Source organism: Pseudomonas sp. RIT-PI-a (assembly GCF_001187875.1).
GTDB classification, from domain to species: Bacteria; Pseudomonadota; Gammaproteobacteria; order Pseudomonadales; family Pseudomonadaceae; genus Aquipseudomonas; species Aquipseudomonas coleopterorum.
The window spans coordinates 1-57,671 of record NZ_LGIR01000007.1 but is presented as its reverse complement, the minus strand read 5'-3'; the positions used below and the strand labels follow the sequence as shown (position 1 = coordinate 57,671).

Annotated in this window: 28 protein-coding genes, 1 tRNA gene, 2 rRNA genes and 1 pseudogene (1 of these 32 running past the window's edge); 12 read left to right on the top strand and 20 right to left on the bottom strand. The window is 60.7% G+C overall.

Annotated features, from left to right (window positions below; all coding sequences use genetic code 11):
- Positions 1 to 268, bottom strand: partial view of a phosphodiesterase DibA gene (gene dibA, locus AC788_RS02200; protein WP_049859004.1) — the beginning only. It extends 1,598 nt beyond the left edge of the window; 268 of the gene's 1,866 nt are visible here — the first part of the coding sequence; its start codon is at positions 266 to 268; the stop codon falls past the left edge of the window.
- A gap of 145 nt (positions 269 to 413) precedes the next feature.
- Between dibA and desA the strand changes: the two genes are divergently transcribed.
- From desA to AC788_RS21555, 3 genes are all read left to right on the top strand, one after another.
- Positions 414 to 1,598, top strand: a complete 1,185-nt coding sequence (desA, locus tag AC788_RS02195; protein ID WP_049859003.1) for a delta-9 fatty acid desaturase DesA — start codon at positions 414 to 416, stop codon at positions 1,596 to 1,598.
- 161 nt (positions 1,599 to 1,759) lie between these two features.
- Positions 1,760 to 2,749, top strand: coding sequence for a GGDEF domain-containing protein (locus tag AC788_RS02190; RefSeq protein ID WP_049859012.1), 990 nt, complete (start codon positions 1,760 to 1,762; stop codon positions 2,747 to 2,749).
- Positions 2,750 to 3,030: 281 nt separating this feature from the next.
- A complete protein-coding gene (locus tag AC788_RS21555) occupies positions 3,031 to 3,426 on the top strand; it encodes a hypothetical protein (RefSeq protein ID WP_152965687.1) in 396 nt (131 codons plus the stop codon).
- Between the two features lie 77 nt (positions 3,427 to 3,503).
- Here AC788_RS21555 and AC788_RS02185 read toward each other — a convergent pair whose 3' ends face one another.
- From AC788_RS02185 to gabD, 3 genes are all read right to left on the bottom strand, one after another.
- Entirely contained in the window at positions 3,504 to 4,709 is a 1,206-nt protein-coding gene (locus AC788_RS02185; RefSeq protein ID WP_049859002.1) for an HDOD domain-containing protein, read from the bottom strand.
- A gap of 390 nt (positions 4,710 to 5,099) precedes the next feature.
- The gene (gene gabT / locus AC788_RS02180) at positions 5,100 to 6,380 is read right to left on the bottom strand and encodes a 4-aminobutyrate--2-oxoglutarate transaminase (protein WP_043191825.1); all 1,281 of its coding nucleotides are present in this window, start codon (positions 6,378 to 6,380) and stop codon (positions 5,100 to 5,102) included.
- Between the two features lie 125 nt (positions 6,381 to 6,505).
- Positions 6,506 to 7,948, bottom strand: coding sequence for an NADP-dependent succinate-semialdehyde dehydrogenase (gene gabD, locus AC788_RS02175; RefSeq protein ID WP_049859001.1), 1,443 nt, complete (start codon positions 7,946 to 7,948; stop codon positions 6,506 to 6,508).
- 309 nt (positions 7,949 to 8,257) lie between these two features.
- Between gabD and AC788_RS02170 the strand changes: the two genes are divergently transcribed.
- From AC788_RS02170 to AC788_RS22095, 3 genes and pseudogenes are all read left to right on the top strand, one after another.
- Positions 8,258 to 8,334, top strand: a tRNA-Arg gene (locus AC788_RS02170).
- Positions 8,335 to 8,666: 332 nt separating this feature from the next.
- Positions 8,667 to 9,785 (top strand): annotated as a pseudogene (locus tag AC788_RS22100) (methyl-accepting chemotaxis protein); the annotation flags it as partial.
- The gene (locus AC788_RS22095; RefSeq protein WP_420875954.1) at positions 9,768 to 10,640 is read left to right on the top strand and encodes a methyl-accepting chemotaxis protein; all 873 of its coding nucleotides are present in this window, start codon (positions 9,768 to 9,770) and stop codon (positions 10,638 to 10,640) included. The pseudogene AC788_RS22100 and the gene AC788_RS22095, both read left to right, overlap by 18 nt.
- A gap of 226 nt (positions 10,641 to 10,866) precedes the next feature.
- Here the strand turns inward: AC788_RS22095 and AC788_RS02160 are convergent, their stop codons facing one another.
- The 5 genes from AC788_RS02160 to AC788_RS02145 all read right to left on the bottom strand — a co-directional run bounded on the left by AC788_RS02160 (position 10,867) and on the right by AC788_RS02145 (position 25,477).
- Positions 10,867 to 11,055, bottom strand: coding sequence for a hypothetical protein (locus tag AC788_RS02160; RefSeq protein ID WP_177327938.1), 189 nt, complete (start codon positions 11,053 to 11,055; stop codon positions 10,867 to 10,869).
- A 526-nt stretch (positions 11,056 to 11,581) separates the two neighbouring features.
- Positions 11,582 to 12,013, bottom strand: a complete 432-nt coding sequence (locus AC788_RS22090) for a deaminase domain-containing protein (protein ID WP_082223541.1) — start codon at positions 12,011 to 12,013, stop codon at positions 11,582 to 11,584.
- A 41-nt stretch (positions 12,014 to 12,054) separates the two neighbouring features.
- Positions 12,055 to 12,483: a hypothetical protein gene (locus tag AC788_RS02155; RefSeq protein ID WP_049858999.1), complete on the bottom strand. Its 429-nt coding sequence runs from the start codon at positions 12,481 to 12,483 to the stop codon at positions 12,055 to 12,057.
- A 15-nt stretch (positions 12,484 to 12,498) separates the two neighbouring features.
- Positions 12,499 to 23,742 (bottom strand): hemagglutinin repeat-containing protein, encoded by an 11,244-nt coding sequence (locus AC788_RS21910; RefSeq protein ID WP_049858998.1) that lies wholly within the window; start codon positions 23,740 to 23,742, stop codon positions 12,499 to 12,501.
- A gap of 25 nt (positions 23,743 to 23,767) precedes the next feature.
- Entirely contained in the window at positions 23,768 to 25,477 is a 1,710-nt protein-coding gene (locus AC788_RS02145; protein WP_082223540.1) for a ShlB/FhaC/HecB family hemolysin secretion/activation protein, read from the bottom strand.
- 450 nt (positions 25,478 to 25,927) lie between these two features.
- On the opposite strand from AC788_RS02145, the gene AC788_RS02140 reads away from it, so the two are divergent.
- The 3 genes from AC788_RS02140 (at position 25,928) to AC788_RS02130 (ending at position 28,633) form a co-directional block, all read left to right on the top strand.
- Positions 25,928 to 26,557 (top strand): LysE family translocator, encoded by a 630-nt coding sequence (locus AC788_RS02140; protein ID WP_049858996.1) that lies wholly within the window; start codon positions 25,928 to 25,930, stop codon positions 26,555 to 26,557.
- Positions 26,558 to 26,668: 111 nt separating this feature from the next.
- Positions 26,669 to 27,556, top strand: a complete 888-nt coding sequence (locus AC788_RS02135; RefSeq protein ID WP_049858995.1) for a bestrophin family protein — start codon at positions 26,669 to 26,671, stop codon at positions 27,554 to 27,556.
- 81 nt (positions 27,557 to 27,637) lie between these two features.
- On the top strand, positions 27,638 to 28,633 hold the full coding sequence (locus tag AC788_RS02130; protein ID WP_049858994.1) for a zinc-binding alcohol dehydrogenase family protein: 996 nt from the start codon (positions 27,638 to 27,640) through the stop codon (positions 28,631 to 28,633).
- 3 nt (positions 28,634 to 28,636) lie between these two features.
- Here AC788_RS02130 and AC788_RS02125 read toward each other — a convergent pair whose 3' ends face one another.
- The 7 genes from AC788_RS02125 to AC788_RS02095 form a co-directional block, all read right to left on the bottom strand.
- Positions 28,637 to 30,076, bottom strand: a complete 1,440-nt coding sequence (locus tag AC788_RS02125; protein ID WP_049858993.1) for an efflux transporter outer membrane subunit — start codon at positions 30,074 to 30,076, stop codon at positions 28,637 to 28,639.
- A complete protein-coding gene (locus AC788_RS02120; RefSeq protein ID WP_442965508.1) occupies positions 30,073 to 31,044 on the bottom strand; it encodes an efflux RND transporter periplasmic adaptor subunit in 972 nt (323 codons plus the stop codon). The genes AC788_RS02125 and AC788_RS02120 overlap by 4 nt, the downstream gene beginning before the upstream one ends.
- On the bottom strand, positions 30,960 to 31,169 hold the full coding sequence (locus AC788_RS02115) for a DUF1656 domain-containing protein (RefSeq protein WP_049858991.1): 210 nt from the start codon (positions 31,167 to 31,169) through the stop codon (positions 30,960 to 30,962). Before AC788_RS02115 ends, AC788_RS02120 begins: the two co-directional genes overlap by 85 nt.
- Positions 31,166 to 33,256, bottom strand: a complete 2,091-nt coding sequence (locus AC788_RS02110; RefSeq protein ID WP_049858990.1) for an FUSC family protein — start codon at positions 33,254 to 33,256, stop codon at positions 31,166 to 31,168. Before AC788_RS02110 ends, AC788_RS02115 begins: the two co-directional genes overlap by 4 nt.
- Positions 33,253 to 33,705, bottom strand: a complete 453-nt coding sequence (locus AC788_RS02105) for a MarR family winged helix-turn-helix transcriptional regulator (protein WP_049859010.1) — start codon at positions 33,703 to 33,705, stop codon at positions 33,253 to 33,255. Before AC788_RS02105 ends, AC788_RS02110 begins: the two co-directional genes overlap by 4 nt.
- 212 nt (positions 33,706 to 33,917) lie before the next feature.
- Positions 33,918 to 35,294, bottom strand: coding sequence for an HlyD family type I secretion periplasmic adaptor subunit (locus AC788_RS02100; protein ID WP_049858989.1), 1,377 nt, complete (start codon positions 35,292 to 35,294; stop codon positions 33,918 to 33,920).
- The gene (locus tag AC788_RS02095; RefSeq protein ID WP_049858988.1) at positions 35,284 to 37,437 is read right to left on the bottom strand and encodes a type I secretion system permease/ATPase; all 2,154 of its coding nucleotides are present in this window, start codon (positions 37,435 to 37,437) and stop codon (positions 35,284 to 35,286) included. The genes AC788_RS02100 and AC788_RS02095 overlap by 11 nt, the downstream gene beginning before the upstream one ends.
- 876 nt (positions 37,438 to 38,313) lie before the next feature.
- On the opposite strand from AC788_RS02095, the gene AC788_RS02090 reads away from it, so the two are divergent.
- Together AC788_RS02090 and AC788_RS02085 are read left to right on the top strand one after the other, a co-directional pair.
- Positions 38,314 to 53,151, top strand: a complete 14,838-nt coding sequence (locus AC788_RS02090; RefSeq protein WP_049858987.1) for a retention module-containing protein — start codon at positions 38,314 to 38,316, stop codon at positions 53,149 to 53,151.
- A gap of 123 nt (positions 53,152 to 53,274) precedes the next feature.
- On the top strand, positions 53,275 to 53,613 hold the full coding sequence (locus tag AC788_RS02085; RefSeq protein WP_049858986.1) for a hypothetical protein: 339 nt from the start codon (positions 53,275 to 53,277) through the stop codon (positions 53,611 to 53,613).
- Between the two features lie 73 nt (positions 53,614 to 53,686).
- Here AC788_RS02085 and lapD read toward each other — a convergent pair whose 3' ends face one another.
- Positions 53,687 to 55,639, bottom strand: coding sequence for a cyclic di-GMP receptor LapD (gene lapD / locus AC788_RS02080; protein ID WP_049858985.1), 1,953 nt, complete (start codon positions 55,637 to 55,639; stop codon positions 53,687 to 53,689).
- A gap of 11 nt (positions 55,640 to 55,650) precedes the next feature.
- Positions 55,651 to 56,331, bottom strand: coding sequence for a cysteine protease LapG (gene lapG / locus AC788_RS02075; protein WP_236690448.1), 681 nt, complete (start codon positions 56,329 to 56,331; stop codon positions 55,651 to 55,653).
- A 241-nt stretch (positions 56,332 to 56,572) separates the two neighbouring features.
- Between lapG and AC788_RS02070 the strand changes: the two genes are divergently transcribed.
- The gene (locus AC788_RS02070) at positions 56,573 to 57,277 is read left to right on the top strand and encodes a GntR family transcriptional regulator (RefSeq protein WP_049858984.1); all 705 of its coding nucleotides are present in this window, start codon (positions 56,573 to 56,575) and stop codon (positions 57,275 to 57,277) included.
- Between the two features lie 48 nt (positions 57,278 to 57,325).
- Here AC788_RS02070 and rrf (AC788_RS02065) read toward each other — a convergent pair.
- Together rrf (AC788_RS02065) and rrf (AC788_RS02060) are read right to left on the bottom strand one after the other, a co-directional pair.
- Positions 57,326 to 57,441: ribosomal RNA gene (rrf, locus tag AC788_RS02065) — 5S ribosomal RNA — on the bottom strand.
- A 107-nt stretch (positions 57,442 to 57,548) separates the two neighbouring features.
- Positions 57,549 to 57,664: ribosomal RNA gene (rrf, locus tag AC788_RS02060) — 5S ribosomal RNA — on the bottom strand.
- Positions 57,665 to 57,671 lie beyond the last annotated feature (7 nt).

Below are 57,671 nucleotides of genomic sequence, written 5' to 3'. Positions count from 1 at the left end.
CGGTCACCAGCACACCATCGGCGGTGCAGTCGAAGACCGCTGCCGCCAGGCGTCGGCTTTCGCGATTGGCCTGGCGTGCACGCTGCCAGGCGAAGGCAAAGGCACTGCCCAGCAGCCACACAGCGCAAGTGGCCAGATGAAGCTCCCATCCGGCCAGCGAGGCGCCGAAAAGGCCGTTGGACAATCGATCGCACAATAGAAGCCACAACACGCAGACAATCAGGTAAATCACAACGGCGCGCGTTGTAACCCGAGATAAAACGGACATAGGGTCAATCGGCCCACATAAAATGTGTATCAATTATAGAATAGAAACATTCAGCGACTCTTCTTCAAAAGAGCGACTGGCTTTCTCTGATAGCTTGTCGATAATGCTGCACGCATTACCCACCCAACCGAGGGCCCTCCCGCCTATGTGGTACAACGGTTTTCTCGATCTGTCCGCCTGGCAAGTGGTGGCAGTCACGTTGTTGCTGACCCATGTCACCATTGTCGGTGTCACTGTCTATCTGCACCGCTATTCTGCCCACCGCTCCCTGGAACTCAACGCCGGGCTCAAGCACTTCTTCCGTTTCTGGCTCTGGCTCACCACTGCCCAGAACACCCGCGAGTGGACCGCTATCCACCGCAAGCACCACGCCAAATGCGAAACCGTCGACGACCCGCACAGCCCCGTCATCAAGGGCCTGGGCACCGTCATGCGCACCGGCGCCGAGCTCTACCGCAAAGAGGCTGAAAACCCCGACACCTTGCGCATCTATGGCAAGAACTGTCCCGAAGACTGGATCGAGCGCAACCTGTATTCACGCTTTCGCCTGAGCGGCGTGGTGCTGATGCTGGTCATCGATCTGCTGCTGTTCGGCGCCCTGGGCCTGACGGTCTGGGCCGTGCAGATGATGTGGATTCCGTTCTGGGCCGCCGGCGTCATCAACGGCCTGGGTCATGCCGTGGGCTACCGCAACTTCGAATGCCGCGACGCGGCCACCAACCTGGTGCCCTGGGGCATCATCGTCGGCGGCGAAGAGCTGCACAACAACCACCACACCTACCCCAACTCGGCCAAGCTGTCGGTCAAGAAATGGGAATTCGACATGGGTTGGGCCTGGATCAAGCTGTTCACCTGGCTGCGCCTGGCCAAGGTGCAGCGTGTGGCCCCGATCGCCCACCGCGTGGAAGGCAAGGGCCAGCTCGACATGGACACCGCCATGGCGATCCTGAACAACCGCTTCCAGATCATGGCGCAGTACCGCAAGCTGGTCATCGCCCCCCTCGTGCAACAGGAACTGAGCAAGGTCGACGAATCGGTACGCCACCAATTTCGCCGCGCCAAGCGCCTGCTGTCCCGTGAAACCAGCCTGCTGGACGAGGGTCATCATCTGCATATCCAGACGATGCTCGAACACAGCCACCCCTTGAAAGTCATCTACGAAAAGCGCCTGGCCCTGCAACAGATCTGGGCGCGCACCAGTTCCAACGGGCATGATATGCTGGCCGCCATCAAGGATTGGATCCAAGAAGCGGAAGCCAGTGGTATCCACTCGTTGCGCGACTTTGCGACCCAGCTCAAGACCTATTCGTTGAGGCCTGCGGTAGCCTGAGCCGTTTATCGGTACGCCCCGGCCCCGGGGCGTACCGTCGGAACTTCATCACAGTTTTCCGCTCTCAGACTCATAGCGCTACCGCCTGGGGTCATGCCTGGGCCGCGCCTTTGTCGCGCATCCGTTCGCAGTAATCCCAACGCCTCTGAGATGCCGTGATGATGGTCAATAAAAAATTACCTTCTACACCCGTCAAGCCTTTACCCGAAGCCGCCGAAACCTTACTCGCCTTGATGCATGCCCAAGGTGAAGTCGCGCGGTTGAAAGAGCGCGAACAGCTATTCAGCTCGCTGTTGGTCAGCGTCAATGCGGTACTTTGGGCGTTCGATTGGGAAACGCAGCAGATGATCTACGTCAGCCCTGCCTACGAGCGGATCTTCGGTCGCTCGGTGGGGTTGTTGCTGGCCGACTACAACGAATGGCGCGACAGCATCTACCCTGACGATCTCGACTACGCCGACCGCAGCCTCGCCGAGGTTCTCGACAAGGGCGCCGTCGAAGATCGCGAATACCGCATCATCAGCGCCGACGGTCAGATCCGCTGGCTCAGCGACAAATGCTTCGTCAGCCACCAGGCAGATCCCGGTCAGCGCGTCATCGTGGTGGGCATCGCCGAGGACATCACCGAAAAGAAGCACCTGGAAGGCGAGCTCCAGCGCCTCGCCACCACTGACGTACTGACCCAGAGCAGCAACCGCCGCCACTTCTTCGAGTGCGCCCACCGCGAGTTCGAACAGTCCCGCCTCAACGACACACCGATGGCCTTCCTGCTGCTGGATATCGATGACTTCAAGATGATCAACGATACCTACGGTCACCAGGAGGGCGACCATGTGCTGCAACGCATTGCCGAAACCGGCCGCGCGGTGTTGCGCCGTGGTGACCTGTTCGGGCGCATCGGCGGTGAAGAATTTGCCGCGGTGTTCCCAGGCTGCGCCCCAGACATGGCCATGCAGATCGCCGAGCGCCTGCAACGCGAGATCCAACGGATGAGCTTCAACCACAACGGCAAGAGCTACGGCGTCACCGTGAGCCAAGGCCTGACCAGCATCCAGCCCCAGGACGAAATGCTCGACTCACTCTTCTCGCGCTCCGACGCCGCCATGTACCAGGCCAAGCGCCAAGGCAAGAATCAGATCGTGCCCGCCTAGGTCAGCGAACCTTTTGTGTCCCCCGCCACTCGTTCAATTGCGACACGCCTATTTTATGCAACCGTGCTGGATTGATCGCGTCTGGCCCATTAGGGAATTCAAGCATGTTGTATCAACTTGTAGAATTATCTACTTAGATCAAAGCCCATTGGGTGGAGGGTTGTGCTAGCCAATTTCATTGATCTCTATTAAAAAGACATATTCATTTCCTTGAGCCATAGGTTAGGTCATGATTCAATTTTCCATGAATCTACGGAGAATAATCACTCAAGGAGTTACACATGAAACAATTATTTATACTTATCCAGTTCATACTGCTGTCTACTGCAGCTGTTGGAGGCAATGAGCCAGAGCTCGAATTTCCGCCAGCGAACTCGGTTTTGAGGACAGTAGATCCGGAAGACTGGAGGTCTGTAACGCAAGAATTCAGAGATATTGCACTGTGGAACAAAAATACTACCGACATACAATTATGTGACAACCTTTATACTTTGCCTGTCTCAGTATCGCGCGAAGGCAATGTTAGTCTTGGCGGTATATGCACCATTGCCGGGTCTGGCCAAAAAGTATTCATATGTGTAGATCGCATGCTCGGTCGTTTCGAGGTATTTCCAGAATTTCAGCGTGACCTACCCTGGATCGCTCAGAAAATATTCGACCATTGCTGGGGTGGTTGATCCTCATCTCTCTCGATCGCCGCCAAGGCCCCGGGTCGATAGAGGTCTTTATCCATGTCCCGGCGTAGTTCAGCAGATCAGCGAATCATCGGCGCCCCTCGCCACCAGTTCAGCTGCGACACCCCTATCTTGAGTAACCGTGCGGGTTTGCCTTGAGCGATTTGGGTGACATCTTCATCTGCCCCCAGCGACGCCATTTGCGCCGCAACATTTACAATCAACTTTTCCCTCGAGTAGACCCCTCCGCCCAATTGATAGGCTGCGGCAATCAACTCTCGCAGTTCAAGCGGCAACCGCCAGCGTCGGCGCAGTTCCGATCCATAAGGCGCGCTGAAAGTACGTAGCACTTGGGTGATCCGGACTTCGTCGAGCTCGCCGCCCGCCAGTTGCCATTCCTGCAACACCCGCAGCAACGCCAGGTCACCCAGGCAGTGCAACAAACCTGCGCAGTGGCAAAACCACTCATCCAGCTGCTGCTGACGCGCAATGCTGCGGGCGAATTCTGCGGTGTGGGCCGAGCGGTTCCAGCAGACCTCGGCCCGCTCAAGCAACAGTGGGTCGGTCAGGTAGGCGCCAGGTTTGGAGGCCAGGGCCAGCAACAGGTTTCTGCTCTGTGTGACACCCAAGGCGTACAGTGCCTGCTGCAGCGTCAATACCGGCGACGCACCTGGTTTCGCGGCGCTGTTGGCCGCGCTGATCAGCACTGCCGTGACCTGCGGATCACTGCGCAGGTTGGCTTCCAATACCTTCATATCTCCCGATGCGCGAATCACGGCCGCCTGCACATCACACAACAAAGGGCCGCCGTCGCATTCCAGGCGCCGACGCTCGACATAGTGGTCCAACGTAGTACCTGCAGCGATCTGTGGAGCCCGCTGCGCTCCAACATCTCCCGAGTTTGGCAGCAAGGTCAGCAGACGCGTTTTCAAACCTGCCATATCCACAGGCTTGGTCAGGTACGCCGTCGGCGCCAACGGCAGCACTTCACGCACACTGGCACTGTCGCCGCGCTCGCTCAGCAGAATAAAGGGCAAGGTCGCCAGGCGAGGGCTTTTGCGTACGCCGCGCAATAGATCGAGACCGCTGATACCCGGCAGCTCGCGTGTGGCGATCACCAGATCCGGTAGCTCATGCAGATGCTCCAACGCATCAGGCCCCGTCGCGCACATCTGCAGACGCGCATCGCCCCGTACGGCCAGCAGCATTTGGGACAGCAGATCACGCATCCAGGGGTCGGAATCGGCGATCAACACACGAGGGGGCATGCTGGCAACAGCATTCATAGGCGCACTCCATGAGCCAGAGGTGAAGGCCGGGTCAGGGCCGTGATGCGTGAGTACCGACAGTATGACGTGTCGGTCGTGCAGAACGATGGATCCAGCAGAGGGTTTTTAGCGCATACCGCGCCTTGCTGCAAACGGCCAATTGAAGAATCACGGGCTTGGTAAAGCACCGGCTCAGCTTGATATTTATAGCGCGACCTTCAGCATGCTGCGCCCCTCGGAAACCGTTGTTTACGTGCAGAAGTGATGGCGTCGTTGATTACCTTATTTAAAATACAATCCCGACTGGATCGCTCGTGCCATCCTCGATCAGTGCATAGCCAGCCAAAATAAAACCACCCCATAAAAAAACCCGCCGAAGCGGGTTTTTCTATCAAACGATCACATCACTCAAGCCAGTTCAGCGAAACACTCTTCGATGATGGCCAAGCCTTTGTTCAACTGCTCGTCTGGCGCGGTCAGCGGGACCAGGATGCGCAGGACGTTTCCGTAAGTACCGCACGACAGCAGGATCAAGCCCTTGTCGCGCGCCTTGGCCACGACCTGGGCCACTGCTGCGGCGTTCGGCTTGTGAGTGTCGCCGCCTTCGAACAGCTCGACGGCGATCATCGCGCCGAGTGCACGCACATCGCCAATGACCGGGTACTTGGACTGGATGGCACGCAGGCCTGCTACCAGGTGCTCGCCAACGGCCTTGCTGCGATCGAGCAGGTTTTCTTCCTCGAACACTTCCATCACGGCCAGTGCCGCAGCGCAGGCGATCGGGCTGCCGGCGTAGGTGCCGCCCAGGCCACCCGGTGCGATGGCATCCATGTACTCGGCCTTGCCGCACACACCGGCGAGCGGGAAGCCGCCAGCGATGGATTTGGCGAAGGTGGTCAGGTCGGGCGCAACGCCCATCTGCTCCATGGCGAAGAACGTGCCGGTACGGCCTGCGCCAGTCTGCACTTCGTCAGCGATCAAGAGGATGCCGTGCTGATCGCACAGGGCGCGCAGACGCTGCATGAAAGCCTTGGGCGCGACATAGAAACCGCCTTCGCCCTGCACCGGCTCCAGAATGATCGCGGCGATGTCACGGGCTTCGGCGTCGTTCTTGAAGATGCGCTCGATGCTGGCGATGGAATCGTCGACGCTCACGCCATGCAATTCGCAGGGGTAGAGCGCACGGAACACACCGCCGGGCATCAGGCCCATGCCGGCCGAGTACGGAACGACCTTACCGGTCAGGCCCAGGGTCATCATGGTCCGACCGTGGTAGGCGCCGGTGAAGGCGATGACACCGGCGCGGCCGGTGGCGGCACGCGCGATCTTGATGGCGTTTTCCACGGCTTCGGAGCCTGTGGTCACCAGCAGGGTCTTCTTGTCGAAGTCGCCCGGCACCTTGGCGTTGATCTTCTCGCAGACTTCAACGTACGGCTCGTACGCCAGCACCTGGAAGCAGGTGTGGGTCAGCTTGTGCAATTGCGCCTGTACGGCGGCGATCACCTTGGGGTGAACGTGGCCGGTATTGAGCACTGCGATACCGCCGGCAAAGTCGATGAACTCGCGGCCTTCGACGTCGGTGACGGTGGCATTCTGCGCCGACTCGGCGAAGATCGGGTGAATCTGGCCCACGCCGCGCGGGACGGCTGCCTGGCGGCGTTGCATCAGGGATTCGTTGGTCTTGCTCATGAAATTCCTCATTCGCCGCTCATCGGTCGGCGTGATTCAAGGATTGAGCGGCCGGTGAGTACCGCAGCAGCATACGATGATCGACTGCTGCGGACGCCGGCCGCCAAGGGTATCTGCGCGGTGGGTTACACCGAAATGCAGAGGTATTTGATTTCCAGATAGTCTTCGATGCCGTACTTGGAGCCTTCACGTCCCAGGCCCGAAGCCTTGATGCCGCCGAACGGCGCCACTTCGTTGCTGATCAGACCGGTGTTGATACCGACCATGCCGTACTCCAGCGCTTCGGCGACACGGAATACCCGGCTCGTGTCGCGGGCATAGAAGTACGACGCCAGGCCGAACTCGGTGTCGTTGGACATGGCGATCACTTCGGCCTCGTCCTGGAAGCGGAACAGCGGCGCCAGCGGGCCAAAGGTTTCTTCCTTGGCCACGGCGGCGTCCTTGGAGACGTTGACCAATACGGTCGGCTCGAAGAAGTTGCCCTGCAGTGCGTTGCCGCCGGTCAGCACGGTTGCGCCCTTGCCCACGGCATCGGCAATGTGTTCCTTGACCTTGGCCACCGCCTTGTCGTCGATCAGCGGGCCCGTGGTGGTGCCCTCTTCCAGACCGTTGCCGATCTTGAGCTTGCCCACCGCCACCTTCAGCTTCTCGGCGAACGCGTCATACACGCCGTCCTGCACATAGATGCGGTTGGCGCACACGCAGGTCTGGCCGTTGTTGCGGTACTTGGAAATGATCGCGCCCTCGACCGCCTTGTCCAGGTCGGCATCGTCGAACACGATGAAAGGCGCGTTGCCGCCCAGTTCCAGCGAGACCTTCTTGATGTCCTTGGCGCATTCGGCCATCAACTGGCGACCGATCTCGGTGGAGCCGGTAAAGCTCAGCTTGCGCACGATCGGGTTGCTGGTCAGCTCGCTGCCAATGTCGCCGGCGCTGCCGGTCACGACACTGAACACACCCTTCGGAATACCCGCACGCTCGGCCAATTCAGCCAGCGCCAGCGCCGAGAACGGCGTCTGCGAAGCGGGCTTGAGCACCATGGTGCAACCGGCAGCCAGCGCGGGACCCGCCTTGCGGGTGATCATCGCGGCGGGGAAGTTCCACGGTGTGATGGCTGCGGTCACGCCGATCGGCTGCTTGATCACGATCAGGCGCTTGTCCGGCTGGTGACCGGGAATGGTGTCGCCGTAGACGCGCTTGGCCTCTTCGGCAAACCACTCGATGAAGGACGCGGCGTAGGTGATCTCACCCTTGGCCTCGGCCAATGGCTTGCCCTGCTCCAGGGTCATGAGACGCGCGAGGTCATCCTGGTTCTCGATCATCAGTTCGTACCAGCGGCGCAGCTTGTTCGAGCGCTCCTTGGCGGTCAATGCACGCCAGGCCGGCAGTGCCTTGTCGGCCGCCTCGATGGCGCGGCGCGTTTCAGCGGCGCCCATTTTCGGCACGGTGCCGAGGATTTCGTTGGTAGCAGGGTTGCTGACCTTGATGGCCTGCCCACTGTCGGCGCCCAGCCACGCACCATCTATATAGGCTTGCTGGCGGAACAACGAGGTGTCTTTGAGCTGCATGTCGGCTTCCTTAACGGCGCCGTACGTGACGGCACGAATGGAGGGATGAGAAGGCGCCCGGGCTGAGGTGGAAATAGCGCATGGATGGACTCATGCGTTTCAGCGACCAGACAAGAGCGTTTGAAATCTCAAACGAATCCTAGGATCTATGGGGTGAAAGGACAATAGCCGTTCGAAAAAAAGAACGACAGGCCCCGCGAACGTGGGCTTGCCCAGCCTGTGCACCTGTCACCGTAGCAGATTACAAACGATGGGCCGGTTATCGCAATGGACGACCACCCCCGACATGGGTATCATGGCGCCCGCGTTGCACCAGTAGCTCAGCTGGATAGAGTACTGCCCTCCGAAGGCAGGGGTCGTGGGTTCGAATCCCGCCTGGTGCACCATCTTTTCCCTTCTGTAGTCCCGCACTGCGCTTCGTCGTCCGAAGCCCGTCTCCCCACTGACTTTCGCCCCATCGATCATCCATCATGATCGCTGCAGCAGCATGCCTCCTGGCACCAGCTCGCTTTGCCAACTCAACCTTTCGCTGCCCGCTGTGCATGAGCTTGGGGATACCTGTATGGGATTTAGGGGTGCGCATTATTCGAGAGAATTACCTTGAAATACTTACTTGAATAAATATCCTGAAAGCCAGTGAACTTTTTCTAAACTTCGCAACATCAAAACTAAACACCTCTTTTAAAAATAGTTGTTAAAGATTTCCCGCTCCCAGCCGATGGCATTGACGCATCAATGGCATGGAGGAGCCGACTGGAAAACTAAAACATCTATTCGAGAGGCTTACATGTTTAACAATGCGTTGACCAACTTATCAGTCAGATCAAAGTTGGCGCTCGGGTTCACGCTCGTGATCGTACTGACGGTCCTGATCGCCCTGACGGGCTGGCGAGGCATCGCCTCCATGAGTGAGCGCAGCGAGCGCATCACGGACATTGCCAAGCTCAGCACCCTGACCCGAGACATGCGCATAGCCCGACTGGTCTATGGCCAGAACTCTGACGACGCCAACGCCGCGACCTGGCTGAAGGCCTACGAAAATCTCGATAACCACCTTGCCTACCTCAACAGCGTATTGAACTCCGAGCTTAATATTCCTCATGTGAAAGCGGCCATGGCGGCCATGAAGGAATACAAGGATCATTACAACAGCATCATCGCTGCCACCCGCGCGCGGGAAGCCAGCAGGGATGTCTTCGGCACCGCAGCCGACACCGCAGACGCCAAGTTGCGACAGTTGAATGGGCGCGCCAACTCAATGGATGGCGACGCCGCGCAACGCGAAGCGGTGCAACGGGCCCTCATGCTGTTTCAAAAAATGCGTTTCGATGTGCGTGGGTACACCTACACCCTCAAACCCGAGGCTCAACAGCTGGCCGCCGCCTCGATTGCCGCAGCCTCCGATTACATGAAAAGCCTGACAAGTTCCGGCATCGACGCCTCCGCTGTCGCCAGCCTGGTGGACTCGATGAACGCCTATGGATCCGCCATCAACGGATTCTCGTCTTCGCAAGCCACTATCAACCAAGGCCAGGCGGGGATCTCGAAGAACATCGAAGTTTTGCTCGGTTCGGCCAATCAACTGGCGCAGAACCAGGTAGCCCTGCGCCTTGCAGACGTCGATCAAGCCAACCGCATGTTGATTCTCTGGCTCGTCGCCGCGCTTATCGCCAGCGTCCTGGCGGCCTGGATCATCACCCGAATGATCGTCATTCCACTGCGTGAAACACTGCAGCTGGCTGACCGCGTTGCCAATGGCGACCTGACCCACAATGAAGCCCCAACGCGCAAAGATGAGCTTGGCCTGCTGCAAACCAGCATGCACCGCATGACCTTGAACCTGCGCCAGTTGATCGGCGGCCTGCGCGATGGCGTTACCCAGATCGCAAGCGCTGCCGAGCAGCTTTCCGCCGTGACCGAGCAGACCAGCGCCGGAGTGAACAGCCAGCGCACTGAAACCGACCAGGTCGCCACGGCCATGAACCAGATGGCTGCCACCGTGCAGGAAGTTGCCCGCAATGCCGAGCAGGCTTCGAATGCCGCCGTCAGTGCCTCCCGAGAAGTGCGCGAAGGCGATGCCGTCGTTTCCAAGGCCGTCATTCAGATCGAAACACTTGCCACCGAGGTCGGGCGCTCCAAAGTTGCAATGGACGAGCTGAAACAGGAAAGCAACAAGATCGGTGGCGTGCTCGACGTGATCAAGGCAGTGGCCGAACAGACCAACTTGCTGGCCCTCAATGCCGCCATCGAAGCCGCACGCGCCGGTGAGGCCGGACGCGGCTTCGCCGTGGTCGCCGATGAAGTCCGCAGTCTTGCCCAGCGCACTCAGACTTCGACCGAAGAAATTGCGATCTTGATCGACGGTTTGCACAGCCGAACCGCACAAGTAGCGACCACCCTGGAAAACAGCCGCCTGCTGACCGATGACAGCGTTGCCTTGACCCGTGATGCAGGTACCTCCATAGGTAACATCAGCCGATCCATCACGACCATTGAGTCGATGAACCAGCAAATAGCCGCCTCTGCCGAAGAGCAGAGCGCGGTGGCTGAGGAAATCAACCGCAGTGTGATCAACGTTCGGGACATCTCCGAGCAGACGGCTTCGGCGAGTGAGGAAACGGCATCGTCCAGCGTTGAGTTGGCACGACTGGGTGTGCATTTGCAGGGGCTGATGAGTAAGTTTGTGCTGTGATGTAGGGTTTGGAAGAGCTGCGATTGCGTGAAGCCCCAAGTGAGCGCTTGGGGCTTGTTTGTGGCGGTTACTGGAGTTGGGAGGTTTGGGGCGAGATGAGTGCTTAGGCTAAGAGGTGACCCAACTTGGATCAACGTCAGCGACGTTGGCCGGTGCAGATAGTGCCTGATCAAAATACGTGTATTGGAAACGAAATCTGTCAAATATCAGATAAAAATTCATGAAACTATTTTTCTGTCATTTCAAACTCTGGCCCTTCGACCATTGCTATTAGCGACAATAGCGCAATATCTAAATTTTTCGTGAGAGAAAAGTTCAGATCTTGATAAATTTTAAGCGCTTGTTTTGATATCTTAAAAATATCAAACCCATCAGCAGCTATTCTTCCAAGCTTGTCAGCCACCAATTCTTCCATACTCAGCGCCGCTCCCAACTCTTTACCTCTACTCCGGTCGGAGGGTAGTGTTGAGCATCAACCGGCTGCCCATCAATACTTTTCGGGTGGACACGAATTACTTCTCCTGAATGGTCTTGGGTCTCAATCCGTTGCCTCGTACTGCCCGTTTTAGGATCAAACTCTGTGGCGAAAGAAGTACCTCGAGTCGGTCCTTTTATCCTAGCAGGAACCTCTTGTGCGTAGTAACGAATACAACCATCGGGCAATGTGTAGTGATCAACTGACCCTGGACACTGAGTTAAGTTTTTCCTCGGCAACCGCAGACGCCAACCCGGCATTGAATTGGAAAGAATAAGTGCTATAACTTCCAGCATTAACTTCTCAATAGGCAAATCAAATGAGTCTTCAAACTCACCTTAGGCAAAACCTACCTCACTTTTATCTTCAGCCCATGAGCTTTGCTGGTTGAGCTTGAACTTGGTATAGCTATAATAGCTACCCAGAAACCAAGCCCGGACTTCACTACAGGTTACTCTATCTTCCGTTACGACGTCTTCCTCGGCGGGTGCAATATAACACCCTGACTGTCAAAAATATTAACGGTAATATTGGGGTACTTCGCCTTGACCTGCTCAGCCACATTCAGAAAGCTCGCACATGCCGATTTCTCCGTATGGATACTTACTGTTCCTCTGGCGGAGGTGTTTTTCCCCAATTGGTCAGCACTACTATCTAGAATTTTGTATTCCGCACCTATCCCTCGACAAACCAAGTCTCCGGCCTTGTTGGGTACAGATTGAGCGACGAAATTCCGATTTCCGGAGTCAACAAGTCCCTTACCAGCATCAGATGCTTGGCTGTGTGCAGCCATCTGCTTAGGCATTCCGGGAATATCTATTTCCGTGACAGCTACGTTACCACTTCGCGGTAAACCAGACGGCAATCCAGCTCGAACGTCGATGACCCGTTGGGCCATCGGAGCAGTGTCGATAATGGTCGCAGTCGCTTTTGCACCGTCTAAATTTCTAGCTTAGATAAAACTACGCCATCTGAGACCTTAATCATACCGTCAACGATGGACAAGTTATCCTCCGACTCCAAAATGCTAAAGCCACACCCTCCAAAGTCAAAATACACACCAATACAACCATCTTCCACGTCCGAAATAGCATACTTATAAACAGCAAGCAGATCTTTACCAAAATAACTATTCAACTCATCCGAACTCTGGATCGGGTAAGCGAAATCATCGGTAACATCATCCAGGGCTAATAGCTTTGGTTCAGGATCAACAGGCAAAATTCTTATCATACCCTCCCCGATATCTAATGAAATCCACCCCAAACCTGAAAGCCTAAAAAACAGAACCAGCATTTTACAAACTAAAGATCCCGACATAAAAAAAGACCGAAACCTAAACTCACAAATACTCTCACCAATGATCATAACTCTACCCCCTGCCTAAAACTTTGAGGATTTATCCGGAATCAAAGTATCAAAATCATACTTTCCATCTGGCAACACTCGCAGACTCACAGTGCTATTGGTCTTGGAACTGTAGATATGAATTAGATCATAACTTCCTCGAACACTGGAGCTAGGAATCACTTTACTGACAGCCGTTATATTTTCTAATGTTTCTTTCACTGCCAGCTTAGCCCGCTCGACACCGGCGCGACTCATCTCGTAAGGCAACCTACCCTCACCAATCTTCGTGCCCAATTTCTTATTTAGGCTTGCTGTTTGAGAGCCAAGAAACGCATCAACTCCCCCAAGATCAGGAAGTTTTTGAATTCCTTTTGAACCTCCGCTCACAACATCCGCCCCGACTGCTCTAAGCTCATTACCTGCGTACCGCTGCCAATCCGGATGGTAAGGATCGGCCTTCATCTCTTCCGTAACTTTGGTAATGCTCGTCGGCTTGGGAGCTTCCGCTGTCGCTTTTGCACCTACCCCCCCCCTCTCAACAAGCGCACCCGCCTCAGCATCCGTCAGCGCGCCTGTCGCATTCACATTTTTCGAAGCGACCCCTTGCGCTCCTTCAACCCCCTTCCAACTCGAATATAGCCCAGCCCCGAGTCCAATGGCACCCAAGATGGCCTGTGCACCTGCCAGCACGCGATCTTCCGTCGATGCCTGCAATCCTGTGATCGGGCTGCTCATGCCCGCGGCGGTAGCCGTTTGGCAGCCGAACGCTGCGGCGCCAAAACTGCCACAACCCGTCGTATAGAGCTCTTCGGAGATTTCTTTGAGCTGGGTCTTGAGATTGGCCGCCTGCACCGCAGCTTGCGCTCGAGCGACCACTGCCTGCTCGTCGTTGAGAGGCTCCAACACCCACTCTTCACCCTGCGCAGTCACGACCGTTTTGTCGGTCACACGGCATTGACCGCTAGGGGCGTTGGCGCAGGGTTTCAGGTCGCCGGGTTGAGTGACGTAATCCACATCGTGGCCAAAGTCCGCAGCCACGGCCTCGGCCTCACGCTTTAGGATGCTATCGCCTTTGGCTCTCAGCGCATTTATCTGCGTAGCCAGCTTCTGGCACCCCGCGACGCCTGAATCTGCGCACGATGCTTTGTATTTCTGCTCCAACTGACCCAAAGCAACCGTGTCCACGGTGCTTAGATGGTTGTTGTTGACCGCATTTTGAGCGGCACTGCCTCCGGCAACCGCGCCCGCCGCATCGCCTGCCAGCAACCCAGCTGCCAAGCCGCCTGCCAGCGTGGAGAGAGCTGAAACTGTCTGCTTCTCGGTTTCAGTCAGGTCCTTGGGTTGCTTGTCTGGATAAAGTTGTTTGGCGATCAACTCACCAATGCTGGCGCCTGCGGCTCCCGCCAATGCTTCATTGCCTTGTGATTTGGCAAGCACTGCACCCAGTACGGCGTGGGCCATGAGGTTGGCACTGGTGTCTGGGCCCGTGATGTCCTTGATCTGCTTCGCAAGGTATGGCGCAGAAGCTCCTGTAATCGCCTGCCCAATGTCCCCCCCAGCCAACCCTTGCACTGCGGCAGTGACAGCTTGGACCGCTTGCTGCAGGCTGCTGCCCGTGCCGTATGCCGCCATGGCGTCCTTGTAGGCGCCGGTTGACTGCAGCACTTCGATGTATTCTTGCCGGTCTTTGTAGGACGCATTCGGATCTGCGCCCGGCATGGCTTTCTGCTCGGTGCTCAAATGTTCCTGTGCTTCGCGGGTGGCGACGATCTCGCCCTGCGTGCGCACAATGTCCATCGTCTGGTTACCGATCTCTCCAATCAGCTGGGCCTGGCGAAGCCGGTAGCGTTCCTTTTCCTTGTCGAATATCGGGCTCAGTGCATGGTTGGCGTGCTCGACGTCTCGGCTGAGCGTGGACACATCCTGCTGCTGGGCCGCAGTATCGCGGACCACCAAGGTGCCGTTGGATACGGCCGCGGAGGTGGTGCTGTGATCACTGCCATCGTTGTTGGCGCCGACTAGCAGTACGTTGCCCGTATTGTTCGTGAATATAGAGGCTGGGTTGCCACCAGTACTCGCGTTAACGCTTTGATGGGTGGCTGCATACTCCGCCTCGTTGCGCAGGTGAGTCCAACCCAGTGTGCCGGTACTCATGCTGTTCTTGTCGGCGGTAGCGGTGCTGCCGATCACGGCGCCGTTGAGTTGGCTGTGGTTGGCGACACTGACTTGATAGCCGCCTTTTCCTGCAAACAGGCCGGTCTGCTCCTGCACGCTGCTGAAATCTGAGTTGAGTTTGCTCTTACTGAAGTTGACTGAGCCACCGCCCGTCATGCTGCCAAAGGTGAAGCTTGCGCCACCGCTGATACTGGTCTGTTTGGAATCGTATTTGTCGGTGTCCTGCAGACTGGACATGGTCAGGTCGCGACCTATGTCGGCAACTACTTGCCGCGCATTGGCCTGGGCGCCTTCAAGTAGAGTGTCGCGACCGCTTTTGAGCGTCAGCTTGTTGCCAGCATCAAGCGTAGTTTCGGTCCAGCTGGTGCCGTTACCTCTTTCCTTGCCAGAGCTGCTGTTGCCGTTGGCAAACACGCTCAGGCCTGCACCATTGGCCCCTACCCCAACACTAACGCCGACGGCACCCCCACTGCTGCTGTTGGAGCCTTCAAGTTTCTGGGTATTGGCTCCCGCTGCCAAGTGGATGTCCTGGTTGGCGGCCAGCAACATGTCACCAACGGCCTTGAGCTTGCTGCCGACGACCGTGATATCGCCGCCGCTACCGTCAGTACTGCCAGTGGCGATAACATTCAGGTTGTTGCCCGCCGTGGCGCTACTGCCTTGGCTGATGCTTTGCTGTTGCACCTGCTTGGCACTGGATTTCTGGGTACCTAGCGACAGACTCACACCGAACATACTTCCAGGCTGCGCCCCCGACTCAAGCGCTTGCGCCCCTTGGTAGGCCTGATAGCCATTGAGAGCTGCCTTGACGCCTTGCAGGGCTGCAAGGCGAGAGTTCTCCTCCTCGTTAGCCGCTTTCGCATTCTGCACCGTGGAATTGGCCGCCTCGCCAACGGCGCCAGACAGTGCCAAGGTCAAGCCGCTTTTCTTGTTTTCCTGAGTCTGCCTGTAGTTGGTCTGGTTCTGCGCTTGAGCGATGCTCACATTCCGACCAATAAGGTTGATGTCATTGCCAGCCACGACATCCGAAGCCGTGATCGACATATCCTTGCCTGCCGTCATGTTGACATCGCCCCGCACGCTGCCGATGGTGCTGCCCTTCTGGGTTTGCCCATCACTAGCCTGGGTCACGGTATTCTTGGAGGTCCCAAGCGTAACCCCGATGCCGCCAGGGCTCAGCAAGCCGGACTTTTTGGTGGACTGGCTGTGTTGCGAGCTGAAACCTTCGGCGGCGCTTTCCACCTTGATGTCGTTGCGTGCGTGGATATTGGTGTTTTCAGTGGAAATCACATTGCTGGCGGATACCACAACGTCATGCCCTGCCTGAACGGTGGAGGTATTTCCGCTCAAGGTAGCGCCTACCAGTACGGTCTCAGCCGATGCATCTTTTTTTATCTTGCTGGTAGTTGAAAGACCCAGACCGCCGGATTTGGACTTGGCACTTGCAGAATAGAAGTTGCTTTGGGCTGCACCGAGGTTGACATCGTTGCCCGCTAGCACTGACAAGCCGCCTTTGTCTGTGACCACCGCTGAGCCGGTGACATTGATATCGCGCGCGGCAACCAATGTGGCATCACTGCCCGCCTGGATGGATGACGAAATAACTCCCGCCCTGTCGCTTTCTGTCATTCGCGAACGGGTCTTGCCAAACGACCCCTTCTTGGTTTTCGAGTAGTACGAATAATCCGTATTTTGCGCAGATGCCACGTTCAGGTCGTTACCGGCATACAAGTACGCTTCGTCGGTAGCAGTCACACGACTGGCGATGATGTCCAGATCCTTGCCGGCCGACAACGCCACATTGCCAGCCGCCGACACGCTGCTGCCTACCTGGCTGACATGGTCTTCACGCGCGGTGACTTTGCGTGAGTTGCTGTAAGAATGGGTTTCGTCTGCCGCGTTGGCCAAGGTCAGGTTTTCGGTGGCGGACATGGCGACATTGCGCTTGGCATCGATCTGGCTGGCGATCGACGTCACATCACGCCCTGCGCTGACGGATACATCGCGACCCGCGGTCAGCATCGAGCCTCTCTGCTTGACGGCTTCGGTACCGGCCCGAGTTCCTAGCAGGTTGCTGTTCACGGACTGCGCACTCGTCACGTTGACGTCACGTCCGGCGCTGATGGTCAGATCCTGGCCAGCTTGCAACACCCCACCCACATCATTGACATCCCGCCCCGCCCACACGCTCAGATCATTCGCCGCCTCGATCCGAGCGGCCGTGTCCGCGAAGTCCCTGCGTTCGCTGCGGTAGCCGCTAGTGCTTTGATGGCTGGTGACCGTGCGCTCGTTGATCACGTCGCCGTTGACGGCGGTCAGGCTCACGTCGCGACCGGTGATCACGCCGCCGGCCTTGTTGACGAGGGTGTTGCCCGTCAGCAGGTCAAGTCGGCCGCCGGCCTGTACCAGGCCGCTGTTGACCAGGTTGTTGCCAGCGTTGGCGCTGAGGTTGTTGCTGGCTTTCAGGGTGCCTGCGTTGGTGAGGTCGTTACCGGAAACCAGGTTGACGTCGCGACCGGCGATCAGCGCGCCGTCGGGGCCGAGGCGGTTGTTGGCCTGGGCCAGGTACAGCACGGGCACCAGCACGTTTTGGCCGTTGACCTTGTACTCTTCCAGCCAGACGATGTCGTGGGTCAGTGCTGCGACTTGCGCCGAGGTCAACGTGGTACCGACCGACAGACCCAGTTGCTGCTTGCTGGCGATGGCATTGTTCATCAGGTACTTGAACAGCGCTTCGTCGGAGTGCTGGCCGTCGATGAAGCGTTGGCCGGTACGGGCAACCAGCGCCTGCTGGATCAGCTTCTGTTCGTAGAAGCCGTCGCCCAGGCGCTTGGCGCTTTCGTCCGGGTTGTAGCCCAGCCCTGCCAGCAGGTAGTCCGAGCTCAGGAATTGCTTGAGGTTGGTGAGTGCCGGATTGGTTTCAATCAGGTATTTGTGCGCCGGTGAGGTGCTCTGGGTTTCGGGCAGGCCTTGGACGCGGTTGATAGAGCCGGGTACGTGACCGTCCATTGCCTGATGAGAAGCGACTTGACCCTCCACCTGAACGGTACGGCCCTCGCTGGTGTCGGCGGTCTGGGTGCGCTGGGCTGCATCGATGCTCGCGCCGCCAATGGTCCAGCTGTGCGGGGCGGCATCGGCCTGTTTGGCGGCGGTGTCCGTGGCGGCTAGGTCACTGAGACGGAACAGGCCATGTTCTCCACTGGGCAAGCTGAAGCCCGGCAGAGACAGCGGGTTGATCTGTTGCTGGGCGAGATCGGGTGGCAGCTGCGCGTCGAGACTGACTCGAGTACTGAAATCGCTGCCTGACGCACCGGTGTCGGTGCGGGTGCCGCTGCTGACGTAGTGGTAGTCGTTGCGTACCACGCTGTTGTCGAAGTTGTTCTGAGTAGTGATGTTGACGTCACCAACCGCCTGAATGACAGCCGCGTAGCGTTGATCACTGGTTGCCAGTTGCGTCACACGGGCGTACTGGGGAAGCTCGGTCTCCGTGTAGGCCAGGAAGTTGCTGATACCCGCTTCCAGGCCGCTCAGGTTGTTGGCGTCGTAACGAGCGCCTTCAAGCCAGTACTGTTCGTTGAAAGCATTGGCTGCCCTGATCAGCCCGCGTCCGCCCCGCTGGCGGTTGGTGCGGAAGGTGCGCACGTATTCGGTGTCGCCCGTTTCGATGCCGCGGTTGAATAGGTTGGTGACCGAGGCGTTCAGGTTGCCGCCCGTGGCAATGGTGCTGCTCTGGTTGAGCAGGTCGCCGCCGTTGAAACTCAGGTTGCCGCCTGCGGTGATGCTCGATGCCTGGCTCGCTTGGGTGACTTCCAGCTTTTGGCGTTCCAGGACTTCGAAGACGAAATTGCGTTTGCCCGAACAGTCGCCGGCGTTGACGCCCTCGATACAGGCCACCTGGTAGATCTTGCCGGTGTAGATGCCGGCGTCATTGACGGTGAGCACTTCGCGCACGTTTTCGATGGTACTGGCAGCCAGGCTCATGCTGCCGTCACTTTGCAGCGTCGAGGAGCTGTTGCGAATCAGGTTGGCGTGGCCGCCATTGCCGTCGCGATCAATGCGCAGATTGGCCAGGCTGTAGACGTCGGCGTAGCGGTTGGTGAAGGTGTCGACCTGCAAGCCCATGTCACCGCCGCTGAAGAGCAGTCCCCGCTCGTTGAGCAAGGCGCCGGTCTTGAGCGTGAGGGATCGGGCACTGCCGAGGGTGCCGTAGTTGTCGATGTTGCCGGCCGTGATCACGGCGTCATCCACAGAAGTGATGCGGCCCCGATTAAGCAAGGTGCCGCCAACGCCCAGCTGCAAGCCAGCGCCGGAGGTGATGCTGGCCGGGGTCGCGAGTTGCAGCTGGGCGGCGTCGATCTGCAGGTTGCCCAGGCTGGTGACGCGGCCATTGCCCGAATAGGTACCGCTGAGCCCAAGCCAGAGGTCACCGTCACTGGCCAGCTTGCCGTCGTTGCTCCAGTTGACACCTTCACCGCGCAGGCTCTGCGAAGCGAGCAACTGGCCGCTGGCAGTCTGGTGAAAGTTGCCGACCTTGATGGTCAGGCGCCCGGCTTGCAGCACGCCGCTGTTGGTCCAGCTGTCGGCATTGAGGGTGAGGCCACCACGGGTGACCAGGCTGCCACCAGCGGCGGTGACGTTGGCGCTGGAGATATTGAATTCACCCAGGCCTACGTGCAGCAGAGAGCCGTTGGTATTGCGGAAGCTGCCTGCGTCGACCGTCAGATCGGCGTTCGCCATCTCGATCACGCCACTCTGGTTATCCAGCACACCGCCCACGCGATACACCGAGGCGCCGTCCGTGCCGAGTGCGCGCAGGGTGCCGCCCTGGTTATCGAGGTTGGCCGCGGTGATGTCGAAGAAGGAGTCGCTTTCGATGATGCCGGAGCGGTTGATCAGCGTACCGCCCAGGGCAAAACGCACACGGCCGCCGGCAATCTGGCCGGCGTTGGTGAGGGTATTGGCGTTGACGTCGATCAGACCTTTTGCATACAGGCCGCCTGCGCTGTTGTTAAGGTCAGCGGTGGTGATGCTGGCGTCGCCACTCTGCGCGGCGATGCGGCCATTCTGGTTGTCGAGGCCGGCCAGGGCCAACAAGGTCAGGCGCTGGCCTTGCAGGGTGCCTTGAGCGTTGAGCAGGCTACCGGCCATGCGCGCTTCAAGAGCGCCGCGCAGGCTGGAAAGGATGCCGCCGCGGTTGTCCAGGCTCCCGGCGTTCAGTACCAGGTCGCCGTTCTGGGCGATGAGACGACCGTTGGCGTTGTTGACCGCGCCACGGGTGTGCAGCGTCAGGCCGGTCTGGCTCTGTACGGCACCCCCGCCGTTTTCCAGCTCAGCGGCGCTGAGGCTGACGGCGCCATTCTGGCTGTAGATCAAACCGTCGGCGCCGTTCTGTACGGTACCGCTGGCGTCCACGGTCAGTTGATCGAGCGCCGCCAGCGTGCCACGGTTGCGGTTGTCCAGGCTGCCGGTGAGCAGGCTCAGCAGACTTTTGCTGACCAGTTGCCCACCTTGGTTGTCGATGTGCGCAGCGCGCTGAATGCGCAGAGGGCCGCCGCTGGCGAATTTGCCTTGAGCGTTGATCAGGGTCCCCAGCAAGTCGAGCGTGATGCTGCCGTTGCTGGCCCATTGGCCACTGGTATTGTCCAGTTGCGTACCGGTAAAGCTCAGGCCCTGCTGGCTGTTGACGGTCCCGGCGCGGTTGCTCAGGTCTGTGGCTCGAACGGTCAGTTCTGCGCCGCTGTCGATCAGACCGCCTTCGCTGTTGTCGAGCGTGTCTTGCACGGTCAGGCTTTGCCCGGCGCCGCTGCTCAGAATGCCGCCTTGGCTGTTGTCCAGGCGGGCACTGTCGATGTCCAGACGTCCGGCACTGGCCAGCGCACCGGCGTTGCTGTTGAGCAGCGCCCCGCTCAGGTTGACTGCCAGGTTGCCATCGCGGCTGGAAACGGTGCCGTTGTCGCGGTTGTCCAGGCTGCTGCCCTGCAGGCTCACACCCTGCCAACCGGACAGCAGGCCATTGCGGTTGATGATGGCGCCGCTGATGACGGACAACTGGCCGCTGCTGATGACTTTGCCAGCACGGTTGTCGAGCTGGGCACTGGTCAGGGTGTAGCTCTGATTGCTGGAAATTTCGCCGTTGCGATTGTCGACGGCGCCGATGCGGTTGAAGGTCAGAGGGCCTTCGCCGTTGATCAAGCCAGCACTGTTGTTCAGCGTGCCGCCGTTGAGATCCAGACGCACAGCGCGGTTGCCGAGCAACTGGCCGCCCTGGTTGTCGAGGTCGGCGCTGTGGATGCCCAGCACGGTTGCCGCGTTGATCAGGCCATTGTTGCGGTTGAGCAGGCTGCCCTGGCTGGTCAGGTTCAGATCGCTGCGGCTGGTGAGCACGCCTTCGCTGTTGTCCAGGCTACCGGTCTGTACGCTGAGCGCGGCGGCGGCAATCTGGCCTTTGAGGTTGGCCAGGGCCTGTTCGATGTGCAGGGTCAGGGTCTGGTTGCTGAGCAGCTTGCCCGCGCTGTTGTCCAGGCTGCGGGCTTTGAGGGTGAAGGCCTGACCGCTGGAGATTTCACCGCCCTGGTTGTACACGGCGCCGACGTTGCGCAAGGTCAGCTCCGGTGCGTTGAGCAGGCCTTGACGGTTGTCCAGGTCACCGCCGTTGAGGTCCAGCGTCAGGGCGCTGTTGCTGAAAAACTGCCCCGCCCGCGTGGCCAGTCCTTGCAGAGTGGCCGTCAGGGCGAACTGGCTGCCGATGCGGCCGCCGAGGTTGCTGACCTGCTGCGCGCTCAGATCGAGGGTGCTGGCACTGCTGACCTCCCCGCCATCGTTGTTGAACGCACCGGTCGTCAGCTTCACTGCACCCTTGCCGCTGATGCGGCCGCCCTGGCTGTTGTCCAGGCTGGCGCTGGAAAGGGTCAGGCCTTGATCGGTGACCAGTTCGCCACCGCGGTTCAAGATCAGGCCGCGGCTGTCCAGGGTCAGCAGGCCTGCACTGGACAGCTTGCCGCCCGTGTTGTCGAGGCTGCCGACGTTCAGGTGCAACGCCCCCTCGCTGCTGATCAGACCTTTCTGGTTGAGGGCCGCACCGGTGAGCAGAAGATCGGTGTTGCGCTGGCTGAGCAGGCGCCCACCGCTGTTGTCCAGGCTGTCTGCTCGCAGGTTGATACCGGCTTTGCCGGACAGCAGGCCCTTGGCACGGTTGAGGACGTTGGCGTAGGCGAGGATCAGGCTGCCTTGGGCCAATACCTGGCCGGCATCGTCGTTGTCGAGTTGGTCACCGGACAGCTCGATGTCCGCTTGCGAAGACAATTCGCCGCCACGGTTGTCCAGGGTGTCGACGTGCACGTTCAACGCCTGGGTGGCCGCCACCAACCCGTTCTGGCGGTTGTCCAGGTGCGCGCCTGTGAGCAGCAGCGCACCTTGGGCGATCAGCTTGCCATTCTGGTTATCCAACCCCTCAGTGCGGACCTCGACGTCTTGCTGGCCGACGATCTCACCCTCGCGGTTATCGATGGCGCCTGCCTGCACCCGCAGCAGGGAGTCGCCGATCACGGTTCCGGCGCGGTTGTCGAACAGCCCGCTGGAAGTGATATCAACCGTGCCACGGCCGCTGAGCAGGCCTTGCTGGTTGTCCAGGTGGTCGACGGCCAGTTGCAGGCTGCGGTCGCCTTGCAGGATGCCGGTGCGGTTGTCGCCGGTCACGGCGTTGACGCTCAGCTGGTTCTGGCTGGTGATGCGGCCCTGACGGTTGTCGAGATCTTTTGCGGTGACACTGGCGCTCTCTGCCGCCCTGATCTGGCCGCTGCGGTTGTCCAGATGGTCCGCGCGGGCCTCAAGGTTGGCGCCGCTCAGGGAGCCGTTGCGGTTATCGATGGCACCTGCGCTGACGACTTTCAGGTTACGGCTGGCGATCACGCTGTTGCGGTTGCTGAACGCTTGCGCCTCGAGGTGTACGTCACCGTGGGCATTGCGGCTGTTGTCCGCATTGATCCCGGCTTCGATGATGCCGCTGTTGGTCAACTGCCCGCCGCTACTCAGGGTGATGCTGTCGCGGGCGGCCAGGTTGTTGCTTATGGTCAGGTTGCCACGGGTCTGCGCCCGCAACTGGCTGCCTGCGTAGACGGGGCCTTGGGCGTCCAGGCTTTGCGCCGTGACGTTTACGGCACCGCTGGCCGCCGTCTGGGCCAGGCTCAGGTGACCGTTGGCGTCGAGTTGGATGTCACCGGCGCTGGCCGCCAGATGACCGGCCAGCTTCACCCCGACGCCGGCTTCGGTGCCCACCAGCTTGATCGCACCGGCATACATGCCGCCCAGTGCGGAACTGTCGATGGCCAGTTGCGGCTTGGCCGAGCCGTCATCGGTACGGGCGGTGGCCTGCAGGGTCGCGGCGTCGACATCGTTGCGACCCGCCACGATGGCGAGATTGCGCGCGTTGATCTGTGCATTGATCTGGGCCGAGCGGGTGATGATTTCGAAACCATCGACATTGCTGGCGTTCAGGCCCTGGCCGTCGATGGAGATCGCGCCGCCATCGACCTGATAGCGTTGCACCCGGCCGTTCCCGACGATCGGCTTGCCGGTGGTCAGGGTCACCTGCGGGGTGTTGATGAAACCGCAGCCGTTGCAGGTCATGCCATAGGGGTTGGCGACAATGACCTTGGCCGATTGTCCGGCGACTTCGGTATAGCCACGCAGCTGGCTGGGATTGCCGCCGGTGACTTCGTTGAGAATGACGTTGGCGGCGGAGCCTGCCAGGTTCGGATTGCCAACGATGATGCCGCCCAGTTGAGTGTTCTGGGTGCGGCCGGTGGCGTTGTTGAGGATCACGCCCTGGCTGCCGACGTTGTAATCCTTGTACTGGTTATGGGACAGACCGGTCGCATTGGGGGTAGCAATGTTGACGATCGGCACACCGTTGCCGGCCTGTTGCAGGTTGGTCCCAGAACCACTGACCACGATGCCTTCGGCTTGCGCCCACAGCGGTTGCCAGAACATGACGTTGGCCAGCAGCAACGCCAGCGCGCGCTTGGGCAAGCCGCAGAATTGCTCACGGGGCTGAATCCGGGCCGAAGTTTGTCGGGCCAGAAAAGCGAACTGGCGAACGTCCATGTCGATTACCTACTGAAACGTGAAATCAGAGAAAGAGGTCGAGGCGAAAGTAGATCGGGGTTTCGCGATCGCTCAGCGCGTCGGGGCGTTCCAGCGAATGGGCGAAAGTCACCGACGTCGCGAAATGCTGGCCGCGGGCGAACAACTCGACCGAGTTGCTGGACACGCGACCATGCTGGTCGCCGTTGTAGCGATCGCCCCGAATCACGCCCTGGTCGTAGCCCAGGCCGATGCCGTATTCATAAAGGACCGTTCGCAACCAGCCGAGGTTGACCGGACGCGTCCAGCGCAGGTCATTGCGCCAATAGCCGCCGCTGTCGCCGGACAGGTTCTGGTCCTTGATGCCGCGCATCGACGACTGTCCGCTCAAGCTCATGCGTTGGGGGCTGAACAGCACATCTTCACTGCGCTGACCGGTGGCCAGGCTGGTGAAGCTGAACGTTTCGCCCCACAGGTTGAAGCCCTGCAGGTAGCTCACGGTGGCGGTGTATTTGCGATAGCGGTCGTTGGGGTCGCCGTGCTGTTCGACCTGGCGACTTTGCGCATCGAAAGCGCCTATGCCTTGCTGCATGCCCAGATCGAGGTTGACGAACGCATTGCCGATACGGCGGCCATGGTTGATGCCGAACTGGGCCTCGCTGATGCGGTTGCTGCTGACTTCCAGGCGGTTGCCGTTCAAGTAGTTGTTGCTGCGCAGATAGGCCAGGCCGCCGTTGATCGATGTTTTGCTGACCGAGTCGCGATGTATCACGCGCTCTGCGCGAAACTGATGATTCTGGCTGTCACCGTTTTGCTTGAAGGCGAAGCCGTTGCCATAAGCCTGCGAGCCGTATTCGCTCTGGCTGTAGGAATAATTGAAGTTCCACCAGCCCCACGGCACGCTGTAGTACGCCGTGGTGCTTTTGGAGCTGCGATGGTGGTCGCTGACCGCATCGTGGCTGCCGCGCAGTACCAACTGGTCGGCGAGCCCCAAGGGGCTGTCCCAATCCAGACCCGCCCCCCACTGCTGCTGACCGGTGCTGCGCTGGCCATCGTTGTTGCGCGACAGCGAAGCACGCCAAGGCTTTTGTGCAGCGTTCCTGACCAGCACGGTACTGCCCCCCACCGCCTCGCCAGGCGCCAGCTCCATTTGCGCACCGTTGGACGGCAGGCGATTGAGCTGGTCGACCAGTTGCTCGACTTCGCGCAAATCGAGCAGCTCGCCTACATGGCCCGGAAAAGCCATGTTCACTTCCCGTGGCGATAACCCGCTGTCATCGGCAGGTCGAATGCCTTCCAGGCGGCCTTCAACCACTTGAAGCGTGAGGGTACCGGTCGACAGGTCCTGTTGCGGCAGATAGGCACGACTGGTGACCAGGCCCAGTTGCAGATAGCGATCGGTGACGACCCCGAGCAATTCGTTGAGTTGCGCAACACCCAGGCACTGGCCAAGGTACGGTTGCACGAGTTCGGCCTTTTGGGCAGGACCCAGGGCATCGGCGCCCTGGATGTCGATACGCTGGATGGTGAAGCAGCGAGTGTCCTCCACGGCTGGAGGCGCAGGAGCGCTGAGTTGTTCACCAGGCAGGTTCTTGAGGTCCTCCAAGCGCTGCCGCTGCTCTTGCAGCAGGCGGTCCTGACGGTCACGAATGAAGTCCTGCTCGCCCGGTGTAGTGGGCGCCGCGAAGACCTTAGTTGCACAACAAAGCAATACCGCGAAATACGGACTTGCACGGCGTCCTGCCCTTGACCACATATTCAATCCCTGATGCCAGAATGGCTTTGTATCAACTCGAAAGGGGCGCGATGATAGGGATGCCGTATATTAACGTCAAGTTTTAATATGTAAGCCTATGATTTACTTGATAAATTACAGTTTCATATGCTCTTCGAGCTCGACTTATCCCAACTAAAATTACTTAAGATTTTTCCTACCAAACAATCCGCTAACACTCATGGACTGCACACTCTTATTATGGAAGCGAACCATTAAAATTACAGCGCAGTCCATACAGAAAGTCCGATCGCATGACAATAAGAACTCCAATGATGCTGATGTATCGCGGCATGAATCATTACCCGGCCAATCCTCAAGGCGGTGAAAGCACTTCGCGCAGATCGGCGTTGCGGTGGGCAACGCGTTTCTCTACATTCCGAAAGCAACGTTCGAGTACCCCGGCCCTTTTTGCGCAAGAGACACAGCACCATGGACCTCACCACCCTCCTGCTCTTCATCCCCGCCTGCTTCGCCTTAAACATGGCCCCAGGCCCCAACAACCTGTTGTCCATCAACAATGCCGCCCACCACGGCTACAAGGCCGCCTGCCTGGCAGGCTTCGGACGTCTGGTGGCCTTCAGCGGGATGATCACGCTGGCAGCCATGGGCCTGGCCGCGGTCTTGTTCGCTTCCGAGTGGTTGTTCCTGGTCATCAAGACGGTGGGCGCGCTGTACCTGCTCTGGCTGGCGTGGAGCCTGTGGACCGGTGAGCCCGCCGACATGGCGGATGACGCCACGGCCAGCCGTCCGAGCCTGTGGTTGATGCTGCGCCGCGAGTTCCTCATCGCGGCGGGCAACCCCAAGGCGATCCTCATCTTTACCGCGTTCCTGCCGCAGTTCGTCGACCCGCAGCAACCGGTGGGTGCCCAGTTCGCCGTACTCGGTGCGCTGTTTCTGGTACTGGAGTGGATCGCGGTGGGTCTGTATGCGTACCTGGGCGTGAACCTCAAGCGCTGGCTGAACACAGCGCAGGCCAAACGTCGCTTCAATCGCGCCTGCGGTGGCTTGCTGGGGCTGGCAGGCGTTGGCCTGCTGTTCGCCCGCCGCGGGCATGCCTGAAGTGCCAGTATCGGCCGGTAGCAACTGGTAACGGGCATTCGTTTGGCTGCAACGAACCTTGTTGCGAAGTCGACGTCCGACCTAGGCACGCCCATCGCCTGAGGTCCGCTTATGAAAGAAGCCATCGCCAAGAAATACCGTCTGATCATCAAGACCATGGGCTATGTCGGCTGGTCTCTGTTCTGGCTGCTGCTGTGGGATATCGCGGTCACCGTCGACTTCATGCTGTTCCTCAACACCAAGCTGAGCCTGCCGATCATGCCGTTGACCCTGCTGGGCTCGGCGCTGATCGTATTGATCAGCTTCCGCAACAGCAGTGCGTACAACCGTTGGTGGGAAGCTCGGACATTGTGGGGCCTGCTGGTCAACGCATCGCGCAGCTACGCGCGTCAGGTGCTCACCCTGATCGACGACGTCGGTGATGACGTGAACCCGGTCAAGGCCACCCTTTTGCGGCGCCACGTGGCCTACGTGAACTGCCTGGCGGCGCACGTACGGCACATACCCTGCCCACCGGAAGTGGCAGCGTTCATCAGCGCCGAGGAATTCGAACGGCGCAACAGCACCAACAACTTTTCCAACGACCTCATCACCGGCTCCGCCGCCCTGTTGGCGCGTGAATACAAGGCCGGACGCCTGGACAGCATCCGCCTGGCGCGCCTGGAATCGACACTGGTGGACATCTCCAACTGCCAGGGTGGCATGGAGCGTATCGCCAACACGCCACTGCCTTTTCCTTACGTCTACTTTCCTCGCCTGTTCATCACCGTGTTCTGCCTGATCGTACCGATCGGCCTGGTAGAGTCGCTGGAATGGTTCACACCGCTGGCGTCTACCGTGGTCGGTTTCATGCTGCTGGCCATCGAGCGCATCGGCACCGACTTGCAGAGCCCGTTCAAGGTCAGCGAACACCAGATCCAGATGGATTCGCTCTGTGAAAACATCGAGCGCAACCTGCAGTCGATGCAGCGTGACACGCAGGAAATGCGTTCCGCCTGACCTTCCGCTATCTTCGTGACCACCGAGCGCCCTTTGCCAAGGGCGCATCGATCCTACAGACCTCACCTGGAAAATCCCCTGATGAAAGCCATCGCTTATACCCAGAACGGCGCAGCCTCCGTGCTCACCGACCTGCAACTGCCCGCGCCCACACCGGGCCCACGTGATCTGCTGGTGCAGGTCCAGGCCATTTCGGTCAACCCGGTCGACACCAAGGTGCGCAGCGGCGCTGCCGTGACCGAACCGCGCGTGCTGGGTTGGGATGCGGTCGGCATCGTCCAGCAGGTGGGCGATCAGGTCAGCCTGTTCAAGGTCGGTGACAGCGTGTTCTACGCCGGGGCCATCGACCGTCCGGGCAGCAACAGCGAGCTGCACCTGGTGGACGAGCGGATCGTCGGGCACAAGCCGCAAAGCCTGGACAACGCCCACGCCGCCGCCCTGCCGCTGACCTCGATCACTGCCTGGGAATTGCTGTTCGACCGTCTGGGCGTGCCCGAGGGCGGTGGCGAAGGCCAGAGCCTGCTGATCATCGGTGCGGCAGGTGGCGTTGGCTCGATCCTCACGCAATTGGCGCGCAAGCTGACCAAGCTGACCGTGATCGGCACGGCGTCGCGGGATGAAACACGTCAATGGGTGACCGACCTGGGCGCTCACCATGTGATCGATCACAGCCAGCCGCTGGTGGCGCAGCTGGAAGCCATCGGGGTTGGCCAGGTCGACCACGTGGCCAGCCTGACCCACACCGACAAGCACTTCGAGCAACTGATCGAAGCCTTGCGCCCTCAGGGTCAGCTGGCCTTGATCGACGACCCGAAGACCCTCGACGTGATGCCGATGAAGCGCAAGGCCCTGTCGCTGCACTGGGAGCTGATGTTCACGCGCTCGCTGTTCCAGACTCCGGACATGATCAAGCAGCACGAGCTGCTTGAGCGCGTGGCCGAACTGATCGACAGCGGCGTGTTGCGCACCACCCTGGGCGAGCACTATGGGGTGATCAACGCCGCCAATCTTATCCGCGCCCACGAGTTGATCGAAAGCGGCACGGCCAAGGGCAAGATCGTACTGGAAGGCTTCTAAGCCTCAACGTGCGCCCGGCGTCTGCCGGGCGCTTTCCCAACCGCCGCCCAAGGCCAGGAACAGGTTGATCTGTTCCATGGCCACCTGGGTGTTCGCCGCCGCCAGTTGGCCACGCACATCGGTGTAGGTGCGCGTTGCCTGCAGGTCCGCCAGGAACGATGCGCGGCCGGCCCGGAAAAACTGATGGGTCTGATCCGCCGCCTGCTGCGCCGACCGCTCGGCGTCGGCCAGGGCATCGCGGCGCTGCAGCAAGGCGGCGTATTGCGCCAGGCCCGTCTGGGTCTCGCGAATGGCGTTGAGCACCACCCCATCGAAATTGGCCAGCGCAGCCTGGGTCGAAGCTTCGGTCTCGCGAATCCGCGCCCGCGCGCCGTTGGTGGGCACGTTCCAGTTGATCAGCGGGCCGATGCCCCAGCGATTGGTTGCCGGATGCCCGAGGTCATCGAGAATACCCACCGTGCCGACCGTGGCGCCGATGCTGATGTCCGGGTACAGCTGACCGGTGGCCACGCCAATGTTGGCGGTGGCCGCCGCCAAGCGGCGTTCGGCCTGGCGGATGTCGGGACGACGCTTGAGCAGCGCGGCGCCATCGCCCACCGGCATCAGCTGATTGATACGCGGCAGCTCGGCGCAGCTGGCCACGTCGGCAGGCAGCTGTGCGACGGGTGTAGCCAGCAGCATCGATAATTTGTACAGGCCCGCCTGACGCGATGCCTGATAGCGCGGCAGCTCCGCGCCCAGGGACTTGTATTGGGTTTCGGAGCGCGTGACCTGGGTTTCGTCGCCACGGCCGGCATCACGCAGACGCTGGGTCAGTTGCACGCCTTCCTGCTGCAATTCGAGCGAATGCCGGGCGATCTCGTATTCTTCGTTGGCCGCGCAGACCTGGGTATAGGCGCGCACCACATCGGCTACCACGGTAATGCGCGCCGTATCCGCCGCGGCCTGGGTGGCGTCGGCGTTGGCGCGTGCCGCCTCGATGCCGCGCTTGAGCGTCCCCCACAGGTCGAACTGATAGGACAGATTGATGGACGCGCTGCCCAGGTTATCCACCGGCAGCTTTTCGGTCAGCAGGAACGCTTCGCCCGACTCTTGCAAACGCTGCGCCTCGGCCTTGGCATTGAAGTCGAAGCCGCCTTCGGCCTGGGCCTGCTCGATCTGCGCACGGGAGCGGGCAATGTTCGCCGCCGCCACGCGCAGGTCGGTGTTGGATGCCATGGCCTGGCGTACCAGCGCATCCAGGCGTGGGTCGTGGTACAGCTTCCACCAGTCCTGCGGGACCGGCGCCGACACCACATTGCTGTCGCCTTCGGCCAGCGAGCCCTGCAAATCGGCTCGGTTGAGCATCGCCTCCTCAGGGGTATGGTAGTCGGGTCCGACCATCTGGCAGGCCGACAACAGCAGCGCCGCCGCGAGGGCGGAAAGACGCAGGACCTGGCTCATTGCGCCTCTCCCGCCACCACACCGTCTTCGATGATCGACACCGTGGCCGTGCGGCCGGCGATCAGGCGATAGCCCTCGGGCAGGCTTTCGAAGGCGATGCGCACGGGAATCCGCTGCGCCAGGCGCACCCAGCTAAAGGCCGGATTGACGTTGGGCAGCAGGTTGCTGCCACTGCTGCGATCGCGGTCTTCGATGCCGGCCGAGATGCTCTGCACCCGGCCTTGCAGACGGGTGTTGTCGCCCATCATGCGAATGTCCACGGCTTGGCCGACGTGAATCACGCCCAGTTTGGTTTCTTCGAAATAGCCATCGATATGGAACGAGGTGCCATCCACCACGGCCAGCACGGCGCGGCCTGCGGTGACGAACTCGCGCGGGCGTGGCGCGCGGTCGTTGATGAAGCCGTCCACCGGGCTGCGGATCACCGAGCGATCGAGGTTCAGTTGAGCGGCATCCACGGCGACCTGGGCTTCGGACAACGCAGCCAGGGCACGCAGTTGCCGCGACTGGCTCTCTTCGAGCTGCTCGCGGGCGACCAGGTTGCCCAGGCCACGGTTGCGCCGCAGTTCACGCTCGGCCTGGGCCAGGGTTTCCTTGCGCTCGGCCATGCTCGCCTGGGCCTGACGAAGGGCCAGGCGGAAACGATCCTGATCGATGGTGAACAGCACGTCTCCGGCCTTGATCGGCTGGTTGTCGTGCACGTTGACGTGTTCGATCAGGCCGGACACATCCGGCGCGATCTGGATGATGTCGGCGCGGACATGGCCGTCACGGGTCCAGGGCGCATACATGTAGTACATCACCATGCGCCAGACGATGAACGCCGCCAGGCACACGAACAGCAGGGTCAAGACCAGGCGGCCAAAGGTAAGGATCGGTTTTTTCATAGCATCAGGCTTCGACAGAGAGCGTCCACCGCGCCAAGCAGCACAGCGTAGAGAGCGACGTTGAAAAGAGCCCGGTGCCAGACCAGGCGGTAGAAATGCAGGCGGTTGAGCACGCCATGCAGCAACAGAAACAGGCCGTAGGTGAACACCATCATCACCAGCACGGTGGGCAGGAAGATCCCGCTGATATCCAGTTCACCAATCACAGCGGAGCTCCATCGATGCCATGCGGCAGTTGTTCGGCGGCCTCGCCCGCCTCGGTGACCACTTCGGTACCCGGCAGCAATGCCAGGCGCAGGCCGCTCAAGGCATGTAGCAGATGCTCGCGCGCCTCTTCGGCCTCGGCCATGGCTTGCACCGTCAAGCCACGGCGTGCGCGGTCCATGGTCATGAGCAGACCCATCGGGGCGGTCAGGCGTTCACCGGCTTTGCGACAGGCCTGGAAATACCCGCCCACCTCTTCGATCACCTGATGCAACAACGGCTGTACGGCAGCCGGCACACGCGGGCTGTAGGCCTGCATGTCGAGCAGGTTCAGCGCCACGCGGACATCGCGCAGTGCCGCGCTGGTGTCCTGGCCGGTCATGGTCAGGCGTGGCAGGTGCTGCATCAGCCGGTCGAGCATCTGCACGCCCATCGCGCGCTGTTCGGCCAGGCTCGCCGGACGGGTGATGTGCACCACATCACGCCAGCTGAACCGGGTCAGGCGCTTGGCCGCCAGCTCCACGCCGAAGGGCCGCACCACCAGGGTCCAGACGAAGGCGAACAACAGCCCCACTGGACCGGCCAGGTTGCTGTTGGCGAAATTCATGAAGTCCGCGTCGTAGGCGCCCTGAATGCTGATGAAGGACGAGGTGTTGACGATGGTCAGCAGGGTGCCAAGGAAAAACCGCGGCTGCACGGTCAAGGTACCGACGACGATGAAGGGCACCGAGAAGGCCAGCACCAGCATCGGAAAGTCATGCAGGTTGGGCAGCACCAGGAACAGGTAGAGGCTGGCGAACACCACGGACATCACGGTCCAGAAGAAGAACCGGTAGATCTGCGGTGCGGGGTCGTCCATGGCGGCGAAGAAACTGCAAGCAACGGCGGCCAGGATCACTGCGCTGGCACCGTCGGTCCAGCCCAGCAGAATCCACAGTACCGATGCGACGATGATCGCGGTGACCGTGGAGAACACCGAATACAGCATCAGCCCGCGGTCCAGGAACGGCTTGAGCCGTCCCAGCCGCCAGTGGCGGTAGACCGCTCGCCATGGCAGGCGGCTGTCGGTCTTGATCGCCAGTTCCAGGCTGCGCAGGTCCTGCCACAGGTCGACCCATTCACCCAACCGGTACACCGCATTGGAAAACATCAGCTCGCGGCGGTCATCCAATTGCTCAGGGGTTGGCCGCAGGGCGTGCAGTTCATCGCGCAACGCTTGCCAGCGGGCCTGATCGGGGTCGTCCACGCTGGCCTTGAGCCATTGCCGGGCCGATACCATGACCGGCGCCAGGCGTGCCACCAATTCGGGGGTGCGACGCTCGATGGCGAACAAGGCATCATCCAGCGCATCGATAACCGGCAGCAGATGGATCATGCGCCCGCGCAGCTCCCTGGCATTGCGCACCAGCTGTGGCCGCGCCCCTTCGTGGGGAAGCTGGCCGATCATCATTTCCAGCGAGTTGAACGTGCCGACCATGGCCGAGCGCAATGGGCCGACGTCCTCGCCTTTGACGTCCCGCGCCAGGAAGTGATCGCTGTAGCCGGCGGCATCGTCGAACCACTTGCCAGCGGCACCGACGAACACCGGCGTGAGCCGGCGCGGCCAGAACATCGCGCCCACCACGGCGGCGCAGACGATGCCCAGGCAGATCTCCTGAAAGCGCGAGCTGGCGATGTCGAACACCGCCGTGGGATTGTCCACCACCGGCAGGGCGATCAACGGCAGGGTGTAGCCCGACAGCATGAAGGCGTAGCTGTTGGCAGTGCGCAGGTGCAACGACAGGTACAACAGGGTGCCGGTCCACAGGGCAATCACCGTGGCCAGCAGAAACGGCGTCTGCACGAACAGCGGCACGAACAGCACCGCCGCCGCAGCGCCGGTGAACGTCCCCACCGCACGGTACACCGCCTTGGAACTGGTGGGGCCGACGAAGGGACTGGAAACGATGTAGACGGTCGCCATCGCCCAGTACGGACGCGGCATCTGCAGGATCATGGCGATGTACAAGGCGATCATTGAGGCGGCGAAGGTGCGTACGCCGTAGAACCAGTCCCGGGCTGGGGGCACATCGCTGAAAAAGCCTTTCACGGGTAACCACCGGGCGTGCCCTGTCCCGCTTCCTCGAAGGCACGCACCACACGCAGTGCAGCCTCCAGGTCCGCTGGGGCGATGTCCTTGAGCACTTCACGGCGCAGGCGTACCAACTCGCCTTCGATGGACTCGGCCAGGTCGCGGCCACTGGACGTCAGGCTCAAGGCCTTGGCGCGGCGGTCGGTAGGGTCTTCGGTTCGCACCACGTAGCCGGCGGTGCACAGTTGGTCGAGCAGGCGAACCAGTGAGGGGCTTTCCAGGCCAGCGGCCTGCGCCACCGTGACCTGGCGGACACCGTCGCCCAGGCGCACGATCAGTAACAAAGGCACGGCGCAGGCTTCGGACACACCATAGTTAGCCAGGGTGGCCTGACAGATTCGCCGCCAGTGGCGCGAGGCAACCACCATGCCGCTGCTGATGTTCAGCTGGAGCTTGTCGATATTCATCGGGAAGGTGCGAATATTCATAGTTTGCTAACTATCTATATTCGCGGAACGGAAACATTTCGTCAAGAATGCCCGACCGAATGTAATCCCTGGTAGGAGCGGTCACCGGCCGCGAAGAACACGCCGCAGGGTGTCAGACACACCGCACAAGCCCTTCGCGGCCGCAGACCGCTCCTACAGTGGAACGTGAGCGGCCGCTAACGAGTGAATCCTTACCGCTCGTGCAATGCCTCGGCACGGGACTTGATGATCGGCTTGAGCAGGTAGCTCAGCACGCTCTTCTTGCCGGTGATGATGTCCACCGAAGCCACCATCCCGGGAATGATCAGCAACGGTTTTTCATCGGAGCCCAGATGACTCTTGTTGGTCCGCAGCTTGATCAGATAGAAGGTGTTCTTCTTCTCTTCATCCTGCACCGTGTCGGCGCCGATCTGTTCCAGGGTGCCTTCCAGACCGCCGTAGATGGTGTAGTCATAGGCCGTGAACTTGATCATCGCCTTCTGCCCCGGATGCAGGAACGCGATGTCCTGCGGACGAATCCGCGCCTCCACCAGCAGGCTGTCATCCAAAGGTACGATCTCGGCCATGTCGCTACCCGGCTGGATCACCCCACCGACCGTGTTGACCAGCACCTGCTTGACGATCCCGCGCACTGGCGAGGTCACCATGGTACGGCTCACCCGATCTTCCAGTCCCTTGGCCGTGGCCTGGGTCTTGGCCAGATCGGTGCGCGCCTCGTTCAACTGGGTCAGCGCCTCACTGCGGAACTTGCCGCGGGTCTCGTCGATCTTGCGCTGGACCTCACCAATCGCCGCCTGTGCACGCGGCACTGCCAGCGTGGTGCCGTCGAGCATACCGCGGGTTTCCACTTCCGAACGGCGCAGACGCAGCACTTCGACGGGCGATATTGCGCCCCTGGCCACCAGCGGTTCCGACATGCTGATCTCCTGGCGCAGCAGGTTCAGGCTGTTGCGGTATTGCTCGGCCTTGGAGGTGAACTCACGCAGCTCCTGCTGACGCTGCACCAACTGCTGCTGCAGGCCGCCGACTTCATCGGCCAACTGCTGGCGACGGCTCATGTACAGCGACTCTTCGTTGGCCGCCTGGCTGGGCACTGACTTGCGCGCCTGGGCAGTGATGTTCAGCGGCCGGTTTTCCACCTCGGCACTCAGACGCTCCACGCGCAGCTCCATGGCCACACGGTCGGCTTCGGTTTCGCCGACGTTGGAAGCGAAGCGCGTGTCGTCCAGGCGAATCAGCGGGGCGCCCGCCTCGACGATCTGCCCTTCCTTGACGTAGATCTGGGCGACGATACCGCCCTCCAGGTTCTGGATTTTCTGGATGCGCGAAGAAGGAATCGCCTTGCCGTCGCCCTTGGTCACCTCGTCGATCACCGCAAAGTGCGCCCAGGCGAGCAGAAACACGAAGAACGCGATCACGCCCCAGATGGTCAGGCGCACGATGCGCGGCGCATCGTCGATCAGCGCCTTTTCGACCTCGGGCAAGGGCTGGCCATCCAGCGAATCGGAGCCCTTGAAGTAGCGCACCAGGGAGTTCTTGAAGCCGCCGGAGGAGGATTTAAGCAACACTGATCTGCCCCTTCTTCAACGCTTCCATGACGGCAGCCTTCGGCCCATCCGCCAGAATCTGCCCGCGGTCGATCACCAGCAGGCGGTCGACCAGGCTCAGCAACGACGCACGGTGGGTAACCAGAATCACGGTCTTGTTCTCGATGACGGCTTGCAGGCGCGCTTTCAGGCGCTCCTCGCCAGTGTTGTCCATGGCGCTGGTGGGTTCGTCCAGCAAGAGAATCGGCGGGTTGAGCAGCAGCGCCCGCGCCAGCGCCACGTTCTGCCGCTGACCGCCGGAGAGATTCTGCCCGCGCTCGCCGACCTGTAGTTCATAGCCCTGCGGATGCAGGCGGGCGAACTCGTGCACACCGGCCAGTTCGGCGGCCTGCAGGACCATTTCGTCATCGACGTAGCGAGCGCCCGACACCAGGTTGTCACGCAGGGTGCCGGCCAGCAGCTGGATGTCCTGCGGTACGTAGCCGATGTTGTGGCGCAGCTCGCTGACGTCGATCTGGCGAATGTCCACGCCATCGACCAGCAACGAGCCGGCGTCGGGCTGGTACAGCCCTACCAGCAGCTTGGCCAGCGAGCTCTTGCCCGAGCCACTGCGGCCGATGATGCCGATCTTCTCGCCGGGGCGCACGGTCAGGTTGATGCCGTGCAGCGCCTGGTTCTGCTGGTTCGGGTAGGTGAAGTCGACGTTGCGAAACTCCATGGCCCCCTGCAGCACCTGACGGCTCATCGGGCGCTCGTCGAAGTTGCGCTCCTGAGGCAGCTCCATCATCTGGTCGACCGACACCATGGTGACCTTGGCCTGCTGGTAACGGGTCAGCAGACCGGACAGTTGCGCCAGCGGCGCCAGCGCGCGGCCACTCAACATGTAGCAGGCCACCAGGCCGCCCATGCTCAGGTTGCCTTCGATGATCTGGTAGACACCGAAGATGATGATCGCCACACCGGCCAGTTGCTGAATCAGCAAGGTGATGTTCATGGCCAGGCTGGACAGGGTCTTGACCCGCAATTCCAGGCGGCTGAGCGTACCAATGGTTTGTTCCCACTGGTACTGGCGCTCGCTTTCGGCGTTGTTGACCTTGACCGCATCGAGGCCACCCAGGGTCTCGATCAAGCTCGACTGGCGCTCGGCGGCCAGCGCCATGGTGCGCTCCAGGGTCTTGGTCAGGGGCTTTTGCAGGAAATGCCCGATGCCCAGCGCCAGCGGGAACGCGATGATCGGAATCCAGACCAGATGCCCACCCAGCAAGGCGATGACCAGCAGGATGAGGATGGTGAACGGCAGGTCGATCAGGCTGGTCAGGGTCAGCGACGTGAGGAAGTCGCGCATGCCCTGGAATTCATGGATGTTCTGGGCGTAGCTGCCCACGCGCGCCGGACGGTTTTTCATCGACATGCCGACGATGCGCTCGAACAGCGTGGCCGAGATGATCAGGTCGGTCTTCTTGCCGGCCAGGTCCAGGCACAGGCTGCGCAGCCCCTTGAGCAGCAGGTCGAACAGGTAGGCACCGCAGATGCCCACCGCCAGCACCCACAGGGTCGCGGTGGCCTGGTTGGGCACGACGCGGTCATAGACGTTCATCACGAACAGGGGCGCGGCCAGGGCGATGATATTGATCACCAGGCTGGCGGCGATGGCGTCGGCATACAGCCAGCGCGAGCGCTTGAGGGTGTCGCGGAACCAGGAATGGGCACGCGGGATCAGCGAGCCATTGGTGACGTCGAACTTGTGCTGCGGCTGGGCGAAAAACACCCGGCCGGTGAAATCCTGAATCAGCGTTTCGCGCGCCACGCGCACTTCACCGCCATCGCTTTCGCTGAGCAGCAACCGCGCGGTATCGCCTTCCCAGCCCAACAGCACGGCGCAGCGCGCGTCCTTGAGCATCAGCATGGCCGGCAGCGCTATGGACGGAATCTGATCCAGCTTGCGTTGCAGTACACGGCCTTGCAGACCGGCGCGTGCAGCGGCCCGCGGCAGCAGGTCAGCGGTCAGACGCTGCGAGGGCAGCGGCAGACCGGTGGTCAGCATGGCGCGGCTGGCGGGCTTGTGATGCAGCGAGCACAGCGTCAGCAGGCCGTCGAGCAACGGATCATCGTGCTGGCTGCGTGGGTCCTGGCTGAGTAGTACCGAACTTAATTCCGAATCCACGCTGACACTCTCTTATCGCTCATTGAACACCTCGACCCTATCAGGATCAGTTCATCCCGCCTGGTCTGGCAGCGGTTTGGGTTGCATTTGCACAAGGGATGCCAGCGTACACGCTGGTCGCTGGCTTCGCATGAGCTCGTTTGGCAAACGGATGCACGGCGAGTCGGGCAACCTCGATAGCCATGGGGTGTGTTTCATCGCTGATTCAATCCGACCGGGGTGAGCAGTCATTTCGCCAATCAACAGTCAGTGGCGATTTGGCACCCGTGCCCCGGTGAAAAAATTTCTTCAATCAACACAAGGAGTTAGCCTTTATAACTTGCACACCAACAATTTCGAACTTTCCGTTGTGATGTTTGTCCATCCACCCATGTTGTGTGACTGACATATAACGGTAAGCCTGAACTCGCCATTTTCGCACCGGCGACTCGTACGCCAAGCCCCAGGCCATTTACCGTTCATCCACGCTCCACGTACTGTGCAGCCCGCGCCTGGCAGGCTTTGTGCTACATCCGGCTTTCTTGCGACGCATCCATGGCGAGCCTTCCTGACGACATCTCCTGGATATTCCAGAAGCGACTTTTTTTGTCACATCAACCGGCGAAAAATGTCAGTCGTTGTCGTCTTGACGTCAATGAACTCACGCTGTTGAAGCGTTTTGCATACCTAAGAAATATCAATGTGACATTACACAATGGATTGTTTAGGATGGCGCCAAATAGGTCAATACATTGTCATAAAGTTCATTTTAGCGGATTTAAGACAATAGTTTGGCGTCAATATTACAACATACAATACGTACCGAATGCCCGTCGCCTTCACTGACGATGTTCAGGCACCGTACCAAACGAATCGTCACCCCGGAGAGTCACCCACATGAGCAGTGTTGTTGCCATCGTCAAAAGCATTGTTGGCCAAGTATTCGCAGTGTCCCCCGAGGGGATTCGCCGAGTGCTTATCGAAGGGGATCGGCTGTTCGCCGGGGAGCAGGTCGTTACGGGTGAAGCCGGTGCGGTCACGTTGGCGCTGGCCGATGGCCGCACCATCGACCTGGGACGCGACACTCAATGGAGTGCCAACACGCCCGACTCAATCGCCGATCTGAGCGCTGCCACGGCTCAGGCGGCCCCTTCGGTAGAAGAGTTGCAGCAGGCCATCGCGGCCGGCGCCGACCCTACCCAGGATCTGGAAGCCACGGCCGCAGGCCCGGGCGCGAACGACACAGGCGGTGAAGGCGGCGGTAGCCACAGCTTCGTACTGCTCAGCGAAACCGCAGGCGAAGTCGATCCCACCGTGGGCTACCCCACCGAAGGTCCGAACGCGGGTGCAGCGCAAAATACGCGCGAGATCGAAGGCGATACCAACCCGATCAACGCCGACACCGGTAACGACCCGGCCGTCCAGCGCACGGCCACACTGACCGTGACGGCAACGACCGCCATCACCGAAGCCGGCGGCGTGATCACCTACACCGCCACCGTGACCCAGGCACCTTCTGCCGACCTGACCGTCAACCTGTCCAATGGCCAATCGGTGCTCATTCCCGCCGGCCAAACCACAGGCGCCGTCAACGTCACCGTGCCGGACACCAACACGCCTTACATCGATCCGTCGCAGATCTCCGTAACCGTCACCGGCACCACCGGCGGTGGCGACCTGGCAGTCACCACCGATCCGACCCCGGCCGTCACCCGTGTCGACGACACAATCGACGTCACCACCGTGACCCTGACCGTGGGCAACAACCCCGTCACCGAAGGCACGACGATCACTTACACCGCCGTGCTCACCAATCCGGCGCAGACGCCGGTAACCGTGACCCTGTCAAACGGCTCCACCATTACCATCGCGGCTGGTCAGTCGTCGGGGTCGATCGACGTGGCCGCACCGGCCAACGACGTCTACAACAACCCGACTACCCTCAACACCACCATCACCGGCGCTACCGGTGGCAATTTCGAAAGCCTGGTGCCAAGCACAACGCCTGCGGTGGTCAACATCGTCGACTCGATCGACACGACGACCGTCGTGCTCACCGCGACCACGCCGGCCGGCGGCGCCGTCGAAAACGGCACCATTGTCTACACCGCTACCATTGGCGCACCTGTCACTGGTTCGCCAGTGGTTGTGACCTTGTCGAACAACCAAACCATCACCATCGGTGTAGGCGAAACCAGCGGCTCGGTTTCCTTCCCTCTGGGCAATGACGTCTACAACGGCGCCGCCACCGTCAGCACCGCGATCACCGGCGTAACCGGTGGCAACTACGAGCAGCTGAGCCCGAACACAACGCCGGTTGTGACGCCAGTTGGCGATAGCGTTGATGTCACCAACGTCGTGTTGACCGCTACTGTTCCAGCGGGCGGCGCTGTTGAGAATGGCACTATCGTTTACACCGCTACGGTAGGCGCGCCTGTTACCGGTTCCCCGGTTGTCGTGACTTTGTCGAACAACCAGACCATTACCATCGCAGTGGGCGAAACCAGCGGTACCGTTTCCTACACCCTGGGCAACGACGTCTACAACGGCGCCGCCACGGTCAGCACCGCGATCACCGGCGTAACCGGCGGCAACTACGAGCAACTCACCCCGAACACTACGCCGGTCGTGACGCCAGTTGGCGATAGCGTTGACGTGACCAATGTCGTGTTGACCGCTACCGTTCCAGCAGGCGGCGCCCTGGAAAACGGCACGATCCTCTATACGGCTACCGTTGGCGCACCTGTCACCGGCTCGCCGGTTGTCGTGACCCTGTCGAACAACCAGACCATCACCATCGCGGTCGGTGAAACCAGCGGTACCGTTTCCTACACCCTGGGCAACGACGTCTACAACGGCGCCGCCACCGTCAGCACCGCAATCACCGGCGTAACCGGCGGCAACTACGAGCAGCTGACCCCGAACACCACGCCGGTCGTGACCCCGGTTGGCGATAGCATCGACGTCACCAACGTTGTGCTGACCGCCACTGTCCCAGCGGGCGGCGCGCTGGAAAACGGCACCATCCTATACACGGCTACCGTTGGCGCCCCCGTCACTGGCTCGCCAGTCGTCGTGACTTTGTCGAACAACCAGACCATTACCATCGCAGTGGGCGAAACCAGCGGTACCGTTTCGTACACCCTCGGCAACGACGTCTACAACGGCGCCGCCCCCGTCAGCCCCGCAATCCCCGGCGTACCCGGCGGCAACTACGAGCAGCTGCCCCCGACCACCACGCCGGTCGTGCCCCCGGTTGGCGATAGCATCGACGTCCCCAACGTTGTGCTGACCGCCACTGTCCCAGCGGGCGGCGCGCTGGAAAACGGCACCATCCTATACACGGCTACCGTTGGCGCCCCCGTCACTGGCTCGCCAGTCGTCGTGACTTTGTCGAACAACCAGACCATTACCATCGCAGTGGGCGAAACCAGCGGTACCGTTTCGTACACCCTCGGCAACGACGTCTACAACGGCGCCGCCACCGTCAGCACCGCGATCACCGGCGTAACCGGTGGCAACTACGAGCAACTTACCCCGAACACAACGCCGGTTGTGACGCCGGTTGGTGATAGCGTTGATGTCACCAACGTCGTACTGACCGCTACCGTCCCAGCGGGCGGCGCTGTTGAAAATGGCACTATCGTTTACACCGCTACGGTAGGCGCGCCTGTCACCGGTTCCCCGGTTGTCGTGACTTTGTCGAACAACCAGACCATTACCATCGGTGTAGGCGAAACCAGCGGCTCGGTTTCCTACACCCTGGGCAACGACGTCTACAACGGCGCCGACACTGTCAGCACCGCGATCACCGGCGTAACCGGCGGCAACTACGAGCAGCTGACCCCGAACACCACGCCAGTCGTGACGCCAGTTGGCGATAGCGTTGATGTCACCAACGTTGTGCTGACCGCCACTGTCCCAGCGGGCGGCGCCCTGGAAAACGGCACCATCCTATACACGGCTACCGTTGGCGCACCTGTCACCGGCTCGCCGGTTGTCGTGACCCTGTCGAACAACCAGACCATCACCATCGCGGTCGGTGAAACCAGCGGTACCGTTTCCTACACCCTGGGCAATGACGTCTACAACGGCGCCGACACCGTCAGCACCGCGATCACCGGCGTAACCGGCGGCAACTACGAGCAGCTGACCCCGAACACAACGCCGGTCGTGACGCCAGTCGGCGATAGCGTTGATGTCACCAACGTCGTGTTGACCGCCACTGTCCCAGCGGGCGGCGCCCTCGAAAACGGCACCATCCTCTACACGGCTACCGTCGGCGCTCCAGTGACTGGTTCGCCGGTTGTCGTGACCCTGTCGAACAACCAGACCATCACCATCGCGGTCGGTGAAACCAGCGGTACCGTTTCTTACGCATTGGGCAATGACGTTTACATTGGTGCCAACACGGTCAGCACCGCCATCACCGGCGTAACCGGTGGCAACTACGAGCAGCTGACCCCGAACACCACTCCTGTGGTAACGCCAGTCAGCGATGTGATCGATGTCACCACCATCAGCCTCACCGGTGCTGCGTCGGTAACCGAAGGTGAATCGGCGAGCTACACGCTGACCCTGAGCAATCCAACCAACGTCGACACCCAGGTCACCCTGAATCTGAGCTACGGCGGCAGCGCTACACGTGCCGACTATCAGGGCACGGACACCATCACCGTGACCATCAAGGCGGGAGAAACCAGCGCCAACTTCCAGCTGCCCATCGTTGATGACGCCCTGGTCGAAGGCCGCGAGAATGTCGTGGTCACCATCGCCAACCCGACCGGCACCAACTTCGAGAGCCTGGTAGTCAACCCGCAGGCCGCCAGCGTCAATACCGTCATCATCGACAACGACGCGCCCGTGGTCGGCGACAACGACGGCGTGCCAGGCAACAAACTGACCGGTACCGAAGACACCGTACTGGCACTGGACTGGGCCTCGTTCAACATCGAGCCAACCGCCAACCCCAACCTCGACCTGGGGATCAAGTTCACCAGCCTGCCGGCGAACGGCTCGCTGCAATACAACGATGGCTCGGGCTGGAGAGACCTGACCCAGGCCGATCTGGGCACCACGTTCAGCAAGGCTCAAATCGACGCAGGCACACTGCGCTTCGTGCCGGTGGCCGATGAGTCGGGCAGCGATGCCTACAACAACGGCGGCACGGGCGACCAGCGCAGCGATTACGCCAACTTCACCTTCACCCCGACGGTCGATGCCCTGGTGGGCAAGCCGGGTACCGTGGTCATCGACATCAAGCCGGTGGCTGACGTCCCCGTGCTGTCTGTGGCCCAGACCATCTCCGGCCTGATCAAGTACACCTACACCGACCTGCAAGGCCTTGGCACCAATGGTGAAGGCGCTGATCCTGCATTGATCAAGTCCACCATCGAAGCCGCAGGCAGCCGTCCGGGCGTCGTCATCTCCGATGTCGGTGACTCGAACGTGGTGCAGGGCACCGGTACCAAAGTCACCGGCCTGATCTTCCTCGAAGCTGGCAAGACCTACACCTTCAGCGGCAAGGCCGACGACGGTCTATTGATCAACGTTGGCGGCAAGGATCTGGATGGCGCGCACTGGGGCGCTGGCATCGACCCGACCTCGGGCGACTACACCGGCAGCATCACGCCGACCGAAACCGGCTACTACAGCATCGACCTGTATCACTACAACCAGAACGGCCCAGGCTTCTACAACCTGAACCTCTCGGTGGACCAGGGTCCAGCGACGTCGATCGGTGCGAGCGGCGTGCCGCTCTACAGTGATATCAGCGAAGTCATCAACCAGGGCATCGATGTCGTCCCGCACGTCGACGCCAATGGCGACGGCTACTACGCCGGCTACGAACTGAACCACGGTGCCGAAGACACCGCGATCCAACTGAGCACCATCGCCGTCTCGTTCGGCGATACCCGCGACGGCTCCGAACTGCATGTGCTGCAGATCAGCGGTATTCCGGTGGGTGCAGTGCTGCGTGATGGCGCCAACCACGTTTATGTGTCCGAGGCTGGCGGCACCGGCACGGCTGATATCACCGGCTGGAACCTCAGCACCCTGACCTTCACGCCACCGACCGACTTCAACGGCACCGTGGCGCTGACCGTTACCGCAACGGCCACCGAAAAAGCCGATCTGGCCAACCCAGCTTCGGTCAGCCAGCAGTTGAACATCATCGTCGACCCGGTCACCGACGTGACCAACGTGGTTCTCACCGCCGAAGTCCCAGCGGGCGGCGCAGTCGAGAACGGTACCATCGTCTACACCGCCACGGTCGATTCGCCAGTGACCGGCGCGCCAGTGGTCGTCAGCCTGTCGAACAACCAGGTCATCACCATTCCCGTGGGTCAAACATCGGGCTCGGTGACTTACGTCATTGGCAACGACGTGTATAAAGGCGCAGACACCGTCAGCACAGGCATCACCGGCGTAAGCGGTGGCAACTACGAACAGTTGACTCCGAACACCACGCCAGTCGTCACTCCAGTTGGCGACAGCATCGATGTCACCAGCGTCGTACTGACCGCCACCGTTCCTGCAGGCGGCGTCGCTGAAAACGGCACCATCGTCTACACCGCCACTGTCGGCGCACCGGTCACCGGCTCGCCAGTTGTCGTGACCCTGTCGAACACCCAGACCATCACCATTTCCGTCGGTCAGACGTCGGGCTCGGTGTCCTATGTCGTTGGCAACGATGTGTACAAAGGTGCCGACAACGTCAGCACTGGCATCACCGGCGTAAGCGGTGGCAACTACGAGCAATTGACGCCGAACACCACGCCAGTCGTGACCCCGGTCAGTGACAGCAACGACGTTACCAACGTGGTACTGACTGCCGCTGTTCCAGCGGGCGGGGCCGTTGAAAACGGCACCATCGTCTATACCGCCACCGTTGGCGCACCGGTCACCGGCTCGCCGGTTGTAGTGACCCTGTCGAACAACCAGACCATCACCATCGGTGTGGGAGAAACCAGCGGTACCGTCTCCTACACCCTGGGTAACGACGTCTACAACGGCGCCAACCCTGTCAGCACGGCCATCACCGGCGTAACCGGTGGCAACTACGAGCAGCTGACTCCGAACACCACGCCGGTCGTAACGCCGGTTGGCGATAGCACCGACATCACAAACGTCGTACTGACCGCTACCGTCCCAGCGGGCGGCGCCCTGGAAAACGGCACCATTGTCTATACCGCGACCGTCGGCGCACCTGTCACCGGCTCCCCGGTTGTCGTGACCCTGTCCAACAACCAGACCATCACCATCGGTGTGGGCGAAACCAGTGGCACTGTTTCCTACACCTTGGGCAATGACGTCTACACCGGCGCCGCCACCGTCAGCACAGCCATCACTGGTGTAACCGGTGGCAACTATGAACAGCTGACTCCGAACACCACGCCAATCGTGACCCAGGTCGGCGATGTGACCGATGTCACCACCATCAGCCTCAGCGGCGCTGTGTCGGTAACCGAAGGTGAGTCTGCGAGCTACACGCTGACCCTGAGCAATCCGACCAATGTCGATACGCAGGTCACCCTGAACCTGAGCTACGGTGGCAGTGCGACAGGTGCCGACTATCGGGGCACGGACACCATCACCGTGACCATCAAGGCGGGAGAAACCAGCGCCAACTTCCAACTGCCCATCCTCGATGACGCCCTGGTCGAAGGTCGCGAGAACGTCGTGGTCACCATCGCCAATCCGACCGGCACCAACTTCGAGAGCCTGGTAGTCAACCCGCAGGCCGCCAGCGTCAACACTGTCATCATCGACAACGATGCTCCGGTGGTGGGCGACAACGGCGGCGTGCCAGGCAACAAACTGACCGGTACCGAAGACACCGCACTGGCACTGAACTGGGCGTCGTTCAACATTGAGCCAACCGCCAACCCCAACCTCGACCTGGGCATCAAGTTCACCAGCCTGCCGGCTAACGGCAACCTGCAGTTCAACGACGGCAGCGGCTGGAAAAACCTGACCCAAGCGGATCTGGGCACCACGTTCAGCAAAGCCGACATCGATGCCGGCAAGCTGCAGTTCGTCCCAGTGGCCGACGAGTCGGGCAGCGATGCCTACAAAAACGCCGGTACCGGTGACCAGCACAGCGACTACGCCAGCTTCACCTTCACCCCCACGGTCGACGCGCTGGTGGGCAAACCCGGCACCGTGACCATCGACATCAAACCGGTGGCTGACGCACCGATCCTGAGCCTGACACCGGACTACGTCGTTCCGACCGGTCTGATCAAGTACACCTACACCGGCCTGCAAGGCTTGGGCAACAATGGCGAAGGCGCTGACCCTGCACTGATAAAGTCCACCATCGAAGCCGCCAACCGGCCTCAGGGCGTGGTCGTTGCCGATGTGGGTGACACCAATGTCGTACAGGGCACCTCTACCAAAGTCACCGGCCTGATCTTCCTCGAAGCCGGCAAGACCTACACCTTCACCGGCAAGGCCGACGACGGTCTGCTGATCAACGTTGGCGGCAAGGATTTGAGCACCGCCCACTGGGGCGCTGGTGTCGATCCCACTTCAGGTGACTTCAGCGGCACCTTCAAGCCGACTGAAACCGGCTACTACAGCCTGGATCTGTACCATCACAACCAGAACGGGCCGGGCTTCTACGGCCTGAACCTGTCGGTCGACCAAGGCCCCGTGACTCCGATCGGCCAGAGCGGAGCGCTGCTGTACACCGACATCGCCGACCTGGTGAACCAAGGCATCAAGGTTACCCCGCACGTCGATGGCAATGGTGATGGTTACTACGCCGGCTACGAACTGAACCACGGCGCCGAAGACACTGCGATCCAGCTGAGCACCATCAACGTCACCTTCGGCGACACGCGTGATGGTTCCGAACTGCACGTGCTGCAGATCAGCGGTATCCCGGCAGGCGCAGAGCTGCGTGACGGCGCTGGTCATAGCTACGTTTCTACAGCCGGTGGCACCGGCACGGCCGATATCACCACGTGGGATCTGAAAACCCTGACCATCACGCCGCCGACCGATTTCAACGGCACGCTGGCGCTGACCGTCACGGCCACCGCCACCGAGAGCGCTGACTTGGCCAACCCGGCTTCGGTCAGCCAGCAGCTGAACGTCATCGTCGACCCGGTTACCGACGTGACCAATGTCGTGCTCACAGCACAAACGCCACCAGGCGGCGTGCTGGAAAACGGCACCATCGTCTACACCGCGACGGTGGGTAATCCGGTGACTGGCACACCGGTCGTCGTCAAGCTCTCGAACGACCAAGTCATCACCATTCCGGTAGGTGAGACGTCGGGCTCGGTGTCCTACGTCGTCGGCAACGACGTGTACAAAGGCGCCGACAGCGTCAGCACCGCCATCACTGGCGTGACCGGTGGCAACTACGAGCAACTGGCTCCAAACACCACCCCGGTCGTGACCCAGGTCAGCGACAGCAACGACGTCACCAACGTCGTACTGACCGCACAAACGCCAGCAGGCGGCGTGGCTGAAAACGGCACCATCGTCTACACCGCCACCGTCGGCGCACCTGTAACCATCTCGCCGGTGGTCGTGACCCTGTCGAACAACCAGACCATCACCATTCCGGTAGGTCAGACGTCGGGCACTGTGTCCTACGTCGTCGGCAACGACGTGTACAAAGGCGCTGACAGTGTCAGCACCGCCATCACCGGCGTAACCGGTGGCAACTACGAGCAACTGGCCCCGAACACCACCCCGGTCGTGACCCAGGTCAGCGACAGCAACGACATCACCAATGTCGTACTGACCGCACAAACGCCAGCAGGCGGCGTGGCTGAGAACGGCACCATCGTCTACACCGCCACCGTCGGCGCACCTGTCACTGAATCGCCAGTGGTCGTGACCCTGTCGAACAACCAGACCATCACCATTCCGGTAGGTCAGACGTCGGGCACTGTGTCCTACGTCGTCGGCAACGACGTGTACAAAGGCGCTGACAGTGTCAGCACCGCCATCACTGGCGTGACCGGTGGCAACTACGAGCAACTGGCTCCAAACACCACCCCGGTCGTGACCCAGGTCAGCGATGTGATCGATGTCACCACCATCAGCCTCAGCGGCGCTGCGTCGGTGACCGAAGGTGAATCTGCGAACTACACGTTGACCCTGAGCAATCCGACCAATGTCGATACGAAGGTCACCCTGAACCTGAACTACGGTGGCAGCGCGACAGGTGCCGACTATCGGGGCACGGACACCATCACCGTGACCATCAAGGCGGGGGAAACCAGCGCCAACTTCCAACTGCCCATCGTCGATGACGCCCTGGTCGAAGGCCGCGAGAACGTCGTAGTCACCATCGCCAATCCAACCGGCAGCAACTTTGAAAGCCTGGTGGTCAACCCGCAGGCCGCCAGTGTCAACACCGTCATCATCGACAACGATGCGCCGGTGGTGGGCGACAATGGCGACAACAAGGGCGTGGCTGGCAACAAGCTCAGCGGCACCGAAGACAATGCCGTGGCCTTGGACTGGGCTTCGTTCAACGTCCAGCCAACTGCCAACCCCACCCTCGACCTGGGCATCAAGTTCACCAGCCTGCCGGCGAACGGGAACCTGCAGTTCAACGACGGCAGCGGTTGGAAAAACCTCACCCAAGCAGATCTGGGCACTACCTTCAGCAAAGCCGACATCGATGCCGGCAAGCTGCAGTTCGTCCCAGTAGCCGACGAGTCGGGTAGCGATGCCTATAAAAACGCCGGTACCGGTGACCAGCACAGCGACTACGCCAGCTTCACCTTCACCCCGACGGTCGATGCGCTGGTGGGCAAGCCTGGCACGGTCACCATCGATATCAAGCCGGTAGCCGATGCCCCGATCCTGAGCCTGACACCGGACTACGTCGTTCCGACCGGTCTGATCAAGTACACCTACACGGGTCTGAAAGGTCTGGGCACCAATGGTGAAGGCGCTGATCCAGCACTGATCAAGTCCACCATCGAAGCCGCCAACCGGCCTCAGGGCGTGGTCATCTCCAATGTGGGTGACACCAGTGTCGTCCAAGGCACCGGTACCAAGGTCACCGGCCTGATCTTCCTCGAAGCTGGCAAGACCTACACCTTCAGCGGCAAGGCCGACGACGGTCTGCTATTCAACGTCGGCGGCAAGGACTTGGCCACTGCGCATTGGGGACCAGGCTCTTCCCCTAACGCGGGTGTTTTCAGCGGCACCTTCAAGCCCACGGAAACCGGCTATTACAGCCTCGACCTGTATCACCACAACCAGAATGGGCCCGGTAACTACACCCTGAACCTGTCGGTCGACCAAGGCCCAGCCACTGCGATCGGTAAGAGCGGAGCGCTGCTGTACACCGACATCGCCGACCTGGTGAACCAAGGTATCAAGGTCACTCCGCACGTCGACGGCAACGGCGATGGTTACTACGCCGGTTACGAACTGAACCACGGTGCCGAAAACACCGCGATCCAGTTGAGCACTATCAACGTCACCTTCGGCGACACCCGTGATGGCTCCGAACTGCACGTGTTGCAGATCAGCGGTATCCCAGCAGGTGCAGAGCTGCGTGATGGCGCCGGCCATAGCTACGTTTCCACGGCTGGTGGCACCGGCACGGCCGATATCACCAAATGGGATCTGAAAACCCTGACCATCACGCCGCCGACCGATTTCAACGGCACGCTGGCGCTGACCGTCAAGGCCACCGCCACCGAGAACGCTGACCCGGCCAACCCTGCGTCGGTCACCCAGAAGCTCAACGTCATCGTCGACGCCGTGAACGACGCGCCCGTGGTCGCCATGGATGAACGTGTGGTCTTCAACGAAGGCTCCGCACAAGCTGTCCATCTGGTCACAGGCCTGAGCATCAGCGACAAGGACAACACCGTTGGCGATCAACTGCAAAGCGCGAAGATCGTCATCCACAACACCATGGCCGGTGACACCTTGAGCTCGGCCTTCGCAACCGGCAACGGCACCACCACTCAAGGCATTGCCTACAAGGTCGCAGGCGTGGGCAGCGATGGCACCATGACCATCACTCTGGAAGGTGCCGCAAGTCGTGCTACCTATCAGGACGTGATCAGTTCGATCATGTTCAAGGCAACCGGCGAGCATCCGGAAAGCACCGTGCGCCAAGTTTCGGTCGAAGTGACCGATACCGGCGTGCAGGGCAATGGTGCAAACGCTGCGACCTCGGTCGTGGCCAACAGCGTGATGATGGTCAAGCCCGCCGTGGTCGTGACTCTGTCGGCCGACCCGCAGACCTTCGAAGGCGGTGTGATCAAGTACACCGCCACCCTGACGGACCTGCACGGCAATGCCGTCAACGCTCAGGACACCATTCGGGTCGACATCGGCAACGGCGCGAACATCAGCATCGCCAAGGGCGCCTCGGCAAGCTCGACCACTGTCGATGCGCCAGCGGACGACGTGTACAAGGACGCCGATTCGGTCAGCCGTACCATCCAGAACGTGAGCGGTGGCGGCAACGTCACGCTGATGCCGAGCACCACGCCGGTCAATGTGCTGGTCAACGACACCATCGACGCTACCAAGGTCAGCTTGAGCGCCACATCGGCAGTCAACGACGGCGGCGTCATCACCTACACTGCCACCCTCGACCACGCGGCCGACAAGGCCGTGAAGCTGCTGCTGTCGAACGGTCAGACCATCGACATCGCGGCCAAGGCTACACAAGGTTCCGTTAATTACACGGTGGCCAACGATGCTTCGCGTGCCGGTATGATCACGGTCGCCGTCACCGGTATCGCCAACGCCGCCGATGGCAAGCCGATCGATGGCAACTTCGAAAAACTGCTGTACCAGGATGCATCGGCCAGCACCACTGTGACCGGTCCACAGACCACCATCGGTATCACCGGTGCCGAGCGGATCATCGAAGGCCAGTCGGCCATCTACACGCTGACCCTCAGCCACGAGACCAAGAGCCCGGTCACCGTCACCCTGAGCTATTCGGGCAAGGCGGCCAATGGTGCCGACTTCCAGGGCCAGACCACCGTGGTCATCAACGCCGACAAGTCGTCTGCGACCTTCCCCATCAGCGCCCTGAGCGATCAGTTGCGTGAGGGGACCGAACAACTGGTCGTGACCATCGACTCGGTCACCGGTGGCAACTTCCAGAGCCTGACGCCAGACCCGGCCCACGCCAGTGTTGCCATTAACATCATCGACAACACCCTGGTGGCCGACACCGCCACGGTCGATGAAGGCGCCACCCTGAACGGCAACGTGCTGACCAATGATCGCGACGGTGACAACAGCCTGACCGTGGCCAAGTTCACCGTCGGCGGCACCAGCTATGCCATGGACGCCAACGGCCATGCCTCGGCGCCGGTCACCGCCACCGTGGGCAACCAGTCGGTGACGGTCGGCAATCTGACCATCGCCGCCGATGGCAGCTACACCTACACGCCGGCCAAGGGTTACGAGCACTGGAGCGGCACCGTGCCAACGGTCAGCTACACCACCAATACCGGTGCGGTCAGTACCCTGGACATCACCGTGGCGCCAGTCAGCGATACGCCGCTGCTGAGCGTTGCCAACCCAACTTCGTGGACACTGTCCGGCGACGCCAACACCGTCACCAGTGGCCAGGTCAGCCAGTTGGGCGAAGCGTGGAAGACCCACAACGCCAACAACTACATCGAGGTCAATCCGTACAGCGTCTACAACGGCACCTCCAGCAGCACCAAGGTGATCGAGCTGGAAAGCAACGTGGGCGACGCCAGCGACCTCTACACTGTCGTGGCCAACGCCAAGGCCGGTTCGCTGTACACCCTGGACTTCGACTACTCGCCACGCAAAGGGCATGAAGGCGATTCCGACATCAAGGTCATGTGGGGCGACAAGGTGGTCGCCGTGATCAACGGCACCACCGTTGGCATGGTGCACTACAGCCTGCAATTACCGGTGGACAGCACCGCCAGCAAGACCTTGACCTTCGCTTCGGTGGACAAGAACTCGTTCGGCGGCCTGCTGGACAACATCACGCTGTCCACCACCGGCAACACCGGTGTGGCTGGCAAGGCGATCGCGCTGTCCGAGATCACTTCGCAGCTGGTCGACCGTGACGGTTCCGAAACCCTGACCACGACCATTTCCAACATCCAGGCCGGTGCCACCCTCAGTGACGGCACACACAGCTTCACGGCCAGCAGCACTGCACAGGTCGCGGACGTCAGCGACTGGAACCTGTCCACCCTGACCCTGACCACCGCGGCCAATGCGCCTGCCGGTGACATCAATCTGAAGGTCAACGCCAGCGCCAAGGACGGTACTGCCGTCGCTGCAGCGGCTGCTGAACAGACCCTGACCGTGCACGTGGTGGAGGCCAAACAGAGCTACAGCGCAATCACCGGCAACGCCGGCACCGAGACGCTGGACGGCACCACCGGCCGCGACATCATCGTCGGCGACGTGACACCGACCCAGACGCAGAACGGCGCCAGCTACAACATCGCCTACATCCTGGATCGCTCCGGCAGCATGAAGGACACCCTGGCCAGCGCGAAGGATTCGGTCGCGAACGCGGTCCAGCAGCTCTCGCAGAACCTGGGGGGCGGCACCGTCAAGGTGACCATCGTCGACTTCGGTACCGACGCCAAACAAGGCGCCACGCTGACGCTGACGCCGAACATGTCGCTGGACGCGATCAAAGCCGGCCTGGGTCTCAACGCCCTCACTGCCACCGGTGGTACCAACTACGAATCCGCGTTCTACAAAGCCGCGACCTGGTTCAACGGGACCGAAGCGACCAGCAACACCGGTGCCGTGAAGCTCAGCTACCTGATCACCGACGGCGAGCCCACCTACTACCTGGACACGGCCGGTAATCGTCAAGGCGATGGTCGCACCACCAACAGCGCCGTCGTCGAGGGTTCTGCCGAAGGATTCGCAGCCCTGGCCAAAGTATCGACCGTGGAGGCGATCGGGGTTGGTAACAACTCCAACAGCGCCACCGTGGCCACCTTGCAGAAGTTCGACAGCGATGGCGAAGTGCAGACCAAGATCGATGTCAGCAATATCGCTGCCGCACTGAAGAACAGCATCATCACCGCCGGTGGCGACACCATCAACGGCGGCGAAGGCCACGACATCCTGTTCGGCGACACCATCTCGTTCACCAAGGCGGGCGTGACTACCGAGGGTACGGCAGCCCTGACCGAGTACGTGAAATCGGTCACCAACGCAAGCTCCGTCACCTCCGAGCAGGTACACGACTACATCACCAAGCACGCCAGCGATTTCAACGTCGGGCCTGCCAGCTCCGAGGGCCAGGCCGGTCTGTTCACCGTCGCCAAGGGGGGCAACGACTTCCTCAACGGCGGTGATGGCGACGACATCATCTACGGCCAGCGTGGCGATGACACCCTGCGTGGCGGTGCCGGCAACGACGTGCTCTTCGGTGGTGCCGGCAAGGATACGTTCGTGTGGAAAAGCGGTGACGTGGGTACCGACACCATCAAGGACTTCAGCCATGCCGAAGGCGACAAACTGGATCTGTCCGACCTGTTGCCATCGGATGCCGAAACCAACCTGGCGAACTACCTGAAGCTGAGCACCGACACGGCCGGCAACTCGACCCTGCAGATCAGCACCAAAGGTGGCATGACGTCGGCTTCGGCCACCGTCACGCCGGATGTCACCATCAAGGTCGACAATGCGCACTGGGGCAGCGGTACCGATGCCATCAAGTCGCTGATCTCCGGTGGCGACCTGCTGGTCAAGCACCACGATTGATGCCATCGGCAGCTGGCCCCGACGGGTCGGCTGCCGTCAGCATCCATAGTGTCGGAATCCGTGTAATCTCTGCCGAGGCTGCATTGCAGTCTCGGCAGGTTTTTTTTCGATTGGAGCGCTTCGATGTTCTATGTACAACGCGATCGACAAGGTGCATTGATCCGTGTGGAGGCGGCACCCTATGCCGAAGCCACGGAAACCCTGCCGGCCGATCACCACGAGATCCAGGCGTGGTATGCCAACGATGTGGTCGAAACCAGCCTGAAACAGCTCAAGCAGAGCGATCTGGACATGATCCGGGTACTCGACGACCTGATCCAGGTACTGACCAGCAAAGGCATCATTCGCGTAACCGATCTGCCAGCGGCGGCCCAGGCCAAGCTCAAGGATCGTTCCAGCGCGCGGGTGGCGTTGGGCGGTTTGAACCAACTGATCAACGACGACGAAACCGGCCTGATCTGAAGCCTTCGCACCTCTTCACCACCGCGCCTGCAGAGGCACGGTCAGAAGCTGGACGAAGGCCTGTGCGGCAGACCTAGCCTGCCTGCCAGGGCCGTGGCTCGCCCACGAGCTGACCCTGTACGCCGGCAATCCCCATCTCGCGAATCACCTGCAACTCCCCTTCCGTCTCGACCCGCTCGGCAATCAGCGGCAAGTCGATGCTGTGCGCCGCCCGCTGAATGGCCTCGATGAACAGCCGCTTGTGGCTCTCCTGATCGATGGCGCGAATGTAGCTGCCGTCGATCTTCAGGTAGCCAAGGCCCAAATGGGCCAGGTTGCCGATCATGCTGAAACGCCCGCCAAAGCGCTGCAGGCTCAGGCTATAGCCCAGGCTGCGCAGACGTCGCGTGAACTGCTCCAGCACGCTCTGCTCGGGGATCTGCTCCTCGCCGATTTCCAGGATCAGACGCGGGCCCAAGGACGGATACTGCGCCAGTCTTTCGAACAGCGCTTCCAACGCCTGCGGATCACTCAAGGTCGCCGCAGACAGGTTCAAGGCGAGCGTGGCGTCGTGCTTGCGCAAATGCTCCAGCACCAGCTCCAGCATCAGCCGATCCAACCGCGCGGACCAGCCGAAACGCTCCAGCCACGGCAGAAACCGTCCCGCTGCCACAGCCTGACCCTGCTCGTCGATCAGCCGTGATAGCACCTTGTGGTGAAGCACCTGCTGGGTGTCCGCGCTACTCACCACCGGTTGGAAGTACAGCTGGAAGCGGCGCTGGCTCAGAGCTTCATCGAGCAGGGTATGCCAGGCGTGGTGATCATTTTCCACCGTCGCCAGAGCCCGGTGCTCCAGACACACCCAGCAACTGTCCCCTGGCCCCTCGGCTTGCGCCAGGGCTTCGTCCGCCAGCTTGAGCAAGGCGTGCGGGTCATCACCCGGGGTGTACGGTGCCAGCCCCAGATGGGCCACTGGCAGCAGATCGGTGGCGCCGGTCTGGGCCAGGCTGCGCAGGTTCGCATCGAGCGCCTGTGCGAGCTGCTGGGCCTCCTCGCGCACCATGCCCGGTGCCAGTATGGAAAACTCGCCACCACGGCTGCGGGTGATCAGGTTCTGCGTCTCGGGATAACCTGCACAGGTGCGAACCAACTGCTGACTCACCGCCTGCAGCAACTGGTCGGTCCGCTGCCCACCCAGACGTTGGTTGAGGCCTGCCAGATCGTTGATACGCAACAGCACCAGATACCCGGCGCTGGCCTCTTCCAGATTGCTGACGCGGGTGTGCAACTGCATCTCGAAGTAGCGTCGGTTGGCCAGTCCGGTCAGGCTGTCCTGGTACGACTCGATACGCAGCCTCTCACTGCGTACGGTTTGCTCGTGAAACAGCGCCTTGAGCTTTTCCACCATCTGGTTCATGGCCTGCACCACGCGTCGCAGCTCGGGAGTGCGGGGCAGATCGGGCAGGCTGAGGAACTCCCGGCGGGCAATGGCGTGCGACTGCTCGACCATATAGTCCAGCGGTTTGAGTTGGCGACGCAGCAGCAGTGCGCCCAACGCGGCACTCACAGCACCGCACAGCAACAACCAGCCCAGACTGCCCAATGCGCCCTGCCACAGCTTGGCCACAGCGAACATGGGGTGGCTTACCACCTCCACCCGAGCCGCCTGCTCCCAGCCACGGCTGACGATTGCGTCACCACCCGCCGGGGCCAGATTGATCATCTTCACGAACCAGGCCGGCACACCACTGCCATCCGGCTCTGCGGCTCGCTCGACGATGACGCTGTCATCCGCCAGATTGACCACACGAATGCTGGCGTAATAACCGCTGTCGAAGATCGAGCTGACCATCAGTTCGACCATCGCCGGGTCATCGATGTTGGGCGTGAGCGACAACGCCAGCGCCGTAGCCGCATCCTGGGCGTGCGAGCGCAGCTGATTGACGTACTGAGTGCGCGAGCTTTCAAGGCTGACCATGAAGCTGCCAGTGAAAGCCACCACCAGAAACAGACATATCGCGATCAACAGCTGTTTGAACAGAGACATCGTTGCTCCACTTAATGATCCGGGCTTTCCGGAAAGCCTTCTGCGGCCATTTTCTTCAGCACGTCCTGCCAACGCGACAGGCGTTTGGTATCCCCTACCTTCCTGTTGCCGCCCGCGCCGGTGAGCCACAACCCCTCACCGTTGAAGGCATACACAGGCAGCAGGTCCTGACGCTGGCTGGCAGGCAGGATAGGGTCCATCAGGCTGTCCAGTACCAGTGGCATGGCAGTCGGTGTGGCGTAATAGGTGAGTACCATGTGCGCGCGGTTCTGTCGCAAGGCCTTGACGTAGGTGATGCGCAGCTTGTCGGCAGCGACGCCCAGATGACGCAGGCTGAAATACTTGGCGATCGCATAGTCCTCGCAGTCGCCAGCGCCCTTGAGCAGCGACTGCACCGGCGTTGCCCAGTAATCCACCTCATGCCACAGATCGAGGTCCTCCCGATACCGCAGCTGATGATTGAAGAACTGGTTCACCACTTCCAACTGCTCGCTTTCGCTCAGTGGCTTTTGGGTGGCCAGCAATCGTTGCCACGCATCGATACGCTGCGCGCCCTCACCCAAGGGTCCATACAAACTCTCGGCACGGCGACTGATCTGGTTGAAATCCCAATCGGCACGAAGCCCACCCAGCAAGGTACCCGCCAGGGCCAAGGCAATCGCGAGACAGCGCACCGTCTGTAGGTACTTCAACCGTGTAACCAACGTGTTCGATCCGCCGGGGACGCATTGCAGCCCACCATGGTGCGGGGGCGCTGAATAAAAAACAATGGCACGATGAAATCACTTTCGCGAGGTTCTGGGCAGTCTTTTCGTCGCCACATCGTTGCCCTTCGTCTGGCTGCCGGCTTCCCAGACGGTTATTCAAAAGCGCCGCCTTTCAATGTGTAACTGGTTGCGTCAGGATGTCGCAAAATAACAGAGGCTGTTTGGCGTGACTGAAAAAACCACTGTGCTGGCCAGCATTCTGGGCAGTGAACAGGTGCCTGCGCATCTGGCGCGCTCGGTGATCGAAGAAAAGGTTCGTGCAGCGATCTACGATGGACGCCTGCCCTGCGGCATGGCCATCCGGCAGCAGGAACTGGCTACACTGTTCGGCGTCAGCCGTATGCCGGTGCGCGAAGCCTTGCGTCAGCTTGAGGCACAGGGTCTATTGAAGGTCGTGCATCACAAAGGCGCTGTGGTGGCTCCACTGGTCAATCATGACTCAGTGGAAACCTATGCCTTGCGCATGCTGCTGGAATGCGAGGCCCTGCGCCTGTCGATTCCGTTTCTGGAGCAATCCGACTTTGCTTATGCCCAGGACTGTATCGAACGCCTGGAGCTAACTGGCGACTACGTTGAGATCAGTCAACTCAACCGCGCCTTCCACTACACGCTGTACAAACGCGCTGACAATCGCCGGCTGTTGCAGTTGGTAGACGAGGGGTTGATTGAAGAGGAGCGCTTCCTGCGCTTCAACCTGGAAGCCATGGGTTTGCGCAAATTGGCACAGGATGACCATCGACAGCTGATCGAAGCTGCTCGGCAACGTGATATCCCTCTTGCAACCCAGTTGCTGCGAGAGCATCTGCAACGCGGCGTCGATGCCATTACCCGCTATCTGGCGAATGCCCAAGCGCAGGATCAGCAAGGCTGAAAAGCAAAAACCCCTGTCTGCGTCAGCAGACAGGGGTTTTTTATTCAATCTTGACGATGACCTACTCTCACATGGGGAAACCCCACACTACCATCGGCGATGCATCGTTTCACTACTGAGTTCGGGATGGGATCAGGTGGTTCCAATGCTCTATGGTCGTCAAGAAATTCCGTGTGCCGGGCTGGCATGGCCAGCCTCAGCGAAATATTGGGACTTCTACTTATAGACAAAACCCCTACCTGCTTGCGCAGATAGGGGTTTCGGAACTGAATCTTGACGATGACCTACTCTCACATGGGGAAACCCCACACTACCATCGGCGATGCATCGTTTCACTGCTGAGTTCGGGATGGGATCAGGTGGTTCCAATGCTCTATGGTCGTCAAGAAATTCT

What these genes read in the sequence shown, in the direction of transcription:
- desA (WP_049859003.1), top strand. Translation starts at nt 414, where the DNA reads ATGTGGTACAACGGTTTTCTCGATCTGTCCGCCTGGCAAGTGGTGGCA.
- AC788_RS02190 (WP_049859012.1), top strand. Translation starts at nt 1,760, where the DNA reads ATGGTCAATAAAAAATTACCTTCTACACCCGTCAAGCCTTTACCCGAA.
- AC788_RS21555 (WP_152965687.1), top strand. Translation starts at nt 3,031, where the DNA reads ATGAAACAATTATTTATACTTATCCAGTTCATACTGCTGTCTACTGCA.
- AC788_RS02185 (WP_049859002.1), bottom strand. Translation starts at nt 4,709, where the DNA reads ATGAATGCTGTTGCCAGCATGCCCCCTCGTGTGTTGATCGCCGATTCC.
- gabT (WP_043191825.1), bottom strand. Translation starts at nt 6,380, where the DNA reads ATGAGCAAGACCAACGAATCCCTGATGCAACGCCGCCAGGCAGCCGTC.
- gabD (WP_049859001.1), bottom strand. Translation starts at nt 7,948, where the DNA reads ATGCAGCTCAAAGACACCTCGTTGTTCCGCCAGCAAGCCTATATAGAT.
- AC788_RS22095 (WP_420875954.1), top strand. Translation starts at nt 9,768, where the DNA reads ATGCACCGCATGACCTTGAACCTGCGCCAGTTGATCGGCGGCCTGCGC.
- AC788_RS02160 (WP_177327938.1), bottom strand. Translation starts at nt 11,055, where the DNA reads ATGGAAGAATTGGTGGCTGACAAGCTTGGAAGAATAGCTGCTGATGGG.
- AC788_RS22090 (WP_082223541.1), bottom strand. Translation starts at nt 12,013, where the DNA reads ATGGCCCAACGGGTCATCGACGTTCGAGCTGGATTGCCGTCTGGTTTA.
- AC788_RS02155 (WP_049858999.1), bottom strand. Translation starts at nt 12,483, where the DNA reads ATGATCATTGGTGAGAGTATTTGTGAGTTTAGGTTTCGGTCTTTTTTT.
- AC788_RS21910 (WP_049858998.1), bottom strand. Translation starts at nt 23,742, where the DNA reads ATGGACGTTCGCCAGTTCGCTTTTCTGGCCCGACAAACTTCGGCCCGG.
- AC788_RS02145 (WP_082223540.1), bottom strand. Translation starts at nt 25,477, where the DNA reads ATGTGGTCAAGGGCAGGACGCCGTGCAAGTCCGTATTTCGCGGTATTG.
- AC788_RS02140 (WP_049858996.1), top strand. Translation starts at nt 25,928, where the DNA reads ATGGACCTCACCACCCTCCTGCTCTTCATCCCCGCCTGCTTCGCCTTA.
- AC788_RS02135 (WP_049858995.1), top strand. Translation starts at nt 26,669, where the DNA reads ATGAAAGAAGCCATCGCCAAGAAATACCGTCTGATCATCAAGACCATG.
- AC788_RS02130 (WP_049858994.1), top strand. Translation starts at nt 27,638, where the DNA reads ATGAAAGCCATCGCTTATACCCAGAACGGCGCAGCCTCCGTGCTCACC.
- AC788_RS02125 (WP_049858993.1), bottom strand. Translation starts at nt 30,076, where the DNA reads ATGAGCCAGGTCCTGCGTCTTTCCGCCCTCGCGGCGGCGCTGCTGTTG.
- AC788_RS02105 (WP_049859010.1), bottom strand. Translation starts at nt 33,705, where the DNA reads ATGAATATCGACAAGCTCCAGCTGAACATCAGCAGCGGCATGGTGGTT.
- AC788_RS02090 (WP_049858987.1), top strand. Translation starts at nt 38,314, where the DNA reads ATGAGCAGTGTTGTTGCCATCGTCAAAAGCATTGTTGGCCAAGTATTC.
- AC788_RS02085 (WP_049858986.1), top strand. Translation starts at nt 53,275, where the DNA reads ATGTTCTATGTACAACGCGATCGACAAGGTGCATTGATCCGTGTGGAG.
- lapD (WP_049858985.1), bottom strand. Translation starts at nt 55,639, where the DNA reads ATGTCTCTGTTCAAACAGCTGTTGATCGCGATATGTCTGTTTCTGGTG.